Here is a 42920-nt window from a genome sequence, read left to right on the forward strand (position 1 = left end):
TACCGACTCCTCGAACACGGCCCCTCACCGGCTTGACCAACCATAGGAGCGTCGCTCGCCGGGACGCCGCGAGGGGTCGACCCCGCAGTCCCGGCAGGTGTGCCCCGATGTCCCTTCTCCGCGGGACACCGGGCCCGACACGGTGTGGTCATCGACGCGACAGGGGTCGCGTCCCGACCCGAAGGCAGCACGATGACCACCCACGTCACCACCCACAACCCGGTCCGCTCCGACCTCGCCCCCGAGGCCGGACCCGCGACCACCGAGAACGCCGACACCCCGTCGCGGCTCTGGAGCATCGCCGGCATCGGTGCCGGCGTCGCCGCCCTCGCGGCCGGAGTGAGCGCCGGCATGATCGACCCCGTGTACGACGAGACGCTGCGCGGCGACGCGGAGGGCGTCCTCCAGAAGCTGACCACCTTCGTCCCGCACATCGCCGTGTTCCAGGTGACGGCCAGCATCGCCGCGGTGCTGTTCGTCGTCTTCGGCCTGGGGCTGGCCCGCCGGCTCCGGGTGGCCCTCCCGGTGGGGCACCTGGCCCCGGCGGCGGCCGCGGCCGGGCTCGTCGGCACCGCCGTCGTGCTCGTCATGGGCAGCGCCCTCAACACGGAGTTCCTCGCCGTGGCCACGAAGCCGGAGATCGCGGTGCCCGAGGCGGCCGCCTTCTACAACCACTGGACGGGCACCGTGCCCGGGTGCTGGCTGCTCGTCGGCCTCTCCGCCCTGGCCGTCCACGCGGCCGCCCGGGCCGGTGGAGTGCCTCGCTGGCTCGGCCGCACCGGCCTGGTCCTCGGCGGCCTGACGCTGCTCGTCGGCACGCTCCCCGTGCAGTACATGGCCGGGCTGACCGGCCTGGTCTGGCTGCTCGTCACGGCGATCGGCTTCCACGTCGGCGACCGCGGGTTCCGGCGCGGCCGATGAGCGACACCGTCGCGCGCGACGCCGGTTCGGCCCCCACCGGGCCGGACCGGCGTCATGATGTGCCCGTGACCGAGGAGGTGGCGGCGACCAGGGGGCGGGCGGCCCGCCCCGACGTCGTCGTGACCGCCCTGGTCCTCTCCCTCGGCATCGCCTGCCTCGTCGCGACCGTCCTCGTCGCGGTGCGCACGTCCGGCCGGCCGCGGCTGTGGACGCTCGGGGAGGGGATCACCGCCGGCAGCGGCCTGGGCACCGCCCTGTCCGGCGCCGTCATGTGCGTCTTCGCGGCGGTCGTCCTCCACCGCGGCGGGCACCGCACCGTGGGGCTGGTGCTCGGCGCCACGGGGCTGTTCTGGGCGACCGACGGGCTGGCCGACGGCTGGGTCTCCCTCGGCCTCGTCAGCCCGGCCCCCCTCCCCGGGATGACCTTCGCCGGCTGGTACCTCCTGCGGTTCACCTCGCTCCTGCCGGCCACCCTCGTCCTGCTGCCGCTCGTCTTCCCGGACGGGCGCTTCCTGCCCGGGTGGTGGGGACGCGCGAGCCGCGCCTGCATGGCCGTGATGGTCGGGTCGGCCGGCCTCTTCGTCGTCCTGCCGGACGACACCCGTGTCGTCGGGCGGCTGCCGCCCGGCTACGACCGCGACTGGGCCGTCCTGGGCGCCCTCGACCGGCTCGGTGACCCGACGCCGGTCGTCTTCCGGGTGCTCACCGTCGTCGCCCTCGCCGTCCCGGTCGGTGTCGTCACCCACCGGTACCGGCACTCCACCGGGCGCCGGCGGGACCAGATGCGCTGGCTGCTGTGGGGCGCGCTGGTCACGGCGGTGGCCATCCTCGTCACGGCCGTCGTCCCGCTCGGCCCGCTCGAGGACGCCGTGTTCTTCGGCATCGTCACCCTCCTTCCCGCGTGCCTGACCATCGCCGTCGTGGACCCGCGGCTCGTCGCCATCGACGAGCTGCTCGGACGGACCGCGCTGCTCGCCCTCGTCGGCGTGGTCCTCGTCGCCGTCGACCTCGCGACCGTCGCGGGGCTGACCGCACTCCTCGGCGACTCGCTCGAGGAGCCGCAGGTGGTCGTCGTCGTCCTCCTCCTCACCGTCGTCCTGTACGGCCCACTGCGGCAACGGGTCTCGCAGGTGGTCCGGCGCCTGATGCTGGGCCGGGGTGACCGCTACGACGCCGTTGCCGGCCTCGCGTCGACCCTCGAGACGGCGGACGAGGGCGCGGGCCAGCTCGCGGCCGTGGCCCGGGCGGTCGCCGACGCGTTCGGCGTGGGGTTCGTGGCGGTCGAGGTCGAGCGGGGCCACGGGGAGCGGCTCGTCGCCACCCACGGCGTCCGACCGGCGCAGACGCGGACCCTGCCGATCTCGTACCGCGACACGGCCGTCGGACACCTGGTCCTCCCGGCCCGTGGCGTCCGCAGCCGGCTGACCCGGGCCGACGAGCAGCTGCTCGGGGACCTCGTGCGGCAGGCCGCAACGGCCGCCCGCTCCAGCCGGCTCGCCGAGGAGCTCCAGGACAGCCGCGAACGGCTCGTCACCGCCCGCGAGGAGGAGCGGCGCCGCATCCGCCGGGACCTCCACGACGGGCTGGGACCGGCGCTCAGCGGGGCCGTCTTCCAGCTCGAGTCGGCCCGGCTCCTCGTCGACCGCGACCCGGTCGCGGCCAAGGACCAGGTCGCCGCGGCGAGCGGGCACCTGCAGGAGGTCGTCGCGGACGTGCGCCGGCTGGTCCACGACCTGCGGCCGCCCGCGCTCGACGACCTCGGGCTCGTCGGGGCGCTGCGGCAGCAGGGGGCGCGGCTCGACCCGCCGGCGACGGTGCTCGCCGAGGAGCTGCCGCCGCTGCCGGCGGCCGTCGAGGTCGCCGCGTTCCGGGTCGCGAGCGAGGCGATGACCAACGTCGCCCGGCACGCCCGGGCGAGGACGTGCACCGTGCGGCTCGCCGCGACCGGCGGTGAGCTGCGGGTCGACGTCACCGACGACGGCGTCGGGATCGCCCCGGACTCGCAGGCGGGCGTGGGGCTCGTCGGGCTGCGCGAGCGCGCGGCCGAGCTCGGCGGCACGAGCGAGGTCACCTGCCCCGCCGCGGGTGGCACCGTGGTCACCGTCCGGCTGCCCCTGAGGAGGGACCCATGACGATCCGCGTCGTCGTCGTCGACGACCACCGCATCGTGCGGGAGGGACTGTCCGCCCTGCTCGGTGCGCTGGACGACACCGAGGTCGTCGGCACCGCCGAGGACGGCCGCGACGCCGTCCACGTCGTCGCCGAGGCGGCCCCCGACGTCGTCCTCATGGACATCCAGATGCCCCACCTGGACGGGATCGAGGCGACCCGGATGATCACGGGGCGCCAGGACGTCCGGGTCGTCATGCTGACGATGAACGAGGACGACGAGACGGTGCTCGCGGCGATGCGCGCGGGCGCCTCCGGCTACCTGCTCAAGGGGTCCGGCGCCGCCGAGGTCCAGAACGCGGTCCGGGCGGCGGCCGCCGGCGGCATGGTCTTCGGGGCCAGCCTGGCGAGCAGGGTCTCGTCGTACTTCGCCGGGATGCAGCCGCCCACGAAACCCGTCGCGACGCCCTTCCCCGAGCTGTCCGACCGGGAGCGCGAGGTCCTGGAGCGGCTCGCTGCGGGCAAGTCGAACGACGCGATCGCGGCCGAGCTGTTCGTGTCGAACAAGACCGTCCGCAACGCCGTCTCCGGGATCTACGCCAAGCTGCACGCCGCGGGACGGGCCGAGGCGATCGTCGCCGCGCGCGAGGCGGGCTTCGGACGGGGCTGACCCGTCACCGGTGGCCCGCCGGGCGTCGCGCCGGGCGTCGCGCCGGTCTCACGATGCGGGACCTGCCCGGTGCCGAAACGCGATGCTTACCGGGCAGCGGTTCCCGAAACGTCGGCGAAACACGACACGGCGCACGGTGAAACCTCCGCCACCGACGCTGTCTCGGGTACGCGGACGGGATCTCTCGGCCGGGACCGAGTCGCCCGGTACGCCCGTCCGACAGACCGAACACTGGAGGATCCTTGGACGGCTACTACGCCTTCATGCTGGTCGCCACAGCCCTCGTGCTGATGATGACCGTGCCGGCGCTGGCGCTCTTCTACGGAGGCATGACCCGCTCGCGGTCGGTCCTCAACATGATGATGATGTCGTACGGGGCCTTCGGCATCGGCGCCATCGTCTTCGTCCTGTGGGGCTGGTCGATGGGCTGGGGAGGCCTGGGCAACGGCCAGCTCATCGGCAACCCCTTCGAGCTCTTCGGGCTCAAGGACGTCAGCTGGCACAGCGCGGCCGACGGCACGGGTAGCCCGTACGTCGGGGTGCTCTTCCAGCTGACCTTCGCGACGATCACCGCGGCCCTCATCTCCGGCGCCATCGCCGACCGGGTGAAGTTCTCGTCGTGGATGGTCTTCGTGCCGCTCTGGCTGACCCTCTGCTACTTCCCGATCGCGCACAACACGTGGGGCGGCGGCTTCATCTACAGCCACCTCGCCCAGCAGGACTACGCGGGCGGCACGGTGGTCCACATCAACGCCGGTGTCGCCGGTGGCGTCCTCGCCCTCATCATCGGCCGGCGCAAGGGCTGGCCGAAGGAGCCGATGAAGCCGCACAACCTCACCCTGACGATGGCGGGCGCCGGCCTGCTGTGGTTCGGCTGGTACGGCTTCAACGTCGGCTCGGTCGTCCTCGCCGGGGACACCGCCGAGGCGAGCACCGCGCAGTTCATGTCCGAGACCGGGTTCACCTTCATGAACACGACGCTCGCCACCTGCGCCGCGATGCTCGGCTGGCTCGTCGTCGAGCGGGTCATGCACGGGAAGGCCACCTCGCTCGGCGCCGCCTCCGGCATCGTCGCGGGCCTCGTCGCCATCACCCCGGCCTGTGGCGCGGTCGGCCTCGCCGGCGCCATCGCCATCGGGGCGATCTCCGGGGCGGTCTGCGCCTGGGCGGTCGGCCTGAAGTTCAAGTTCGGGCTGGACGACTCGCTGGACGTCGTCGGCGTCCACCTCGTCGGCGGCCTGCTCGGCACCGTCCTCATCGGGTTCTTCTCGACCTCGGTCGCCCCCGGCGGTGTCGACGGCCTCTTCTACGGCGGTGGGTTCTCGTCGCTGCTCAACCAGACCGGCGCCGCGCTCTTCACCGTCCTGTGGACCGGCATCTTCACCGCGATCATCGGCTACGCCATCAAGTACACCATCGGCTGGCGGGTGTCGGACGACGCGGAGGTCGAGGGCATCGACTACAACGAGCACGGAGAGACCGCCTACGAGCTGGCCGGCCGGGGCGGGCGGATGACCTCCGCGTCCTCGTCCTCGCCGCCGCCCAGCCGACCGAGCGCGGAGAGCCTCGACCTCGAAGGAGCCAAGTGATGAAGCTCGTCACCGCCATCATCAAGCCGCACCAGCTCGACGAGGTGAAGGAGGCCCTCGAGGCCTTCGGCATCCAGGGCATGACGATCAGCGAGGCCCAGGGCTACGGCCGTCAGCGCGGGCACAGCGAGGTCTACCGGGGCGCGGAGTACACCGTGGACTTCGTGCCGAAGACCCGCCTCGAGGTCCTCGTCGACGACATGGACTCCGCCTCCGTCGTCGACGTCGTCCTCAAGGCCGCCCAGACCGGACGGATCGGTGACGGCAAGGTCTGGGTCACCCCCGTCGAGGAGGTTGCCCGGGTCCGCACCGGGGAGCGCGGGGTCGAGGCGATCTGAGCGATGGCCACCTCCTCGAGCGACATCGGCTCCCGGAGGCTCGACCTGGCCGGCACCCGCGACTTCCACGTCGCCGGTGCCGGCCGGGCGCGCCGGGAGGCCCTGTCCACCTTCAACCGCGCGTGGCTCGCCGAGGTCTGGCGGTCCGCGACCGGTGGGGTGCGCCTCGAGGGGGTGGCCCTCGCGGCCGTCGGCAGCCTCGGCCGCGGTGACGCCGGCCCGCTGTCGGACTACGACCTCGTCCTCGTCCACTCCGAGCGCTCGCTCCCGGCCAAGGAGCTGACGGCGCTCGCCGACCGGGTCTGGTACCCGATCTGGGACGCCGGGGTCCGCCTGGACCACAGCGTCCGCACCGTCACCCAGTGCCGGCAGGTGGCTGCGGGCGACCTCACCGCCGCCGTCGGGATGCTGGACCTCGCCGCGGTCGCAGGGGACGCCCAGCTCGTCGCCGCGGCCCGCTCGACGGTCGCCCACGACTGGCGGGGCAACGCGCGCAAGCGGCTCCCGTCGCTCGTCGAGGCGCTCACCGCCCGGCACGCGCGCCAGGGTGACCTCGCGCAGTCGATCGAGCCCGAGCTCAAGGAGGCGCACGGCGGCCTGCGCGACATGACCGTCCTCGCGGCGCTCGCCGAGGCGTGGCTCGCCGACCGACCGCACGGCGGCGTCGACGCCGCCCACGAGCTGCTCCTCGACGTCCGCGACGCCGTCCACGTCGTCACCGGCCGCGGCCGCGACCGCCTGGGTCGCGAGGACCACGACGCCGTCGCCGCGCTGCTCGGGTACCCCGACGCCGACGACCTGCTGACCGCCGTCTCGGACGCCGGCCGGCTCATCGCCTACTCGCTCGACGGCACGGTGCGCCGCGCCGGGCAGTCGCAGCGCGCGCGCACCCTGCGGGTCGGTCCGCGCCGCCCCCAGATGACCCCGCTCGGCCACGGCCTCTTCGCGAGCGACGGCGAGGTCGTCCTCGGGTCCTCGCGGCTCGCCGAGACCGACGACGGGATGGCCCTGCGCGCCGGCGTCGTCGCCGCCCGGGCCGGGCTGCCGATCGCCCCCGCGACCCTCGAGAACCTCGCCGCGAGCGTCCCCGACCTGCCCACTCCCTGGCCGGTCGCCGCCCGCGACCTGCTCGGCGACCTCCTCGCCTCGGGCCCCGGGCTGGTCACCGTCTGGGAGGGCCTCGACCAGGTCGGCATCGTCGAGCACTGGCTGCCCGAGTGGGCGGCCGTCCGCTCGCGACCGCAGCGCAACGCGGTGCACCGGCACACCGTCGACCGCCACCTCGTCGAGACCGTCGTGCGGGCCGCCGGGCTGGTCCGGCGCACCTCGCGGCCGGACCTGCTCCTCGTCGGGGCCCTGCTGCACGACATCGGCAAGATCCGCGGTGCGCACGACCACTCGGTCACCGGCGCCGAGACGACCCGCACCATCGCGGTGCGGTGGGGCTTCGCGCCGCGCGACGTCGAGGTCCTCGTGACGCTGGTCCGCGAGCACCTCACCCTCATCGAGCTCGCGACCCGCCGCGACCATCAGGACCCCGCGACCGTCGACGCCGCGGTCGAGGCGGTCGGTGGCGACCGCGAGGTCTTCGAGATCCTCCTGGCCCTCACCGAGGCCGACGCGTCGGCGGCCGGGCCGCTCGCCTGGACCGACTGGCGGGCGACCCTGCTCGAGCAGCTGGCCGTCGCCGTCCGGGCCCGGCTCGAGCAGCCGCAGCCCCACCCCGGCGAGCGGGCCGAGGACACGGTCGCCGAGGGACCGGGTGTCCTGGACCCGGCCGTCGCGGGGGCGGTCCGGGCCGGCGAGCCGCGGGTCACCGTCGTCTCCGGCGGCGGGTCGCACCGGCTCGACATCCTCGACGTCGACCGGGTCGGGCTGTTCGCCGACACCGCCGGGCTGCTCGCGGCCGAGGGCCACACCGTGCGCACGGCCATCCTGCGCACCGTCGAGGGGGTCGCCGTCGACGAGTGGCACGTCGAGTCGCCGTCGGGCGCGGTGCCCGACCCCGAGCGCATCGTCCGCGGGCTCGCCCGGCTGGGGCGCGGCGACCGCGGCCCGCTGCAGACCCTCGACCGCCGCCGGGCGCACCTGCCCCGGCCGTCGGGGTCGTCGGGCATCGGCTCGCCCGGGCAGGCCAGGGCGCTCGTGGTGCCCGGAGCGAGCACCGAGGCCACGGTGCTCGAGGTGCGCGCCCAGGACCGGCCGGGACTGCTCCACGAGCTGGGGGCCGCGCTCGCCGGGGCCGGGGTCTCGGTCCGCTCCGCGCACATCGCGACGTACGCCGGCCAGACCCTCGACACCTTCTACCTCACCGGCGCCGACGGGCTGCCGCTGCCACCCGCCCGGGTCGCGCAGGCGGTCAGCCTCGTCATCGACACCTGCGACGGCGTCGGCCCCTCCTGACCCGACTCCCGCGCGCCACGCGCGTATCGGGTGACCCGATACCGCTGCGCTTCCCCCGAGAACCGTTGTGGGGTGAAGCGCGGTCGTATCGGGTGACCCGATACGCGTGAGGTCCGGAGGGTGCGGGGTCTCGGTCCGGCGGGGCGTGCGCCAGTCGTTAGGCTGTCCCGGTGTTCAACTCCCTGTCCGACCGCCTGACCGAGACCTTCCGCAACCTGCGGACCAAGGGCCGCCTCAGCGAGTCCGACGTCAACAAGACGGTCCGCGACATCCGGCTCGCGCTGCTCGAGGCCGACGTCGCGCTGCCCGTCGTCAAGGCGTTCACGCACAACGTCCGCGAGCGGGCGCTCGGAGCGGAGGTCAGCGAGGCGCTCAACCCGGCGCAGCAGGTCGTCAAGATCGTCAACGACGAGCTCGTCTCGATCCTCGGCGGCGAGACCCGCGGCATCCGCTTCGCCAAGCAGCCGCCGACCGTCATCATGCTCGCCGGCCTCCAGGGCTCGGGCAAGACGACCCTCGCCGGCAAGCTCGCGTACTGGCTCAAGGAGCAGGGGCACACCCCGATGCTCGTCGCGGCCGACCTCCAGCGCCCGAACGCGGTCACCCAGCTCGAGGTCGTCGGGCAGCGGGCCGGGGTGCCGGTCTTCGCGCCCGAGCGGGGCAACGTCTCGGGGCACGACGCCGTCGGCGGCGACGTCGAGGGCACCCGCTCGCACGGCGACCCGGTCGCGGTCTCCCGGCACGGCATCGCCGAGGCCACGGCCCGCCAGCACGACGTCGTCATCGTCGACACCGCCGGCCGGCTGGCCGTCGACGAGAACCTCATGCGCCAGGCCGCCGACATCCGCGCCGCGATCAGCCCGGACGAGGTCCTCTTCGTCATCGACGCGATGATCGGCCAGGCCGCCGTCGAGACCGCGGAGGCCTTCCTCGAGGGCGTCGACGTCACCGGCGTCGTCCTCACCAAGCTCGACGGCGATGCGCGCGGTGGCGCCGCGCTCTCGGTCGCCGAGGTCACCGGGCGGCCGATCATGTTCGCCTCGACCGGCGAGGGCGTGAAGGACTTCGAGGTCTTCCACCCCGACCGGATGGCCTCGCGCATCCTCGACATGGGTGACGTCCTCACCCTCATCGAGCAGGCCGAGAAGGCGTTCGACCGGGCCCAGGCGGCCGAGATGGAGCGCAAGTTCCTCGCCGCCGAGGACTTCACCTTCGACGACTTCCTCCAGCAGATGGCGGCCATCAAGAAGATGGGCTCGCTCAAGTCGATCCTCGGGATGATGCCGGGGATGGGCCAGATGAAGGCCCAGCTCGACGCCTTCGACGAGCGCGAGTTCGACCGCGTCGAGGCGATGGTCCGCTCGATGACGCCGTTCGAGCGCAACCACCCGAAGCAGATCAACGGCTCGCGCCGCGCCCGCATCGCCAAGGGCTCCGGGGTCTCGACCTCCGAGGTCAACCAGCTCCTCGAGCGCTTCGGCGACGCGCAGAAGATGATGAAGCAGCTCGCGAAGGGCGGCGGCATCCCCGGGATGCCGGGGATGGGCTCCGGTCCGGGCAAACGCGGGCGCCAGCAGGCCCCGCAGCGCAAGAAGTCGAAGTCGGGCAACCCGGCGAAGCGGGCCGCGGAGGAGCGCGCGGCGGCGCAGAAGGCGTCGCAGCGTCCGGTCTCCGGCTCGAGCTTCGGCGGGGCCGGCGAGGTCGACCCCGCCGCGTTCGACCCCGCGCAGCTGCCCAAGGGGTTCGAGAAGTTCCTGGGCCAGTGAGCGCCGGGGGGCTGCACACCCTCGCCGTCGGCACCGACGGACCCCGGGTGGCCTTCCTCCACGGCCTCTTCGGCCAGGGCCGCAACTGGACCCAGATCGCCAAGGCGCTCGCCGGGCCGGACGGCACCGGCGCGCGCTGCCTGCTCGTCGACCTGCCCGACCACGGGCGCTCGCCGTGGAGCGAGGAGTTCTCGTACGAGGGCTACGCCGACGCCGTCGCCGCCACCCTCGCCGCGGCGGCGCCGGGGGAGCGGTGGGTCGTCGTCGGGCACAGCCTCGGTGGCAAGGTCTCGATGGTCCTCACGCTGACCCACCCCGAGCTCGTCGGCAGCCTCGTCGTCGTCGACATCGCGCCGAAGGACTACGGCGACCTCGACCGGTTCCGTGGCTACATCGACGAGATGCAGGCCCTTCCGCTCGAGGAGCTGACGAGCCGCTCGGACGCGGAGGCTCGGTTCCGCGAGTCCGACCCCGGGGTCAAGGCGTTCCTCCTGCAGAACCTCCGGCGCCACGGCGACGAGTGGTCGTGGCAGGCCAATCTCGCTCTCGTGCACCGGGATGCCGAGCGCGGGCGGGAGTCGCGCATCGCCGGGTTCCCGGCGCTCGGCGGGCGCTCCTGGGACGGGCCGGTCGTCTGGCTCGCCGGAGCGGAGTCGGAGTACGTGCGCGAGCCCGACGTCGCCGAGATGCGGGCGCTGTTCCCCCGCACCCGGCTGGTCACCGTCAAGGGCGCAGCCCACTGGGTGCACACCGACGCCCCCCAGGTGGTCGTCGAGACGCTCCGCCGCGTGCTCGCCGCCGGTCCCGGCTAGGGGGCGTCGGGGTCGGGCAGGTCGTCGACCGACCGGAGCCCGAACAGCGGGCTGCGGACCAGCCAGACGAGCGAGAACGCGGCGGCGACCGAGCCGACGACGATGGCCGGACCGGTGCCCACGAGGCCGGCGAGCAGGCCGCCGAGCGCTGCGCCGAGCGGCCGCGTGCCGTAGTTGACGGTCGTGAAGGCGCCCTGCACCCGGGCCCGCACGGCATCGGGGATGACCGCGGTCATCACCGCGTTGACGTTGACGTCGAAGAGCATCACGCCGAAGGCGCTGACCGCCTCGACTGCCGTGAGGACAGCCGCCTTCGCGAGGTCGGTGCCGTGGGCGAGGGGGAGGGCGGCTATCGGGAGGGTGAACAGCAGGGCGCCGGCCGCTGCCGTGTACCCCGTGCCGATGCGGCGCGCGACCCGGCCGGCGAGCACGGCCCCGAGCAGTCCGCCGACCGCGCCCACGCCCAGGGCGAGGCCGATCATCCCGGCGGACAGGCCGAGGCCGCGGCTGGCGAACACGACGAGCAGCGCCTGGACGACCATCGTGAAGAGGTTGACCCACGAGACGCAGCGCAGCATCGGGGCGAGGAACGGGTCGTGCCACACGTGGCGCATCCCGTCGACGACGCGGCGGCGCACCGAGGAGCCGTCGTCCGGGGCCGGGACGCGGTCCGGGACGTCGGCGGTGCGCAGCAGGGAGGCCGAGGCGAGGAACGAGAGGCCGTCCACGACAAGGGCGTAGGGCGCCGAGAGCAGCTGGACCAGGCCGCCACCGAGCGCCGGGCCGGCGATGAAGGACCCCGACCGGGTCGCGCTGAAGAGGCTGTTCGCCTCGACGTAGCGGGAGCGCGGGACGAGGGCGACGAAGAAGGGCTGCCACGCCGAGCGGAAGAGCGTGGACCACGCGCCGAGGAGGAGCGCGACGGCGAGCAGGTGGGCGAAGGAGAGGGCCTCGAGCAGCGCGGCCACCGGCACGGTGAGGACCACGAGCGCCCGGGCGAGGTCGGCCACGACGAGCAGCCGCCGGGGGCGGGGCCGGCGGTCGACCCACGTGCCGACGAGGAGCGCGAGGAGGTTGGGCAGCCAGACCACGGCGGTGAGGACGGCGACCCGGGAGGCGCTCTCGTCCAGCACGGTGACGGCGACGAGGGGGAGGGCCAGCTCCGAGACGCGGTCGCCGAGCTCGGAGACCGTCTGCGCGGCCCAGGCCCTGGCGAACCGCCGACCCCGCCACAGGGCGCCGGCCGGGGCGGCGCCGGTCGTGGCGTCCGCCGTCCGCTCAACCATCGTCGAGGTCCGGGAGGACGTGCCGCAGGAGGTGGACCGTGCGGGCGTCCGCGGGCGCCGCGGACGGGTCCTCCTTGCGCAGGACGTAGGGAGCGAGCAGCTCCTCCCACGCGGCCTCCAGGGCGAGCAGCTCCTCGCGGGTGAGCAGGACGCGGGTGCTCGAGCGGCCGGCGAGCTCGAGCCACTCGCGGGGGAGGGTCGGCTCGACGTCGCGGTGCCAGTCGCCGACGACGTCGCCGTCCACCTCCTCGATGACACTCTCCAGCGCGCGGCCGGCCTCGAGCGCGCCGGGCCCCTCGAGGGTCAGCCGGTACCCACGGCTCACCGCCTCCCACCAGCGTTCCCGGCCGGAGCCCCGCGCGGGCGAGTCGCGGACCATCCCGTGCTCGGCGAGGTGGCGCAGGTGCCAGCTCGTCACCGACGGCGTCGCGCCGACGAGCGGGGAGAGCCGGGTCGCCGTGGAGGGCCCGTGCCGCTGGAGCTCGCCGAGGATGCGCACCCGGACCGGGTGGGCGAGGGCACGCATGCCGTGCGCGTCGAGCTCGAGGTCGCCGTACGGGTTGGCCATCGGAGCCTCCTCCTGATCTGAGAGGACAGTATCGAGAGAGTTCTCTCACGTCAATGACCGGGGTCGCCGTGGAGCGCTCGCTAGGGTCGGCCCATGGCATCGGTGCTGCACCTCACGGGTCCCGTCCTCGTCGGCCGCGAGCAGGAGAGGCCCGAGGCGTGGGTGCTCGACGGCCGGGTCACGTACGGGCGGCCGGCCGGCGACCACGACGTGACGACCCTCGAGGGGTGGGTGCTGCCCGGCCTCGTCGACGCGCACTGCCACGTCGGCCTCGTCGCCACCGGCGCGACCGACGCCGCGACGGCCGAGGCGCAGGCCACGGCCGACCGCGACGCCGGCACGCTCCTCATCCGCGACGCCGGCTCGCCGTCGGACACGCGCTGGGTCGACGAGCGCGCGGACCTGCCGAGGATCGTCCGCGCCGGGCGGCACATCGCCCGCACCCGCCGCTACATCCGCAACTTCGCGTGGGAGGTCGAGCCGGAGGGCCTCGTCGAGCGCGTCCGGCTCGAGGCACGGGCCGGTGACGGCTGGGTCAAGCTCGTCGGCGACTGGATCGACCGCGAGGTCGGCGACCTCTCGCCGTGCTGGCCGCTCGACGTCCTCACCGACGCGGTCGCGGCGGCGCACGAGGAGGGGGCGCGGGTGACGGCGCACTGCTTCGGCGAGCAGAGCCTCCATGACTTCGCGGCAGCGGGCACCGACTGCATCGAGCACGCCACCGGGCTCGTGCCCGAGAGCATCGAGGCGTTCGCCCGGCAGGGCATCGCCGTCGTGCCGACGCTCGTCAACATCGACACCTTCCCGCAGATCGCCGAGCCGGCCCGCGAGAAGTTCCCCGAGTACCACCGCCACATGCTCGACCTGCACGCCCGGCGCTACGAGACGGTGGCTGCCGCCCACGAGGCGGGCATCCCGGTGTTCGTCGGGACCGACGCGGGCGGGTCGCTGCCGCACGGGCTCGCCGGCCAGGAGGTCGAGCGGTTGACGCGGTGCGGGTTCTCGCCGCTCGACGCCCTCGACGCCGCGACGTGGGCGTCGCGGGAGTGGCTGGGGCGCACCGGTATCGAGGAGGGCGCCGAGGCGGACCTCGTCGTGTACCCGGCCGACCCGCGCGTCGACGTCGGGGTGCTCGCGCACCCGCGCGCCGTCGTGCTCCGCGGGTCCGTCGTCGGCGGCTGAGGCAGGCGGGGCGCTGCGTCAGCCGCGGCGCGCCGCCTCGGCGTCCTCGAGCTCGGCCAGCTCGCGGTCGAGACCGGCGCGCTCGGCCCGGTGCGCGCGCACCGACCAGGCGACCGCCCCGGCCCACACGACGGAGAGCACGGCGTAGACCGCCCAGCGGGCGCCGTCCGAGGCGTCGAGCCAGTCGCCGCGCAGGATGGTCCGGCCGTTCGTGAGGACGATGACGCCACCGACCGCGGACCCGAGGACGCGCGGCGGGACGTGGCGCACCAGCCACGCCGCGACCGGGGCGGCGACGAGCCCGCCGCCGAGGAGGGCTGCGACCCACGCGAGGTCGAGCTCCTCGGTGCCGAGCGCGAGGAGGAAGCCGGTACTCGCGGCGACCGAGACGAGGAACTCGCTCGTGTCGATCGACCCGACGACCCGACGCGGCTCGAGCCGGCCGCTCGCGAGGATGGCCGGGGTGCCGACCGGTCCCCAGCCGCCGCCCCCGGTGGCGTCGACGAAGCCCGCGACGAGGCCGAGGGGGGCGAGGAAGCGGGAGCGCAGCGGGTGCCCGAGCCGGTCGCGGCGCAGGCCCTGGACGGTGAAGCGCACGAGGACGTACACCCCGAGGGTCAGGAGGACGAGCGACATCAGGGGAGCGGCCGTCCTGGTGTCGAGGCCGGAGAGGAAGGTCGCGCCCGCGAAGGCGCCGAGCGCCCCGGGGATGCCGATGCGCAGCACCACGCCCCAGTCCACGTTGCCGAAGCGCCAGTGCGAGGCGCCCGAGGCGAGGGTCGTCCCGATCTCCGCGAGGTGGACCGTCGCCGAGGCGGCCGCCGGGTTCGCCCCGATCGCGAGGAGGAGGGTGCTCGAGGTGACGCCGTAGGCCATGCCGAGCGAGCCGTCGACGAGCTGGGCGCCCAGGCCGACGAGGGCGAGGAGGACGAGCTTGCGCACGGCGGTCTCCTGGGGTCGGGCGGCCCGGCCGGCCGCGACGAGGACGACCCTTGCATCACTGCGCGTTATGGACAAACCAATCAAGCCTTATGTCTCGCATCGTGGATTCGGCGACGCGAGCGGGCTCTGGCAGACTGGACCTCTGTACCCGTCCGGGCCCGCCCTCTCGTGTGGCACCGGACCGGACGCCTACACACCGGGCGTCGGCTCCCCGCACGCATCTCGTGCGGTCTCGCCGCGTCCACAACACGAAAGCGAGACCACCTCCGTGGCCGTCAAGATTCGCCTCAAGCGGATGGGCAAGATCCGCACCGCCATCTACCGCGTCGTCGTCATGGACTCGCGCACCAAGCGCGACGGTCGTGCGATCGAGGAGATCGGCAAGTACGACCCCAACCAGGAGCCGTCGCTCATCGAGATCGACATGGAGCGCGCCGACTACTGGGTCGCGCAGGGTGCGCAGCCGACCGAGGCCGTCGCAGCCCTCCTCAAGCACTACAAGGACGGCACCCTCAAGGTCGCCGAGCCCAAGCCGTCGAAGAAGGACCTCTACGAGGCCGCCGTCGCCGCGGCCGGCAAGGCGGACGCCGACGGTGGCGCCGCGACCACGCCGCGCAAGAAGGCCGCGGCGAAGAAGACCGAGGCCCCGGCTGCCGAGACGGCCGCCGAGGAGGCCCCGGTGGCCGCCGACACCGACGGTGGCGAGGCCGCGGCCGAGTCCACCGACGCGGACGCCGACGCGTCGGCCACCGACGCCACCGACGCCGACAAGGCCTGACCGTGCTCGAGGAAGCTCTCGAGCACCTCGTGACGGGCATCGTCGACCACAAGGACGAGGTCCAGGTCCGGCGCCGCGACCTGCGCCGCGGTGAGGTCCTCGAGGTGCGCGTGCACCCGGACGACCTCGGCCGGGTCATCGGCCGCTCGGGCCGCACGGCCAGCGCGCTGCGCACCGTCCTCGGGGCGCTCGCCGGTGGCCGGCAGGTCCGCATCGACATCGTCGACACCGACCGGGTCCGCTGACCCCGGTCCACGACGGCGGGACCCCCTCACCGGGGGTCCCGCCGTCCGCCGTTCTCGGAGAGGATGTCCCGCGTGAGCGAGTCCACCGTCGTCGCCCGCATCGGCAAGCCGCACGGCCTGCACGGTGAGGTGACCGTGCGCCTGCACACCGACCAGCCCGAGCGGCGGCTGGCCGTCGGCGCCGTCCTCGACACCGAGGCGGACGCCGGCTCGGGCGTCCCGCGCACGCTGACCGTCCGTTCGACGCGCGTGCACCGGGGCATCTGGCTGGTCGCGTTCGAGGAGGTGCCCGACCGCACCGGGGCCGAGGGCCTGCGCGGCACCCGGCTCGTGCTGACCGGCGACGCCGCCGGGATTGCGGACGAGGCGGACGAGGACACCTTCACCGAGGCCGAGCTCGTCGGGCTGGCCGCGGTGTCGCCGGCCGGCGAGGAACTCGGCGAGGTCGTCGGCCTCGTCCTCGGCGCCGCCCAGGACCGGCTGGTCGTCCGGCTCGCCGACGGCCGCGAGGGCGAGGTGCCCTTCGTCGCGACCCTCGTCCCGGAGGTCGACGTGGCCGGCGGCCGGGTGGTCCTCGAGGTCCCGGGCGGCCTCTTCGACCTCGAGGGCTGAGCACCGTGCGCCTCGACGTCGTCTCGATCTTCCCCGAGTACCTCGCGCCGCTCGACCTCTCGCTCATCGGGAAGGCGCGGCGCGACGGCCTCCTCGACCTGCACGTCCACGACCTGCGCGACTTCGCGCACGACCGGCACCGGACGGTCGACGACAGCCCGTTCGGCGGCGGCGCGGGGATGGTCATGAAGCCCGAGCCGTGGGCCGAGGCGCTCGACGCGGTCGTGGCGGCCGGGGCGTCCGGGGCGTCCGGGGCGGCCGCGGCGTCCGGGTCGGTCGGCGCCGCCGCCGTCCCGCACCTGCTCGTGCCCGGACCCGGCGGGGTGCCGTTCACCCAGGCGATGGCCCACGAGCTCGCCGCCGAGCCCTGGCTCGCCTTCGCCTGCGGGCGCTACGAGGGGATCGACGAACGGGTCTACGAGCACGCGGCGGAGCGGATGCCGGTCACCGTCGTCTCCCTCGGCGACTACGTCCTCAACGGGGGAGAGGTCGCGGTCCTCGCCGTCGTCGAGGCCGTGGCCCGGCTGCTGCCGGGGGTGGTCGGCAACGCGGAGTCGCTCGTCGAGGAGTCGCACGAGGGCGGGCTGCTCGAGTACCCGGTCTACACCCGGCCGGCGGCGTGGGACGACGGCGGGGTGGTGCGCGAGGTGCCCCCGGTGCTGCTCTCCGGCGACCACGCCGCCATCGCGCGGTGGCGGCACGAGGAGCGCGTGGCCCGCACCGTGGCCCGGCGTCCCGACCTCGCCGCGGCGTCGGCCGCGGTCGGCGGGCTCGGCGGGCTCGAGGTGCGTGCCGCGGTGCCGGCCGACGCCCCGGAGCTGCTCGTCCTCCAGCGCGCCTGCTGGATGCCGGAGGGACGGATCTCGGGCTCGTGGCACATCCCGCCGCTGGAGGAGTCGCTCGACGACGTGCGCCGCGGCCTCACGGAGTGGACGACGTGGGTGGCGCGAGTGCCCTCCGGCGGCGGCACCCCCGGCCGGCTCGTCGGGTCGGTGCGAGGCCGGGTGCGACCGGGGGAGCCCGAGGTCTGGGAGTCCGGCCGGCTCATGGTCGCCCCCGACCTCCAGGGTCGCGGCCTCGGGCGCGCCCTGCTCGGGCTCGCCGAGTCCGCCGCGCCACCGTCGGTCACGACCTTCTGGATCAACACCGGCCGGGTGAGCGAGGCGAACATCCGGCGGTACAGGAGGGCGGGCTACCGGCTCGTGCCCGGAGAGGGCGCGTTCTCCGGCACGGTCGACCTCACGCGGCGCCGGCGTTGACGCCGTCCTCGCGTCCGGTCAGGGGCGCAGGGACGCCCTGAGGTCGTCGGGCAGCAGCAGGGCCCGTCCGATGAGCCGCTCGGCGACGACCGCGGTCACCGTCTGCGCGGCCATGATGCCGACGAGGACGAGGACCTGCGCCGCCGCGGCCTGCGCGGGCGTGCCGCCCCCGAGGAGCACGCCGATGAAGGCGCCCGGCAGCGTGACGACGCCGGCCGTGCGCACCTGGTCGAGGCCGGGGACGAGGGCCTCCGGTACCCGCCGGTGGACGACCTCCTCGACGGCCTGGGCCCGGCTCAGGCCCAGGGAGAGGGCGGCCTCGTACTGGCCGTGCTCCTCGCGCAGCGCGGCGAACGCCCGTCGGCAGGTCAGGGTGTGCCCGTTCATCGTGTTGCCGGCGATGATGCCGACGACGGGGACGAGGGCCAGCCCGGTCGGCGGGACGGTCCGGGTGGCGAGGACCACGACGACGACCGGCAGCAGGCCCGACAGCATCGCGACGGTCGCCCACGGCCACGCGCGCGGTGCCTCGACGCGGCGCACGGTGGTCAGCACGGCGACGCCGAACATCGCGCAGAGGAGCAGCACCGAGAGGACGAGCGAGCGGACCACCGCCGTGATGACGAGTGCGGCCACGCCGAGCTGGCCGACGGCCCGGGCCATCGCGAGGACGGGGGAGGCCGGCCGGGGCAGTCGCCCGGCGAGGTAGCCGGCGACGGTCACGGCGAGGAGGACGACGACCGCGAGGGCGACGGGCAGGCCGGGGTCGATCGTCACCCGCGCAGCCTAGGGTGTAGCGGTCGGCCGATTTCGCCGCCGCCCGCGCTCTCTGGCAGACTGGGTCGCTGCGTCCCGCCGACGAACGGCCCCCGCCACAGGGGGAGTGCCCCCGGACCCCGGTCCGGCATCGGCATGAGGCCCGGCGACGACGCCACGAACGAGACCCGAGCAGTACCGAGAACCGCGGATGACCTGTGGCAGCCCGCGAGAAAGCGACATCCGTCATGCAGCGTTTCGACGAGCTCGACCGCGCGTCGATGAAGAGCGACATCCCCGACTTCCGGGCCGGTGACACCGTCAAGGTGCACGTCAAGGTGGTCGAGGGCACGCGCTCCCGCATCCAGGTCTTCCAGGGCGTCGTCATCCGTCGCCACGGCGGTGGGGTCGGCGAGACCTTCACCGTCCGCAAGGTCTCCTTCGGCGTCGGCGTCGAGCGCACCTTCCCGCTGCACACCCCGATCGTCGACCGGGTCGAGGTCGTGACCCGCGGTGACGTCCGCCGCGCCAAGCTGTACTACCTGCGCGAGCTGCGGGGCAAGGCCGCCAAGATCCGCGAGAAGCGCGAGACCCCGGCCCACGCCTGAGCGGCACGCCGACCACCCGGGCGCGACCCACACGAACGAGGACTACCCTCGAGCGAGTGAGTGCCCCGACCGCCACCGACCCGGTGCCCGCCCCCGTGGCGCGTACCGGGTCGCGGCGTCCCGGGGTGCTGATCGTCCTCGTCGTGGCAGTCGTCACGGCATCGCTCGTGCGGGGCCTCCTGCTCGAGTCCTACCACGTCCCGTCGGCCGGCCAAGCGCCGACCCTCGAGCCAGGAGACCGCGTGCTCGTCCTCAAGACCGACCACCGGGCCGAGGCCGGTGACCTCGCCCTCGTCGACGACGACGGCGCCCTGCGGGTGCTGCCGTCCACGGAGGCGGCCGGCACGGGGGCGGACGTCGTCGGCAGCATCGTCTGGCGGTTCTGGCCGCTCGACCGGCTCGGCCCGGTGACCGCCCCGACGACCGGGGTCGCCCCGTGACCGCCCCCGAGCGCACCCGCGACGGCGCCGACGAGCCGACCGAGGTGGACGGGTCGCGGCCGCGCGGCCGCTCACCGCTCGGACTGCTGGGGTCGGCGGTCAAGGAGGTCGTCCTCGTCCTCGTCATGGCGATGGTCCTCTCCTTCGTCGTCAAGACGTGGTTCCTCCAGGCCTTCTTCATCCCGTCCGGCTCGATGGAGGACACCCTCCTCGTCGGAGACCGGGTCGTCGTCTCGAAGCTCACCCCGGGTCCGTTCGAGCTGCACCGGGGCGACGTCGTCGTCTTCGAGGACCCGGGGGGCTGGCTCGGTGACGTGCCGCCGATCCAGCGCACCGGCGCGTCCAAGAGCATCCACGACGCCCTCGTCTTCATCGGGCTCCTGCCGAGCGAGTCCGAGGACCACCTCATCAAGCGCGTGATCGGCCTGCCCGGCGACCACGTCGTCTGCTGTACCGCGCAGCGCCAGCTGACCGTCAACGACGTCCCGGTCTCGGAGCCGTACCTCAAGCGGGGTGACGTCCCGAGCTCGATGACGTTCGACATCACCGTGCCGGCCGGCAAGGTGTGGGTCATGGGGGACCACCGTTCGGACAGCGAGGACTCGCGATACCACGACGAGTCCGGAGACGGTCGCGACGGGTCGGTGCCGATCGACCGCATCACCGGCCGGGCCATCGCCGTCGTCTGGCCGTTCTCCCGGTTCGGCTGGCTCTCCGACTTCCCCGACACCTTCTCGGGCGTGCCCGCCCGCACCCCCCACTCGTGAGCCCGGCGCCGCGCTCGAAGCGCCCGAACCTGCGGGTCGAGCGCCAGCTGCAGCGCGACGGCCACCGGGTGCTGGCCGGGATGGACGAGGTCGGGCGCGGCGCGCTCGCCGGTCCGGTGACCGTCGGGGTCGTGGTCATCGACGAGACCTGCCGCAGCGCGCCGCCGGGGGTGCGCGACTCCAAGCTCCTCCAGCCGCACGCCCGCGAGGCGATGGTGCCGCGGATCGAGCGGTGGGCGCTGTGCCACGCCGTCGGGCACGCGAGCGCCGAGGAGATCGACCAGGTCGGGATCATCGCCGCTCTCCGGCTGGCGGGGCTGCGGGCGCTCGCGCAGTGCGGGGTGCGCCCGGACCTGGTCATCCTCGACGGCAACCACGACTGGCTCACCGCCCCCGAGGACGTCGGCCTGCTCGCCTTCGCCCACGCCGACACGGTCGAGACCCCACCGGTCACGACGATGGTCAAGGCCGACCTGAAGTGCTCGTCGGTGGCGGCGGCGTCGGTGCTCGCCAAGGTGACCCGTGACCGGATCATGGTCGAGCTCGGGGCCGCCGACGGCGAGCACGCCGTCTACGACTGGGTCGGCAACAAGGGCTACGCCGCGCCGGAGCACCTCGACGCGCTGCGGCTGCACGGGCCCTCGGTGTGGCACCGGCGCTCGTGGCGGCTGCCCGGCGTGATGCACGATGATGGCGTGGTGACCGACCTGACGAGCGTGGGGGAGCGATGAGCTCGGAGGACCTCGAGAAGTACGAGAGCGAGGCGGAGCTCGCGCTCTACCGGGAGTACCGCGACGTCGTCGGGCTGTTCAGCCACGTCGTCGAGACCGAGCGCCGCTTCTACCTGTGCAACTCGGTCGACGTGAAGGTGCGCACCGACGGCGGCGAGGTCTTCTTCGACGTGACGATGCACGACGCCTGGGTCTGGGACATCTACCGGCCGGCGCGGTTCGCCAAGACCGTGCGCGTCGTGACCTTCAAGGACGTCAACGTCGAGGAGCTCGCCAAGGCCGAGCTCGAGCTGCCGAAGGGCGAGTTCTAGCGGCCGGAGGGCGAGTTCCAGCGCCGTCGTCCACAGGCGCTCGGCGGCTCGTCGTTCGTCCACAGATCCCGCTCCCGGGGTTCCGGCCACGGGGGCACCGGGCGTTGGCTGCGGTCATGACGACGACCACCACCCCCGACCCGCGTCGGGCCCTCGGCCGGTACGGCGAGGCGCTGGCTGCGCGCTACCTCCGGGAACGCGGGTTGCGCGTGCTCGAGCGCAACTGGCGCTGCGAGCACGGAGAGGTCGACATCGTCGCGCTCGACGACGGGTGCCTCGTCGTCTGCGAGGTCAAGACCCGGCGCGACACCGCGTTCGGCGACCCGGTCGAGGCGGTCACCGTCGCGAAGGCGATGCGGCTGCGTCGCCTCGCCGCCGCGTACGCCCGGGCGCACCCCGGTCCGGCCGCCGTGCGGATCGACGTCGTCGGGGTGCTCTGCCGCCCCGGCGCGCCGCCCCTCGTGCGGCACGTCGTCGGGGTGGGGTCGTGACCCTCGGCCTCGGGCGCACCCGGTCGGTCGCCCTCACCGGGCTCGACGGCACGCTCGTCGACGTCGAGGCGCACATCGCCGCCGGCCTGCCCGCCTTCACCGTCGGCGGGCTCCCGGACACCGCGTGTGCCCAGGCCCCCGACCGCGTCCGCGCGGCGGCCCACACGGCCGGTGCCCCGGTCCCGCCGCACCGGGTCACCGTCAACCTCTCGCCCGCGTCGGTCCCCAAACGGGGGTCGGCCTTCGACCTCGGCATCGCGGTCGCCGTGCTGGCGGCGGCCGGGGTGCTGCCGCGCCGGGCCGTCGAGGACGTCGTCCACCTCGGGGAGCTCTCCCTCGACGGGCGCCTGCGCGGGGTGCGCGGCGTGCTGCCGGCCGTCCTCGCCGCGGCCCGCCGGGGCGAGCGGCACGTCGTCGTCCCCGACGAGAACGTGGCCGAGGCCCAGCTCGTCGGCGACGTCGTCGTCCACGGTGCGCGCTCGCTCGAGCAGGTCATCGGCTGGTACCGCGACGCCGCCGGGGGCGGGTCGCTGCCGGTCGCCGAGCGACGCGTCCCGGACGGCGGGGGCGCCGGCCCGGGGGTCGACCTCGCCGACGTCGTCGGCCAGCCCGAGGCGAGGGCCGCCCTCGAGCTCGCCGCGACCGGCGGCCACCACCTGCTCATGACCGGGCCACCCGGCGTGGGCAAGACGATGCTCGCCGAGCGGCTCGTCACGATCCTCCCGCCGCTGGGCCGGGAGGAGGCACTCGAGGTCCACGCGGTCCGCTCGCTGGTCGCCCCGGTCGGCGACGTCACCGAGCTCGACCGCACCCCACCGTTCGTCGCGCCGCACCACAGCACGTCGGTGGCTGCGCTCGCCGGGGGCGGGTCGGGGGTCGTCCTGCCCGGCGCCGTCTCGCGGGCCCACCACGGCGTGCTCTTCCTCGACGAGGCGCCCGAGTTCCGCTCCTCGGTCCTGCAGACCCTCCGTCAGCCCCTCGAGAGCGGCGAGGTGGTCATCGCCCGGGCCCGACAGCTGGTCCGCTACCCCGCCCGCTTCCTCCTCGTCCTGGCCGCCAACCCGTGCCCGTGCGGCATGGCGTTCGGGAAGGGCGCCGACTGCACGTGCGACTCGAGGGACATCCGCTCCTACACCTCACGCCTCTCCGGTCCGCTGCTCGACCGGGTCGACCTGCGCGTGCACGTGCCGCCGGTGCGGCGGGCGGCGTTCGCCGAGGAGACCGGCGAGTCGAGCGCCACCGTCGCCGAGCGGGTGTTCGCGGCTCGGGGTGCGCAGGCCGAGCGGTGGTCCCCGGCGGGCTGGCGGGTCAACGGGCTCGTGCCGGGGCACGTCCTGCGCCGACCGCCCTACCGGTTGCCCGGCTCGACGACCGTCGCGCTCGACACGGCCCTCGACGCCGGACGGCTGACCCTGCGCGGCTACGACCGCGTGCTGCGCCTCGCCTGGTCCTCCGCCGACCTCGCGGGTCGGGCCGTTCCCACCCGCGACGACGTCGCCACGGGGCTCGTCCTCCGCCGGGCCGAGGGGGTCGCGGCGTGACCGGCCGGGTGTCTCCGCTCGAGCGAGACGACCGCTGGGCCCGGGTCGCCCTGTCGTTCCTCCTCGAGCCGAAGCACCGGGCCACCCGCGACCGGCTGGCGGCCGAGGGAGGCGCGGCCGCGCTCGCGGCCATCCGGGAGCGGCGGGCCGCCGGCAGGGGAGAGGTGTACGTGCGTGTCCCGGAGCTCGACCTCGACGGCCTCGTCGCCTCCGTCCGGGCGCTCGGTGTGCGGGTCCTCGTCCCCGGGGACCCGGAGTGGCCGGTCGGCCTCGACCGCCACGAGGACCCGCCGTACTGCCTCTACGTGCGGGGCGAGCCCGACCTCGCGGCGCTCGCCGAGCGCGCGGTCTCGGTCGTGGGGTCTCGAGCCGCGAGCTCGTACGGGCTGCGGGTGGCCGCCGACCTCGGCGAGGACCTGGCCAGCCGCGGCTGGACGGTCGTCAGCGGTGCCGCCTTCGGCATCGACGCCGCGGCCCACCGGGGCGCGCTCGCCGGGGCCGGTCCGACCGTCGCCGTGCTCGCGTGTGGCGTGGACATCGCCTATCCACGGGCCCACGACCGCCTCATCGCGTCCGTCGCCGACGCTGGGGCGGTGGTCGCCGAGGTACCGCCGGGAGCGGCGCCGATGCGTGGGCGCTTCCTCGCCCGCAACCGGGTCATCGCGCTGCTCTCCCGGGCGACGGTCGTCGTCGAGGCGGGCCTGCGGTCGGGGTCCCTCTCGACGGCCCGCGAGGCGCGCGAGCACCACGTGCCGGTGGGGGCGGTTCCCGGCCCGGTGACCAGCGCCACCTCGGCCGGGTGCCACGAGCTCCTCCGCGAGACCGACGCCGTGCTGGTCACCGACGCCGCGGACGTCGCCGAGCTCGCCGCCCGGATCGGCGAGGACCTCGCGCCCGCGCGCCGCCCGGAGCCGCTCCCGACCGATGCCCTCGCTCCGGACGAGTACGCCCTGTGGGCGGCCGCGCCGGTCCGCCGCTGGCTGCCCCCCGAGCGCCTGGCCGTCCTCTCGGGGACCGACCCGCTCCGGGTCCCGGCGGCCCTGGCGGTCCTCGAGGCGCTGGGGCTGCTCGAGCGATCCGACGGCGGGTGGCGCAAGTGCGCGCCGACGGCGGGGGCCCGGTGACGTCGCCCTCCGGGAGGCCGGGCGTCCGCGCAGGTCCGGCGGGCGCGGGGAGCGTGCCCGGTCGTCCATTTCCACGCCTGACCGAACGGACGACCTTGCGGCGGTTCTCGTTGCGTCGGGCTCGTGGCGGTGTCACCGTGTCGACGTGACCGTCCTCTGCCATGAGGTGCTGTCCGCGTTCGAGCGACACCTGCGCGCCGAGCGTGGGCGCTCCGAGAACACCGTGCGCGCGTACACCCGCGACGTCGCGGCGTTCCTCGACGGCACCGGGGTCGAGGACGATGCCGACCTGCGTGAGGTGACGCTCGCCGACCTGCGCGGCTGGCTCGGTGCCGTCGCGCGCCGAGGAGCGGCCCGCTCTACGGTCGCCCGGACGTCGGCGTCGCTGCGGACCTTCTTCCGCTGGTGCGAACGGACCGGGCGGGTCGAGCACGACCCCGCGCTGCGGCTCGCCGCCCCCAAGCGGCACCGCACGCTGCCGCCGGTGCTCACCCAGCGCTCGGCGGCCTCCCTCCTCGAGGTCGCCGGGGTGGCGGCCGACGACGCCGACCCCGTCCACCTGCGCGACCGGGCGGCGCTCGAGCTGCTCTACGGCACCGGGATCCGCGTCGGTGAGCTCGCCGGGGCCGACGTCGACGACGTCGACCTCGACGCTCAGGTCCTGCGGGTCGTCGGCAAGGGCGACAAGGAGCGCCGGGTGCCGTTCGGCGCCCCCGCCCGGGACGCGGTGTCCGACTGGCTCGAGACCGGCCGCCCGGCGCTCGCGACCGCGACGAGCGGGCCGGCTCTCCTCCTCGGTCGCCGGGGACGCCGGGTCGACCCGCGCCAGGTCCGCGACGCCGTCCACCGCCTCCTCGAGCACGTGCCCGACGCCCCCGACCTCGGACCGCACGGTCTGCGGCACTCGGCCGCGACGCACCTGCTCGAGGGCGGGGCCGACCTGAGGATGGTCCAGGAGCTGCTTGGGCACGCCTCGCTCGCGACCACCCAGATCTACACGCACGTGTCCGTCGACCGGCTCAAGCGGTCCTACGCCCAGGCGCATCCCCGTGCCTGACAACGAGACGCAGGGGGACTCGGGCTACTCGGAGTGGATCTCCGAGGTCCGACGCCTGTACGTCGAGCCGAAGGCGCCGACCGACGTCCGGGTCGCTGCCGACACGGACCACGAGGACGAGCCGTCGGGCCTGCGCGCACGGTTCGGGCGCCGCAAGCGGCAGGCGCAAGAACCCGTGCCGGAGTCGACTCCCATGCACCCCAGCCTCGCCGCGTTCATCGACGGCCCGGCCCGCCCCGTCACGCTCGACTCGGCCCACCAGCCCGAGCCCGAGGAGCTCGACGAGGAACCGGCGTGGGTGGCCGCGCTCGCGGACGACCCGTCGCCGGACCCGGTGTCTGCCGAGGCCGAGCCGGCTGCCGAGACTGAGCCGGCTGCCGAGACTGAGCCAGCTGCCGACGCTGAGCCGGCTGCGGAGGCTGAACCGGCTGCCGACGAAGACCCCGACCCTGCGGCGGAGCTCGAGTCGGACCACGAGGTCGAGGAGACCTCCGTCGAGCCGGCTGCCGAGGTCGAAACGATGGTGGAGGCCGAGCCGGATGCGGAGGCTGAACGGGGTGCGGAGGCTGAACCGGCTGCCGAGGCCAACCTCGATCCTGCGGCGGAGCTCGAGCCGGAGCAGGTTGCCGCCCCCGCGGTAGAGCGTCCGCCGCTCGAGGTCCTCGACGACCTCGCGGCCGAGCTGCGGCTGGCCAACCCCTCACCGCACAGCTACGCGGAGTGGTCGAGCGAGGTCCGCCCGCCCGCGTACCCCGGGTCGGTCGCGGCGACGCTCGAGGACGACACGGCACTGGTCGGCGGACCGGCCTGGGCCGCCGCACGCGTTCCCGAGAGCACGTGGCCCGCCGGGGAGCTCGGGGCCCGCAGCGACGCCGGCACCTCGTCCGCGCCGGCCTCTGTGGCCACGGAGGCTGCGACGCCGGACGCCATCGCCTTCACCGCCACCCACGTCGTCGAGCCGTTCACCCCGACCGCGACCTCCACGCCGCCGCCCGTCGAGCACTGGTCCGCCACGGACGCCCAGGAAGTCCCGGCCGAGGACACCGAAGACGCCGAGGACCCCGGGGAGGTCGAGGAGGCGTTCGAGATCGAGGACACGGGGGAGGTCGAGGCCTCGCACGAGGTCGAGGACACGGGGGAGGTCGAGGACTCGGACGAGGTCGAGGACTCGGGCAATGCCGAGTCCGAGCCGGCCCGACCGGAGGCCACCGCGCGCCCTCGGTCGTGGTGGGACGAGACCCCGTTGGAGCCCCAGCCCGGTCCCGATGCCGGTCCGGTGGAGGCCGCCGACGTCGCCGGGGTGCTCGGACCGCAGGAGGCGGACGCGCCGGCCGGTACCGACCGACCGCTCGAGCCGGCCCGGGGCGACGACGAACAGTCCGGCACCACGACGTCACGCTGGGCCGTCGTCGACGACGAGCCGGACCAGGGCGGAGACGCCTCGACCATCGGCACCGACCCCGACCTCGCGGTGGACGCCGACGCGCCGGAGGACGGCGCGACGGTGACCCGGTCCCAGCTGAGATCGGCGGCCCGGGACGAGGCGCGCGCGCGAGGCCGCCGCCGACGGCGAGCGCTCGTCGCCGCCATCCTGATCCTCGTCGTCGCCGCGACGACGTGGTGGATGACCCGCCCCGACGAGCCCGTCTCGAAGGCTCCGACGACCGCCCAGCCCGCCGGTTCGGCGGCCCCGGCCCTGCCGGCCTCCCGCGGCGCCGGGGCGCCGACGCTGCTCCTGCTCTGACCGCGGACCGTCCCAGCGGCAGCAGACGGACCCGCCCGAGCCCGGTGAGCAGCGGCAGGGGGTCGAGGTAGACCTCGCCACGCCGGGCCCCGAGGTGGAGGCAACGCGCTGTCGGGCAGTGCGCGGTCGACCACGCGGCCGGGGCCTCGACGACTCCGAGGAGAGACCCTGCGGCGACCGGCTCACCCAGCGTCACCGAGGCGCGCACCGGCTCGTAGGTGCTCCGGAGACCATCGGGATTCCGCACCGTCACGGTGCCGCGGCCCGCGACGACCCCGACGTGCGTGACGACGCCGGTCTCGACCGCGAGGACCCGGTCGCCACCGTGCGCGGCGAGGTCGAGGCCGCGGTGCCCCCCGCCCCACGTGGAGGCGGGTGGGACGAAAGGCCGCTGTACCGAGGGTCGCGGGTGCAGGGGCCATCGCCATCGTGGCGACGCCGACCCGACGCGCGCCGACCCGACGCTCGCCGACCCGACGCGCGCCGACCGGACGCGCGCCGACCCGCCGTCGGCCGCAGCGTGCGAAGGGCCCATCACCACCGGAGTCCACGAACGGGGTGGGGACGGCCCGTCGGCCTCCGCACGCGCCACGACGGCTGCCACGGTGAGGACCGAGGCGACGAGCGCGGCGAGGGTGGTGGAGGCGGGCACACCGCGAGCCTCGTCCCGGTGCCCGCCCCGCGACAGGGCGCCGAGCGCATCTGTGGACGGGGGCGGGCGTCGGCGGCCCCTGTGGACGGCAGGCGCCGCGCCCTCAGCCGGTGCGCAGCCCCGCCAGCCGGCGGCAGCCCTCGTCGAGCACCGCGTCCTCCTTGCAGAAGGCGAACCGCACGAGCGTGCGGGATGCCTCGAGGTCGTCGTGGAACGCGGAGGCGGGCACACCGACGACCCCGGCCCGGTCGGGGAGCTCGAGGCAGAACGCCTCGGCGTCCACCACCCCGAGCGGCCCGGCGTCGGCGAGGACGAAGTACCCACCCTCCGGGACCGGGACCTCGAACCCCGCCTGCCGCAGCCCGGCCACGAGCCGGTCGCGCTTGCCGGCCATCGAGGCCGCCAGCCCGGTGAACACCGCGTCCGGAAGCCCGAGTCCCACCGCGATCGCGGGCTGGAAGGGTCCGGAGCCGACGAAGGTCAGGTACTGCTTCACGCCGCGCACCGCGGCGACCGCGGCTGCCGGCCCGCTCACCCAGCCGACCTTCCAGCCGGTCGTCGCGAACGTCTTCCCGCCGGAGGAGATGGTCAGGGTGCGCTCGCCCATCCCGGGGAGCGTCGCCATCGGCACGTGCTCGCGTCCGTCGAACGCCAAGTGCTCGTAGACCTCGTCGGTGACGACCCAGGCGTCGTGCTCGCGAGCCACCGAGGCGACGAGCTCGAGCTCCTCCCGGGTGAAGACCTTCCCCGTCGGGTTGTGCGGGGTGTTGAGCAGGACCAGCCGGGTGCGCTCCGAGAAAGCCGCCCGCAGCGACGCCTCGTCGACCGCGAAGTCCGGGAAGCGCAGCAGCGACGTACGCCGCACCCCGCCGGCGAGCGCGATCGTCGCCGCGTAGCTGTCGTAGTACGGCTCGAAGGTCACGACCTCGTCGCCCGGCCGGACGAGCGCCAGCACGACGGCCGCGATCGCCTCGGTGGCGCCCACCGTCACGAGCACCTCGCGGTCCGGGTCCACGTGCAGCCCGTAGAACCGCTCCTGGTGCGCGGCGATCGCGTTCCTCAGCTCGGGCACGCCCGGCCCCGGTGGGTACTGGTTGCGACCCCCGCGGATGGCGTCGACGGCGGCGTCGAGCACCTCGCGCGGCCCGTCGGTGTCGGGGAACCCCTGCCCGAGGTTGACCGCGTCCTTCTCGAGGGCCAGCTGGGTCATCGTCGCGAAGATCGTCGTGCCGAACTCGGTCAGTGCGGGGTGTCCGGGGATCGAGGGCATGGCCCGCAGGCTACGCGGGCGAGGGCTCGCCCTCCTGCCCGGAGGACTCGACAGCGGGGTCGTCGTCCGCCTCGGCGTGGGCGATGTGGTCCAGCTGGCGCCACACGAGGAGCAGGGTGACGCCGGACCCGACGAAGGCGAACCAGAACGGCGCCGCGGCCCCGAACCGCTCGGCGATGACGCCGCCGAGGAACTGGCCGACGAGCAGCCCGCCGACGAGCCCGACCCAGTAGACGCTGCCGACCCGGCCCTGGTACTCCTGCGGTGTCGCCCGCTGCCGCACCGCCGAGGACAGCGAGCCCCAGACGAACGCGTAGGCCCCGAAGACGACCATGATCGCGACGGCGAGCACCCACACCGTCGTCAGTGCGAGCGCGAGGTGCGTGACGACCTCGAGGACCAGGCAGGCCTTCATGAGGGCGGCCAGGGGCACCCGGCGCTCCAGCCACCCGTACGAGAGGACCGAGGCGATGCCGCCGACCGCGGAGGCGGTCGTGAGCAGCCCGAACCCGATCGAGTCGACGCCGAGCCGCTCCTGCGCCCAGAAGACGAGGACCCCCCACGGCGCGCCCCAGGTGATGTTGAAGACGAGGATGACGATGGTCAGCGTGCGGACCGGGGCGTGGTGCGCGATCCACCGCAGGCCGTCGACGATGTCGCGCCCGACGTGCTGGTCGGGCCGTTCACGCCCCATCCGGGGCAGCCGGACCCGCGCGAAGAGGCCGACCGCGAGCAGCAGCGAGAGGGTCTGCACCCCGAACGGCACCGCGGACCCGAGCGCGAACAGCGCGGCCCCGACCGCGGGGCCGACGAGCTGGTTCGCGACGAGGAAGCCGGACATCTGCCGGGCGTTGGCCAGGCCGAGGTCGGCGGGGGCCACGATCATCGGGAGGATGGCCCGCCACCCGGTGTCGGCGAAGACCTCCGCGGTGCCGACGAGCAGCAGGAGGGCGAGGAGGAGGCCGATCGAGAGCACCCCGGTGAGCAGCGCGACGACGAGCACGGCGAGGACGACGATCCGCGCGACGTTCGCGGTGATGACGACGCGGCGCCGGTCGACCCGGTCGGCGACCGCGCCGGCGTAGAGCCCGACGACGAGCCCGGGCAGCCGCTGCACGACCGCCGCGGCGGCGATGAGCACGGGGGAGCGGGTCTGGCTGGCCACGAGCAGCGGACCGGCGGCGAGGGCGATGCCGTCCCCGACCTGACCCACCCACGCGGAGGCGAGGTTCCACCGGAACGCCGTGCCCATCCGCGGCGGGGCGATGGCGTCGACGATCCTGCTCACGAGGTCGAGACGCTACCCGCGGCTCCGGACACCGGGCACCCGGTTCCCCGCCGCCCGTTCGCCCCGTCGACCGAACCCGCCGATTTCGTCCGGCGACCCTCGGCCACGTACCATGTCCGATGGCCTTCGTGTGCGTGCACGCGGGAGCCGTACTTCGCGCGTCACCCTCCTGCGACGAGGACTCCTCCGAGCAGGGACGCACCACGGCAGTGACGGATGCCGGCCCCCGGGCCGGTCGCCGTCCGGGGTGCGTCGGGACGCCAGGCAGGTGGGTCCACCCCTCGGGGCTCGGGCACCACCGACGTAACTGACAACCTCACAGCACAAGGAGAACGACGATGGCCGTCGTCACCATGCGCCAGCTCCTCGAGAGCGGCGTCCACTTCGGGCACCAGACCCGTCGCTGGAACCCGAAGATGAAGCGCTTCATCATGACCGAGCGCAACGGCATCTACATCATCGACCTGCAGCAGTCGGTGACCTACATCAACAACGCGTACGAGTTCGTCAAGGAGACCGTCGCCCACGGCGGCACCATCCTCTTCGTCGGCACCAAGCGCCAGGCCCAGGAGCCCGTCGCCGAGCAGGCGACGCGCGTCGGGATGCCGTACGTCAACCACCGCTGGCTCGGTGGCATGCTCACCAACTTCCAGACGATCTCCAAGCGCCTCACGCGCCTCAAGGAGCTCGAGGAGATCAACTTCGACGACGTGGCCGGCTCCGGTCGCACGAAGAAGGAGCTCCTCATGATGAAGCGTGAGAAGGACAAGCTCGAGAAGACGCTCGGTGGCATCCGCTCGATGAGCAAGGTCCCCTCCGCGGTGTGGATCGTCGACACCAAGAAGGAGCACCTCGCCGTCGACGAGGCCCGCAAGCTCGGACTGCCGGTCATCGCGATCCTCGACACGAACTGCGACCCGGACGAGGTCGACTACAAGATCCCGGGCAACGACGACGCCATCCGCTCGGTCACCCTGCTCACCCGCGTCATCGCGGACGCCGTCGCCGAGGGCCTCATCGCCCGCTCCGGCGGCCAGGCCGCGACCGGCGACGAGGCGCAGGGCGAGGAGCCGCTGGCCGAGTGGGAGCGCGAGCTCCTCGCCGGTGACGCCGAGGCGTCGGCCGAGGCCGTCGCTCCCGAGGCGGGGGAGACCGCCGCCGCCACCGCCCCCGAGGCTGCCGAGGCCGCGCCGGCCGAGCAGGCCGAGGAGCAGGCCGCCGTTGAGGCGCCCGCCGAGGAGCAGGCCGCCGAGGCCCCCGCCGAGGCCCCGACCGAGGAGAAGGCGGAGGCCCCGGCCGAGCAGGCCTGAGCCACACCCTCATCCGTCCACCCCAACGAGCGAGACAGGAAACCATGGCGAACTACACCGCCGCTGACATCAAGGCGCTCCGCGAGAAGACCGCGGCCGGCATGATGGACGTCAAGAAGGCCCTCGACGAGGCCGACGGCGACATGGCCAAGGCCGAGGAGATCCTCCGCGTCAAGGGCCAGAAGGGCGTCACCAAGCGCGAGGGGCGCACCGCCTCCAACGGCCTCGTCACCGCGCAGGCCGCCGGTGGCGAGGGCACCCTCGTCGAGGTCCTCTGCGAGACCGACTTCGTCGCCAAGGGCGAGCGCTTCATCGCGCTCGCCGACGAGGTCCTCGCGCAGGCCGTCGCGACCAAGGCCGCGGACGCCGACGCGCTCCTCGACTCGACGCTCTCCGATGGCAAGACCGTCAAGCAGCTGCTCGACGAGGCCAACGCGACCATCGGCGAGAAGATCGAGGTCAAGCGCGTGGCCCGCCTCGAGGGCGAGCACGTCGTGTCCTACCTGCACAAGACGAGCCCCGACCTGCCCGCGCAGATCGGTGTGCTCGTCTCGACGCAGGGCGGCGACGACAGCACGGCGCGCGACGTCGCGATGCACGTCGCGGCCTTCGCGCCGAGCGTCCTCAGCCGTGAGGAGATCGACGCCGAGACGGTCGAGAACGAGCGTCGCGTCGCCGAGGCCACGGCCAAGGAGGAGGGCAAGCCCGAGGCCGCCCTCCCGAAGATCATCGAGGGTCGGGTCAACGGCTTCTTCAAGGAGCAGGTCCTCCTCGAGCAGCCGTTCGCCAAGGAGCCGAAGAAGACGGTCGCCAAGGTCCTCGACGAGGTCGGCGCGTCGGCCACCGGCTTCGCGCGCTTCCGCGTCGGGTCCTGACCCACGGCGCTCCTCGAGCGCACCACGTCACGCCGCCCCCGGGTCCGCCCCGGGGGCGGCGTCGTGCGTCCGGCCCGCGGACGGCCGGCAGGGCCGCACCCGTCATCCGGCAACCCCCGAGGTCGCACCGGAACGGTTCCCGGGGGACCCCTGGGCTTCCGGTAGCCGGCGGGAAACCCGGGGGCCGACGCGGCCGCATGGCACCATGGAACGCAGGAGGCCGCCATGGACGCACCCGAGCACGACCGGCTCGACCTGGAGCACCGGATCCACGTCGACCTGCCGCGCGTGCGCCCCGAGGACATGGTGACGACCCAGGAGGTCGAGCCGGCCCGCGACCCGCGCGGCGGCCGCGACACCGAGACCGAGTTCATGCTCAGGTACGCCGGCGGCATCTGACCCCGTGGGCGACGCCGGCCGACGTGGGTCCGCACCGCGGTGAGCGGCTGCGTCGCCGGTGAAGGACCGTACCGCCGGTGAGCGCTCGCCCCGCCGGTAGGTCAGGGCGCCCCGGCTCGGCACGCTGTCACCGGCGAGGCACGCTCACCCCGGCTCCGCACGCTGTCACCGGCGAGGCGCTCAGGCACCGAGGACGCCGCGCTCCGTGACCGGGGGGCGGTCGCTCCACGGGAAGGAGATCCACCGCTCGGTCGTGCCCCAGGCGTAGTCGGGTACGACGACCGACCGCGGCTTGGCGTAGACGACCGCCGTGCGCACCCCGCCGACCTTCCCCGCGCAGAACTCCCGCACGGAGGCGAGGGTGAGCCCGGTGTCCGCGACGTCGTCGGCGACGAGCACCGTCGCGTCGTGCAGGTCGACGAAGTCCGGGGCCGGCGGGAGAATGCGCGGCACGTCGAGCCGCTCGTCGACGCCGGTGTAGAACTCGACGTTCATCGTGTACGTGTTCTTCACCCCGAGGGCGTAGCCGAGCGCGCCACCGACGATGAGGCCGCCGCGTGCCACGGACAGGATCATGTCCGGGACCCCGTCGGCGGCGACCCGCTCGGCGAGCGACCACACCGCCTCGTCGAACCGCTGCCACGTCAGGACCTCGCGCTCCGCCTCCACGGCGCCATCGTGGCAGCCGCAGGTTACCGGCGGGTTTCCCGGTTGGGTCCGGGCCGCGCCCGTGTGACAGGATCGGGTGACCGCCGTGTACCCCGCCGAGGAGGCCATCCGTGACCACGACCGCCACCGCCGAGGCCCCGGCATCCGTCGCCTCCGCCCCGGGGCGCAACCGCCGCGTCCTGCTCAAGCTGTCCGGCGAGGTGTTCGGCGGCGGCCGGGTCGGGGTCGACCCCGACGTCGTCCGCGGGGTCGCCAAGCAGATCGCCGCGGCCGTCCGCGAGGGCATCGAGGTGGCCATCGTCGTCGGCGGCGGCAACTTCTTCCGCGGCGCCGAGCTGCAGCAGAAGGGCATGGAGCGGGCCCGGGCCGACTACATCGGCATGCTCGGCACGGTGATGAACTGCCTCGCCCTCCAGGACTTCCTCGAGAAGGAGGGCGTCGACACCCGCGTTCAGACGGCCATCACGATGGGCCAGGTCGCCGAGCCGTACATCCCGCGCCGGGCCATCCGCCACCTCGAGAAGGGGCGGGTCGTCATCTTCGGCGCCGGCGCCGGCATGCCGTACTTCTCCACCGACACCGTGAGCGCCCAGCGGGCCCTCGAGTGCAAGTGCGACGCCGTCCTCATGAGCAAGAACGGCGTGGACGGGGTCTACGACTCCGACCCGCGCACCAACCCGGACGCCCGCAAGCTCGACCAGGTCACCTTCGAGGAGGCCCTGCGCACCGGCCTCAAGGTCGTCGACGCCGCGGCGTTCAGCCTGTGCATGGACAACGCCCTGCCGATGGTCGTCTTCGGGATGGAGGGCGACGGCAACGTGACGCGCGCGCTGCGCGGCGAGCCGATCGGCACCCTCGTCCACGCCGGCTGAGCCGCCCCGGCCCGGCCGCACCCGGGCGTTTGACACACTGGACCCGCAGCGCCGCGCCCGCGACGCCCATCCGAAGGAGAACCGCGCCGTGATCGACGAGACCTTGTTCGAGGCCGAGGAGAAGATGGAGAAGGCCGTCGAGGTCGCCAAGGAGAACTTCGCGGGCATCCGCACCGGCCGGGCGCACCCGGGGATGTTCCAGAAGGTCCTCGTCGACTACTACGGCGCCCCGACCCCGCTGCAGCAGCTCGCGTCGTTCCAGACGCCCGAGGCGCGCACGATCATCATCAGCCCGTTCGACAAGGGCTCGATGCACGCCATCGAGAAGGCCATCCAGCAGGCCGACCTCGGCGTCAACCCGAGCAACGACGGCACCATCATCCGCTGCACGATGCCGCAGCTCACCGAGGAGCGCCGCCGTGAGTACGTGAAGATGGCGCACACCGAGGCCGAGGACGCCCGGGTGTCGGTCCGCAACATCCGCCGGCACGCGAAGAGCACCCTCGAGAAGCTCGTCAAGGACGGCGAGGTCGGCGAGGACGAGGGCGTGCGAGCCGAGAAGGAGCTCGAGGCCGTGACCAAGCGGCACGTCGACCAGATCGACGAGCTGCTCAAGCACAAGGAATCCGAGCTCCTCGAGGTCTGACCCGCTCATGTCCGACGCCCCGAGCGAGCCCGACACCCCCGCGGAGGACCCCGGTCCCGACGCGGGGGTCGTCGCGACCGCCGCAACCGCCGAGGACGCGGCGGCCGAGCCCGGCGAGTCGCGTCGCGCTCCCCGGGCCGGCCGCGACCTGCGCGCGGCCGTCGGCGTCGGCCTGCTCCTCGGCGCGGTCGTCATCGGCACGCTCGTCCTCGACGCCCGCGCCTTCCTCGTCGTCATCGTCGCCGCGATCTGCCTCGGCGCCTGGGAACTGCGCCGGGCGGTCGGCAGCCGGGGGATGCAGGTGCCGCTCCTGCCCCTGATGCTCGGCACGGTCGGGATGATCGCCTCGGCGTACCTGCGCGGCGCCGAGGCGCTCGTCGTCACCTTCGGCCTCACCCTCGTCGGGATGGTCGTGTGGCGCGTCGCCGACGGCCTCGACGGTGCCGCCCGCGACCTGTCCGCGTCCGCGCTCGTCGCGTTCTACCCCGTCTTCCTCGGCGGCTTCGCCTCGCTGATGCTCGCCGCACCCGACGGCCGCCTCCGCATCATCACCTTCGTCCTCGTCACGGTGCTCTCGGACATCGGGGGCTACGCGGTGGGCGTGGTCCTCGGCAAGCACCCGATGGCACCGTCGCTCAGCCCGAAGAAGTCGTGGGAGGGGTTCGCCGGGTCCGTCGCCACGTGCGCGGTCGGCGGGGCCGTCGCGCTGCCGCTGCTCCTCGACGGACCATGGTGGGCCGGGGCGCTGCTCGGGGCGGTCGCGGCCGGGGCGGCGACCACCGGCGACCTCATCGAGTCGAGCATCAAGCGCGACCTCGGCATCAAGGACATGGGCTCGGTGCTGCCCGGCCACGGCGGCCTCATGGACCGCCTCGACTCCCTCGTCGTCGTCGCCCCGATCGCCTGGGCGCTACTCCTCTGGCTCGTCCCGACGAGCTGAGCGCCGCGGGCCCCGACCGGCCGAGCGACGTCGACCGGCCGGGGCCGCGGGGCCTCAGCCCGCCCGGCGCCGACCGCGAGCGAGGATGGAGTCGAGCAGCGGCGTCGTGTGCACCTCGAGGCTGCCGTCCTCGAGCTCCTCGGTGAGGCAGGTGATCTCGCGGTGGTACCAGTGGTACACGTGCGGGGTCACCGGGCCGACGCCGTCGGCGTACATCTCGGCCGCGTGCGCCGGCACGAGCTCGAGGGCGTCGCGGACCTCGGTCGGCGTGGCGCACGTCTGGAGGACGATGGCGTGCCGGTGCGGCATCGCGAAGACGACGCCACCGCTGAGGTCCGACCCCGGACTCCAGCGCTCGAGGGCGTCGAGGAGGAACCGGGAGAAGGACGCGGTGTACGGCGAGTCGCCGACGAGCGCGGTGACCGAGTGCCGTGAGCTGCCGAGGCGGATGCGCTCGACGTCGGCGGTCTCCATCTGCCGCACGAGGTTGGCCCGCGCGATCTCCATGAGCGTCGACAGGTGCCGGCGGGTCGCGACGATCCGCGACTCCGGCAGCGTGACGACGGTCGTCGGGAGGTCGAGCGTGAGCACCTCGTCGACGTGCTCGGTGAACGGCATGACGTAGCCGAACCCGAGGCCGGTGCCGTGCAGCCGGTCGCGGGCGACGAGCCGGGCGGTGAGCGCGCCGTCGAACTGCTCCTGCGTCAGCGAGTCGACGTCGGTCTCGGCCGCCGCGGTGAGCCGCTCGAGATGGGCTCGCACGGCCGCGTCGAGGTCGCCGCCGTCGACGTCCGGGACCGGCACGAGCGGATGACGGATGGGAGCCGTTGCTCCCCGGAACTGGTCGGTGCCCCCTGCGGGCGCGCGCCAGCAATCGAACAGGCCCATGGCCATGCCTTTCCCTGCATCCCCGCTCCCCCTGCGGAACGGGTCTGACCACAGGGTAGGTGGCCAGGACCTCCCTCGTGGCGAATTCGGGCAATCGGCCGAATGGACGGCACGGATGGCCCGTTCGCCGGCCCCGTGGGCCGCGGACCCAGCACCTGCGAGAATCGGGGGACCATGTCCGACGCTCCCTCCTCCCGTCCCGCCCCCGGTCAGCTGACCCTCGTCGCACCGCGGCGGGGGAAGCCGCCGCGCCACCTCGCCGACCTCACCGTCGAGGAGCGCCGCGAGGCGGTCGCCGCCCTCGGCCACCCGGCGTTCCGGGCCAACCAGCTCTCGACGCACTACTTCGAGCGGCTCGTGGACTCCCCGGAGCAGATGACCGACCTGCCCCAGGCGGTCCGCGACGACCTCGTCGCCGACCTGCTGCCGCCACTCCTCGGTCCGGTCCGGTCGATCACCGCCGACGAGGGCGCGACGGTCAAGCAGGTGTGGCGGCTCTTCGACGGCGCGCTCGTCGAGTCGGTGCTCATGCGCTACCCCAACCGGGTCACGGTCTGTATCTCGAGCCAGGCCGGCTGCGGGATGAACTGCCCCTTCTGCGCGACCGGGCAGGAGGGCCTGACCCGCAACATGTCGACCGGCGAGATCGTCGAGCAGGTGGTCGCGGCGGCGCGGATGCTCCGCCACGGCGGCCTGCCCGAGGCGCGTGGCCTCGACGGAGGCGCCGGGCTCGGCGACGAGGCCGAGGGCTCCGACGAGCCCGCCGTCCGCGGACCGGCTCGGGTCAGCAACGTCGTCTTCATGGGGATGGGGGAAGCGCTGGCGAACTACAAGGCGGCCATCGGCGCCATCCGCCGGCTCACCGAACCCGCGCCCTCGGGGCTCGGGATCTCGGCCCGTGGCATCACGATGTCGACGGTGGGCCTCGTGCCGGGCATCGACCGGCTCGCGGCGGAGGGCATCCCGGTGACGCTCGCGCTCTCGCTGCACGCGCCGGACGACGAGCTGCGCGACGAGCTCGTGCCGATCAACACCCGGTTCAAGGTCGACGAGGCGATCGATGCAGCGCACCGCTACTACGAGACCACCGGTCGGCGGGTCAGCATCGAGTACGCGCTGATCCGCGACATCAACGACCAGGCGTGGCGGGCCGACCTCCTCGGCGAGAAGCTGGCAGCGCGCGGGCGGGGATGGGTGCACGTCAACCCGATCCCGCTCAACCCGACGCCCGGCTCGAAGTGGACGGCCTCCCGGCGCGGTGTCGAGCAGCAGTTCGTCGAGCGGCTGCGCGCGCACGGCATCCCGACCACCGTGCGCGACACCCGGGGCTCGGAGATCGACGGCGCCTGCGGCCAGCTCGCCGCGTCGACCGCCTGAGGGCGCGCGGCCCCTCGCCGGCGAAGCGCTGACCGTCGGACCGGGGCGGGCTTACCCTTCTCGCGTGCGACGTCGCGTGCTCGGAGCGGCCGCGGTGGTCACCGTGGCGCTCGCGGGCTGCTCCGGCGCCGACGACCTGCCGGCGAACCTGCGTGAGCGCAGCGGGCACGACGCCCACGCCGCGGCCGCGTCGTCCGCGGCCGCGTCGGCGACTCCGCGCCCGGACCTCCCTCTGCGCGCGGGTGAGCGGTTCGTCGAGGTGCGGCTGCCGGCGGAGTACACCCCGAAGGCGCCGACCCCGAACGGCACCGACGACTACCGCTGCTTCCTCGTCGACCCCGGGCTGCGCACCGACCAGCTCGTGAGCGGGGTCGACATCCGCCCGGACAACGCGGCGATCGTCCACCACGTCATCGTGAGCAAGGTCGAGCCCGGCCAGGTCGCGCAGGCCGAGGCGCTCGACGCCGCCGCGCCCGGCGACGGATGGACCTGCTTCGGCGGCAGCGGGATCCGCGGCGCCGGCGTGAGCCTCGACGACGCCGACTGGGTCGGCGCGTGGGCCCCCGGCGGGGGCGAGAGGGTGATGGCCGGCGACATCGGCATCCCGCTGGGGGCAGGATCACGTCTCGTCGTGCAGATGCACTACAACCTCCTCGCCGGCTCCGGGCCCGACCGCAGCACGGTCCGGTTGCGCGTGAGCGAGGCGTCCGGCAGCCGCAGGAAGCCGCTGGCCACGATGTTGCTCCCGGCGCCGGTCGAGCTGCCGTGCCGGAACGGCCGGGGCTCCGGGCTGTGCGACCGCGCCGTGGCGGACGTCGACCTGGCCAAGCGGTTCCAGGAGCAGCCGACGCGGGCCGACCTGCTGCACCTCCTCTGCGGGCCGGTCCGGCCCGGGCCGGTCCAGAGCTGCACGCGACCGGTGCGCGAGGCCGGCACGATCCGGGCCGTGGCCGGCCACATGCACCTGCTCGGCCGGGCGATCACCGTCGACGTCGACAAGGGCACCGACCGTGCCCAGCGCGTGCTCGACATCGCGAACTGGGACTTCGACGACCAGGGCAGCATCCCGCTCGCGAAGCCGGTCGCCGTGCGGCCCGGCGACAGCATCACCGTCACCTGCCGGCACGACCAGTCGCTGCGCGACCGGCTCCCCGCCTTCAGCGGCCAGCCCGAGCGCTACGTCCTCTGGGGCGAGGGCACGACCGACGAGATGTGCCTCGGCATCGTCCTGCTGACCCGGCCCTGACGGGAGCGCGCCGGGGTGCGTCGGGGAAGGTGGCGGGCCCGTGTCGTGGTGCTGGCGGGCCCCCCTCGGCCAGACTGGCGGCGTGAGCCTTCGTGAGGAGCGGGTCCGCCGCGGGTGGAGCCAGGAGGAGCTGGCCGAGGCCAGCGGCGTCAGCGTGCGCACGATCCAACGGCTCGAGTCCGGGCGGCCGGCGGGCCGCGCCACGGTGGCGGCCCTCGCCGCCGCGCTCGGCGCCGACCCCGAGGCCCTGGCCGACGCGGCGTCCGGGCGAGCCTCGGCGGGTGGGCCGGCGCCCGAGGTGAGCTTCGCCGAGGCCCTGCGCCTCGGCGCCCGGGGATGGTCGTCCTTCGAGGGGCGGGCCAGCCGCTCCGAGTACTGGTTCCTCGTCCTCGCCGCGGTCGTGCTGGTCGGGGCGCCGGCGGCTCTCGACGAGCGGCTCGGGGCCTTCGCCGCCGTGCTCAGCCTCGTCCCGCTCCTCGCCGTCGGGACCCGCCGCCTGCGCGACGCCGGTCAGAGCCCGTGGTGGCAGCTCTTCCTCCTCGTTCCCTTCGGGTTCGTCGTCATCGCGACGCTCATGGTGATGCGGGGTCGGGTGCAGGAGGTCCCGGCCGTGGAGGCCACCCGGCCGTGAGCACCCCGACGGCCTCGGTGAGGTCGTCGACGAGGTGGACCCGGTCGGCCATCCCCCGGCCCGAGGCGAGGGCGGCGAGCGCCGGCCAGACCGGCAGGGCCTCGGTCCAGTGCGCGCGGCCGACGAGCACGAGGTGGGGGAGCGGCGCGCCGTCCGCCGGCTCGCGCTCGTAGTACAGCCGGGTCGCCGCCTGGAAGACCTCCTGGACCGTGCCGGCGGCTCCCTCGAGCACGACCACCCCGGCGGTGCAGCGCGCGAGCAGGCCGTCCTCCCGGATCGCGTTGGAGAAGTACTTGGCGATGCCGTCGCAGAAGACGTTGGGCGGCTCGTGACCGTAGAACCACGTCGGGATGCCGATGCTCGCGACCGCGCGCCGCTCACGGCCGGCCACGAGCCCGGCCCGGACCTCGAGGGCGAGCGTGGCCCAGGCCCGCACGTCGGGGCGGAACGAGGGGACCCCGCGCAGCCGGTCGACGGCCTCCACGAGGGACTCGCTCGTCGGCGCGAGTGCCCCGAGGTTGGCCGCCTCCATGGCCCCCGGCCCGCCCCCGGTGGCCACCACGAGCCCCGAGCGGGCGAGCGCGTGCCCGAGGGCGGCGGCCCGGGCGAACGCGGAACTGTCCCGGCGCAGGGCGTGCCCGCCCATGACGCCCACGACCGGCAGCGCGTCGAGGGCGTCGCTCAGGGCGTCGGTCACCGAGTCGTCGTGGATGGCCCGCAGGAGGGTGACGAAGGCGTCGTGGCCGACGGCGGCGTCGCGCGACCACCGGTAGGCCCGGGCGTCCGGCGTGGACTCGTACCCGGTGCCGAGCAGCCCGTCGTACAGCTCCTCCGGGGAGTAGAGGCTCGCCCGGTAGGGGTCGACGGGGGCGCGGGGGTCGGTGGGGAAGACGAGGGCGCCGTGCGTGCGCCGGGGGTGCTCGAGGTCGGCGGGCAACCCCCCGCCGAGGACGACCAGGCCCTCCACGTCGTCGCGGCGCAGCAGCCGTCCGGCGCGCTCGGTGAGGTCGAGGTCCTGCAGCCGGAGGCCGCGCAGGGGGGCACCGGCGTCCAGGGCCGCGTCGAGGGCGGCCAGGGTCTCGATCTCGCGCACGCACCCGAACCTACCCGCGCCGCCCGGGCCGCCCGCCCCACGCGTATCGGGTCACCCGATATCGCCGCGCTCCACCCGGGAACGGAACTCGGGTGAAGGTGGGTCGTATCGGGTCACCCGATACGCGAGTGGTTCCGGAGAGGGGGCGACCGGGTCAGTGGCCGCCGGTGAGGCGGGCGAGCACCGGGGCGAGCCGGCTCGGGCGCCCCGTGCGGCCCCCCTCCGCGGCGGCCAGCCGCGCGGCCCGCAGGCCGGCGTTGACGCCCAGCCAGCGCAGCGGCTCCGGCTCCCAGGACGGCGACCGGTGGCCGACCCACGGCAGCGAGGTCAGCGCGGAGGTGCGCCCGAGGACGAGGTCGGCGAGCGTGCGCCCGGCCAGGTTGGTCGCCGCGACGCCGTCACCGACGTAGCCGCCGGCCCGGCCGGTGCGGGTCACCGGGTCCCACTGCACCGACGGGTGCCAGTCGCGCGCGATGCCGAGCGGGCCGCCCCACGCGTGGGTGAACCGCACGCCCTCGAGGGCCGGCAGCAGGTGGGTGAGCAGCCGTCGGAGCGCGCCGAACACGGCCTCCTCGTGGTCGAACGCCGGGCGGATGGCGGAGCCCAGGTGGTAGGGAGCGCCCCTGCCGCCGAACGCGATCCGGTCGTCGACCGTCCGCTGCCCGTAGATGACGACGTGCCCGTGGTCGCCGAACACCTCCCGCTCGGCGAGCCCGATGCGCGTCCACTGCGCGGCGCTCAGGGGCTCGGTGGCGACCATGAGCGAGTAGACGGGGACGACCGCGCGCTCGTGCCCGGGCAGCTGCGGCGTCCATCCCTCGGTCGCGAGGACGACGGCGCGCGCGCCGACCCGTCGGCCGTCCTCGAGGACGACGACGCCGTCACCGGCCCGGCCGACCCGCACGCCCTCGAGGACGACCCCGCCCATCCGGCGCACGGCGGCGGCCAGCCCGTCGGCGAGGTCGCGCGGCTGCACCCGCGCGCAGTGCGGGTTGAACGTGGCACCGCGCAGGCCGGTGACGTCGAGGCGCTCGCGGGCCTCGTCCGCCCCGAGCCAGACCGTGCCGTCGCCCCAGGCCGCGCCGTCCTCGGCGGCGGCCCGCGCCCGCATCTCCTGGGCCGGCGTCCGCGCGACCAGCAGCGTGCCGCCCCGGGTGAACCCGGAACCGAGGCCCTCGGCGGCGTCGACCCGGCCCACCTCCCCGACGGTCTCGCGCAGCGCGGCGAGCTGGGCCAACGCGGCCTCGCGGCCGTACCGGGCGGCCAGGGTGTCGGGGGAGACCGGCCAGAGCGCCGAGACCCAGCCACCGTTGCGGCCGCTCGCCCCGAACCCGACGTGCTCGGCCTCCAGCACGAGCACCTCGAGGGAGGGGTCGGCGCGCAGCAGGTAGTACGCCGTCCACAGCCCGGTGTAGCCACCGCCGACGACGACCACGTCCGCGCGCAGCGGCAGGTCGCCACCGCCGGGGACCGACGTCGAGGCCCGGGTGTCCCACCAGAGCGGCGCCGTGCCGGTGGAACCGGCCGGGCCGGAGCGCTCCGTCGGCACCGTCAGAGGTGGTTCTCGGCCTCGGTGAGCACGCTCCGCAGCCGGCGCTCGATCTCGTCGAACTCGGCCGGCCCCATGGTCAGCGGCGGGGCGAGCTGCACGACGGGGTCACCGCGGTCGTCGGCGCGGCAGTACAGGCCGGCGTCGAAGAGTGCCTTGGAGAGG

General features: G+C 74.6%; 42 protein-coding genes and 2 pseudogenes. 32 read left to right on the forward strand and 12 right to left on the reverse strand.

Annotation, left to right across the window (positions count from 1 at the left end):
* The first annotated feature begins 192 nt into the window (after positions 1 to 192).
* The 8 genes from PKA89_RS16530 (at position 193) to PKA89_RS16565 (ending at position 10608) form a co-directional block, all read left to right on the forward strand.
* Entirely contained in the window at positions 193 to 921 is a 729-nt protein-coding gene (locus PKA89_RS16530) for a hypothetical protein (protein ID WP_324421292.1), read from the forward strand.
* 65 nt (positions 922 to 986) lie between these two features.
* Complete coding sequence (locus tag PKA89_RS16535; protein ID WP_324421294.1) at positions 987 to 3053, forward strand: sensor histidine kinase; 2067 nt, start codon at positions 987 to 989, stop codon at positions 3051 to 3053.
* On the forward strand, positions 3050 to 3700 hold the full coding sequence (locus PKA89_RS16540; protein ID WP_324421296.1) for a response regulator transcription factor: 651 nt from the start codon (positions 3050 to 3052) through the stop codon (positions 3698 to 3700). Before PKA89_RS16535 ends, PKA89_RS16540 begins: the two co-directional genes overlap by 4 nt.
* 242 nt (positions 3701 to 3942) lie before the next feature.
* The gene (locus PKA89_RS16545; protein WP_324421298.1) at positions 3943 to 5289 is read left to right on the forward strand and encodes an ammonium transporter; all 1347 of its coding nucleotides are present in this window, start codon (positions 3943 to 3945) and stop codon (positions 5287 to 5289) included.
* On the forward strand, positions 5289 to 5627 hold the full coding sequence (locus tag PKA89_RS16550; protein WP_324421300.1) for a P-II family nitrogen regulator: 339 nt from the start codon (positions 5289 to 5291) through the stop codon (positions 5625 to 5627). Before PKA89_RS16545 ends, PKA89_RS16550 begins: the two co-directional genes overlap by 1 nt.
* A gap of 3 nt (positions 5628 to 5630) precedes the next feature.
* Entirely contained in the window at positions 5631 to 8030 is a 2400-nt protein-coding gene (locus PKA89_RS16555; RefSeq protein ID WP_324421302.1) for a [protein-PII] uridylyltransferase, read from the forward strand.
* 170 nt (positions 8031 to 8200) lie between these two features.
* Positions 8201 to 9796, forward strand: a complete 1596-nt coding sequence (gene ffh / locus PKA89_RS16560; RefSeq protein ID WP_324421304.1) for a signal recognition particle protein — start codon at positions 8201 to 8203, stop codon at positions 9794 to 9796.
* Entirely contained in the window at positions 9793 to 10608 is an 816-nt protein-coding gene (locus tag PKA89_RS16565) for an alpha/beta fold hydrolase (protein ID WP_324421306.1), read from the forward strand. Before ffh ends, PKA89_RS16565 begins: the two co-directional genes overlap by 4 nt.
* On the opposite strand, the gene PKA89_RS16570 is transcribed toward PKA89_RS16565, so the two are convergent.
* Together PKA89_RS16570 and PKA89_RS16575 are read right to left on the reverse strand one after the other, a co-directional pair.
* The gene (locus tag PKA89_RS16570; protein WP_324421307.1) at positions 10605 to 11894 is read right to left on the reverse strand and encodes an MFS transporter; all 1290 of its coding nucleotides are present in this window, start codon (positions 11892 to 11894) and stop codon (positions 10605 to 10607) included. The two genes, PKA89_RS16565 and PKA89_RS16570, sit on opposite strands and share 4 nt — an antisense overlap.
* Positions 11887 to 12462 (reverse strand): helix-turn-helix domain-containing protein, encoded by a 576-nt coding sequence (locus PKA89_RS16575; protein WP_324421309.1) that lies wholly within the window; start codon positions 12460 to 12462, stop codon positions 11887 to 11889. The genes PKA89_RS16570 and PKA89_RS16575 overlap by 8 nt, the downstream gene beginning before the upstream one ends.
* A gap of 93 nt (positions 12463 to 12555) precedes the next feature.
* Between PKA89_RS16575 and PKA89_RS16580 the strand changes: the two genes are divergently transcribed.
* Positions 12556 to 13644, forward strand: a complete 1089-nt coding sequence (locus PKA89_RS16580; RefSeq protein WP_324421311.1) for an amidohydrolase family protein — start codon at positions 12556 to 12558, stop codon at positions 13642 to 13644.
* Positions 13645 to 13662: 18 nt separating this feature from the next.
* On the opposite strand, the gene PKA89_RS16585 is transcribed toward PKA89_RS16580, so the two are convergent.
* Entirely contained in the window at positions 13663 to 14586 is a 924-nt protein-coding gene (locus PKA89_RS16585) for a sulfite exporter TauE/SafE family protein (RefSeq protein WP_324421371.1), read from the reverse strand.
* A gap of 268 nt (positions 14587 to 14854) precedes the next feature.
* Here PKA89_RS16585 and rpsP point away from each other — a divergent pair, with 268 nt between their 5' ends.
* The 4 genes from rpsP to trmD all read left to right on the forward strand — a co-directional run bounded on the left by rpsP (position 14855) and on the right by trmD (position 17480).
* A complete protein-coding gene (rpsP, locus tag PKA89_RS16590) occupies positions 14855 to 15364 on the forward strand; it encodes a 30S ribosomal protein S16 (protein WP_324421313.1) in 510 nt (169 codons plus the stop codon).
* A gap of 2 nt (positions 15365 to 15366) precedes the next feature.
* Positions 15367 to 15609 (forward strand): RNA-binding protein, encoded by a 243-nt coding sequence (locus PKA89_RS16595; RefSeq protein WP_324421315.1) that lies wholly within the window; start codon positions 15367 to 15369, stop codon positions 15607 to 15609.
* Positions 15610 to 15672: 63 nt separating this feature from the next.
* Positions 15673 to 16221: a ribosome maturation factor RimM gene (gene rimM / locus PKA89_RS16600; protein ID WP_324421317.1), complete on the forward strand. Its 549-nt coding sequence runs from the start codon at positions 15673 to 15675 to the stop codon at positions 16219 to 16221.
* 5 nt (positions 16222 to 16226) lie between these two features.
* Complete coding sequence (gene trmD, locus PKA89_RS16605) at positions 16227 to 17480, forward strand: tRNA (guanosine(37)-N1)-methyltransferase TrmD (protein ID WP_324421319.1); 1254 nt, start codon at positions 16227 to 16229, stop codon at positions 17478 to 17480.
* An 18-nt stretch (positions 17481 to 17498) separates the two neighbouring features.
* On the opposite strand, the gene PKA89_RS16610 is transcribed toward trmD, so the two are convergent.
* A complete protein-coding gene (locus PKA89_RS16610; RefSeq protein WP_324421321.1) occupies positions 17499 to 18257 on the reverse strand; it encodes an ABC transporter permease in 759 nt (252 codons plus the stop codon).
* A gap of 227 nt (positions 18258 to 18484) precedes the next feature.
* Between PKA89_RS16610 and rplS the strand changes: the two genes are divergently transcribed.
* From rplS to PKA89_RS16660, 10 genes are all read left to right on the forward strand, one after another.
* Positions 18485 to 18844, forward strand: a complete 360-nt coding sequence (rplS, locus tag PKA89_RS16615; RefSeq protein WP_324421323.1) for a 50S ribosomal protein L19 — start codon at positions 18485 to 18487, stop codon at positions 18842 to 18844.
* Positions 18845 to 18900: 56 nt separating this feature from the next.
* A complete protein-coding gene (locus tag PKA89_RS16620; protein WP_324421324.1) occupies positions 18901 to 19284 on the forward strand; it encodes a S24/S26 family peptidase in 384 nt (127 codons plus the stop codon).
* Positions 19281 to 20051: a signal peptidase I gene (gene lepB, locus PKA89_RS16625; RefSeq protein ID WP_324421326.1), complete on the forward strand. Its 771-nt coding sequence runs from the start codon at positions 19281 to 19283 to the stop codon at positions 20049 to 20051. The genes PKA89_RS16620 and lepB overlap by 4 nt, the downstream gene beginning before the upstream one ends.
* Complete coding sequence (locus PKA89_RS16630; protein ID WP_324421328.1) at positions 20048 to 20782, forward strand: ribonuclease HII; 735 nt, start codon at positions 20048 to 20050, stop codon at positions 20780 to 20782. Before lepB ends, PKA89_RS16630 begins: the two co-directional genes overlap by 4 nt.
* Positions 20779 to 21093, forward strand: a complete 315-nt coding sequence (locus tag PKA89_RS16635) for a DUF2469 domain-containing protein (RefSeq protein WP_324421330.1) — start codon at positions 20779 to 20781, stop codon at positions 21091 to 21093. The genes PKA89_RS16630 and PKA89_RS16635 overlap by 4 nt, the downstream gene beginning before the upstream one ends.
* A 116-nt stretch (positions 21094 to 21209) precedes the next feature.
* Entirely contained in the window at positions 21210 to 21584 is a 375-nt protein-coding gene (locus PKA89_RS16640) for a YraN family protein (RefSeq protein WP_324421332.1), read from the forward strand.
* Entirely contained in the window at positions 21581 to 23125 is a 1545-nt protein-coding gene (locus PKA89_RS16645; protein WP_324421334.1) for a YifB family Mg chelatase-like AAA ATPase, read from the forward strand. Before PKA89_RS16640 ends, PKA89_RS16645 begins: the two co-directional genes overlap by 4 nt.
* Positions 23122 to 24249, forward strand: coding sequence for a DNA-processing protein DprA (dprA, locus tag PKA89_RS16650; RefSeq protein ID WP_324421336.1), 1128 nt, complete (start codon positions 23122 to 23124; stop codon positions 24247 to 24249). Before PKA89_RS16645 ends, dprA begins: the two co-directional genes overlap by 4 nt.
* A gap of 145 nt (positions 24250 to 24394) precedes the next feature.
* Positions 24395 to 25306, forward strand: a complete 912-nt coding sequence (locus PKA89_RS16655) for a tyrosine recombinase XerC (RefSeq protein WP_324421338.1) — start codon at positions 24395 to 24397, stop codon at positions 25304 to 25306.
* Positions 25299 to 27050, forward strand: coding sequence for a hypothetical protein (locus tag PKA89_RS16660; RefSeq protein WP_324421339.1), 1752 nt, complete (start codon positions 25299 to 25301; stop codon positions 27048 to 27050). The genes PKA89_RS16655 and PKA89_RS16660 overlap by 8 nt, the downstream gene beginning before the upstream one ends.
* 70 nt (positions 27051 to 27120) lie before the next feature.
* Here the strand turns inward: PKA89_RS16660 and PKA89_RS16665 are convergent.
* The 3 genes and pseudogenes from PKA89_RS16665 to PKA89_RS16675 all read right to left on the reverse strand — a co-directional run.
* Positions 27121 to 27585, reverse strand: a pseudogene (locus tag PKA89_RS16665) (peptidoglycan DD-metalloendopeptidase family protein); the annotation flags it as partial.
* A 220-nt stretch (positions 27586 to 27805) separates the two neighbouring features.
* Positions 27806 to 28972 carry a pyridoxal phosphate-dependent aminotransferase gene (locus PKA89_RS16670; RefSeq protein ID WP_324421340.1) on the reverse strand — a complete coding sequence of 389 codons (1167 nt, stop codon included), beginning with the start codon at positions 28970 to 28972 and terminating at the stop codon, positions 27806 to 27808.
* Positions 28973 to 28982: 10 nt separating this feature from the next.
* The gene (locus PKA89_RS16675) at positions 28983 to 30260 is read right to left on the reverse strand and encodes an MFS transporter (RefSeq protein WP_324421342.1); all 1278 of its coding nucleotides are present in this window, start codon (positions 30258 to 30260) and stop codon (positions 28983 to 28985) included.
* 338 nt (positions 30261 to 30598) lie between these two features.
* Between PKA89_RS16675 and rpsB the strand changes: the two genes are divergently transcribed.
* From rpsB to PKA89_RS16690, 3 genes are all read left to right on the forward strand, one after another.
* Positions 30599 to 31570 (forward strand): 30S ribosomal protein S2, encoded by a 972-nt coding sequence (rpsB, locus tag PKA89_RS16680; RefSeq protein WP_324421344.1) that lies wholly within the window; start codon positions 30599 to 30601, stop codon positions 31568 to 31570.
* Positions 31571 to 31614: 44 nt separating this feature from the next.
* The gene (tsf, locus tag PKA89_RS16685) at positions 31615 to 32445 is read left to right on the forward strand and encodes a translation elongation factor Ts (RefSeq protein WP_324421346.1); all 831 of its coding nucleotides are present in this window, start codon (positions 31615 to 31617) and stop codon (positions 32443 to 32445) included.
* 225 nt (positions 32446 to 32670) lie between these two features.
* A complete protein-coding gene (locus PKA89_RS16690) occupies positions 32671 to 32844 on the forward strand; it encodes a hypothetical protein (protein WP_324421348.1) in 174 nt (57 codons plus the stop codon).
* A 180-nt stretch (positions 32845 to 33024) separates the two neighbouring features.
* On the opposite strand, the gene PKA89_RS16695 is transcribed toward PKA89_RS16690, so the two are convergent.
* On the reverse strand, positions 33025 to 33513 hold the full coding sequence (locus PKA89_RS16695) for a phosphoribosyltransferase family protein (protein WP_324421350.1): 489 nt from the start codon (positions 33511 to 33513) through the stop codon (positions 33025 to 33027).
* 110 nt (positions 33514 to 33623) lie between these two features.
* On the opposite strand from PKA89_RS16695, the gene pyrH reads away from it, so the two are divergent.
* The 3 genes from pyrH to PKA89_RS16710 all read left to right on the forward strand — a co-directional run bounded on the left by pyrH (position 33624) and on the right by PKA89_RS16710 (position 35971).
* On the forward strand, positions 33624 to 34385 hold the full coding sequence (pyrH, locus tag PKA89_RS16700) for a UMP kinase (RefSeq protein ID WP_324421352.1): 762 nt from the start codon (positions 33624 to 33626) through the stop codon (positions 34383 to 34385).
* Positions 34386 to 34473: 88 nt separating this feature from the next.
* Complete coding sequence (gene frr / locus PKA89_RS16705) at positions 34474 to 35031, forward strand: ribosome recycling factor (RefSeq protein WP_324421354.1); 558 nt, start codon at positions 34474 to 34476, stop codon at positions 35029 to 35031.
* Between the two features lie 7 nt (positions 35032 to 35038).
* The gene (locus PKA89_RS16710; protein ID WP_324421356.1) at positions 35039 to 35971 is read left to right on the forward strand and encodes a phosphatidate cytidylyltransferase; all 933 of its coding nucleotides are present in this window, start codon (positions 35039 to 35041) and stop codon (positions 35969 to 35971) included.
* Positions 35972 to 36025: 54 nt separating this feature from the next.
* Here the strand turns inward: PKA89_RS16710 and PKA89_RS16715 are convergent, their stop codons facing one another.
* Positions 36026 to 36775, reverse strand: a complete 750-nt coding sequence (locus PKA89_RS16715) for a hypothetical protein (RefSeq protein WP_324421358.1) — start codon at positions 36773 to 36775, stop codon at positions 36026 to 36028.
* 258 nt (positions 36776 to 37033) lie between these two features.
* On the opposite strand from PKA89_RS16715, the gene rlmN reads away from it, so the two are divergent.
* The 3 genes from rlmN to PKA89_RS16730 all read left to right on the forward strand — a co-directional run bounded on the left by rlmN (position 37034) and on the right by PKA89_RS16730 (position 40113).
* On the forward strand, positions 37034 to 38236 hold the full coding sequence (rlmN, locus tag PKA89_RS16720) for a 23S rRNA (adenine(2503)-C(2))-methyltransferase RlmN (protein WP_324421359.1): 1203 nt from the start codon (positions 37034 to 37036) through the stop codon (positions 38234 to 38236).
* A 64-nt stretch (positions 38237 to 38300) separates the two neighbouring features.
* Positions 38301 to 39482, forward strand: coding sequence for a hypothetical protein (locus tag PKA89_RS16725; protein WP_324421363.1), 1182 nt, complete (start codon positions 38301 to 38303; stop codon positions 39480 to 39482).
* Positions 39483 to 39564: 82 nt separating this feature from the next.
* Positions 39565 to 40113 carry a DUF805 domain-containing protein gene (locus PKA89_RS16730; protein ID WP_324421365.1) on the forward strand — a complete coding sequence of 183 codons (549 nt, stop codon included), beginning with the start codon at positions 39565 to 39567 and terminating at the stop codon, positions 40111 to 40113.
* Here PKA89_RS16730 and PKA89_RS16735 read toward each other — a convergent pair.
* The 3 genes and pseudogenes from PKA89_RS16735 to PKA89_RS16745 all read right to left on the reverse strand — a co-directional run.
* Positions 40055 to 41206: a Rossmann fold nucleotide-binding protein gene (locus PKA89_RS16735; RefSeq protein ID WP_324421367.1), complete on the reverse strand. Its 1152-nt coding sequence runs from the start codon at positions 41204 to 41206 to the stop codon at positions 40055 to 40057. The genes PKA89_RS16730 and PKA89_RS16735 overlap by 59 nt on opposite strands.
* Before the next feature lie 154 nt (positions 41207 to 41360).
* Complete coding sequence (locus PKA89_RS16740) at positions 41361 to 42755, reverse strand: FAD-dependent oxidoreductase (protein ID WP_324421369.1); 1395 nt, start codon at positions 42753 to 42755, stop codon at positions 41361 to 41363.
* Positions 42756 to 42757: 2 nt separating this feature from the next.
* Positions 42758 to 42920, reverse strand: a pseudogene (locus PKA89_RS16745) (aspartate aminotransferase family protein); the annotation flags it as partial.

Source organism: Phycicoccus sp. (assembly GCF_035325325.1).
Lineage (GTDB): Bacteria > Actinomycetota > Actinomycetes > Actinomycetales > Dermatophilaceae > Phycicoccus.

What these genes read in the sequence shown, in the direction of transcription:
- PKA89_RS16530 (WP_324421292.1), top strand. Translation starts at nt 193, where the DNA reads ATGACCACCCACGTCACCACCCACAACCCGGTCCGCTCCGACCTCGCC.
- PKA89_RS16540 (WP_324421296.1), top strand. Translation starts at nt 3,050, where the DNA reads ATGACGATCCGCGTCGTCGTCGTCGACGACCACCGCATCGTGCGGGAG.
- PKA89_RS16550 (WP_324421300.1), top strand. Translation starts at nt 5,289, where the DNA reads ATGAAGCTCGTCACCGCCATCATCAAGCCGCACCAGCTCGACGAGGTG.
- PKA89_RS16555 (WP_324421302.1), top strand. Translation starts at nt 5,631, where the DNA reads ATGGCCACCTCCTCGAGCGACATCGGCTCCCGGAGGCTCGACCTGGCC.
- PKA89_RS16570 (WP_324421307.1), bottom strand. Translation starts at nt 11,894, where the DNA reads ATGGTTGAGCGGACGGCGGACGCCACGACCGGCGCCGCCCCGGCCGGC.
- PKA89_RS16575 (WP_324421309.1), bottom strand. Translation starts at nt 12,462, where the DNA reads ATGGCCAACCCGTACGGCGACCTCGAGCTCGACGCGCACGGCATGCGT.
- PKA89_RS16580 (WP_324421311.1), top strand. Translation starts at nt 12,556, where the DNA reads ATGGCATCGGTGCTGCACCTCACGGGTCCCGTCCTCGTCGGCCGCGAG.
- rimM (WP_324421317.1), top strand. Translation starts at nt 15,673, where the DNA reads ATGTCCCGCGTGAGCGAGTCCACCGTCGTCGCCCGCATCGGCAAGCCG.
- rplS (WP_324421323.1), top strand. Translation starts at nt 18,485, where the DNA reads ATGCAGCGTTTCGACGAGCTCGACCGCGCGTCGATGAAGAGCGACATC.
- PKA89_RS16635 (WP_324421330.1), top strand. Translation starts at nt 20,779, where the DNA reads ATGAGCTCGGAGGACCTCGAGAAGTACGAGAGCGAGGCGGAGCTCGCG.
- PKA89_RS16640 (WP_324421332.1), top strand. Translation starts at nt 21,210, where the DNA reads ATGACGACGACCACCACCCCCGACCCGCGTCGGGCCCTCGGCCGGTAC.
- PKA89_RS16670 (WP_324421340.1), bottom strand. Translation starts at nt 28,972, where the DNA reads ATGCCCTCGATCCCCGGACACCCCGCACTGACCGAGTTCGGCACGACG.
- rpsB (WP_324421344.1), top strand. Translation starts at nt 30,599, where the DNA reads ATGGCCGTCGTCACCATGCGCCAGCTCCTCGAGAGCGGCGTCCACTTC.
- tsf (WP_324421346.1), top strand. Translation starts at nt 31,615, where the DNA reads ATGGCGAACTACACCGCCGCTGACATCAAGGCGCTCCGCGAGAAGACC.
- PKA89_RS16690 (WP_324421348.1), top strand. Translation starts at nt 32,671, where the DNA reads ATGGACGCACCCGAGCACGACCGGCTCGACCTGGAGCACCGGATCCAC.
- PKA89_RS16710 (WP_324421356.1), top strand. Translation starts at nt 35,039, where the DNA reads ATGTCCGACGCCCCGAGCGAGCCCGACACCCCCGCGGAGGACCCCGGT.
- rlmN (WP_324421359.1), top strand. Translation starts at nt 37,034, where the DNA reads ATGTCCGACGCTCCCTCCTCCCGTCCCGCCCCCGGTCAGCTGACCCTC.